We start from the raw sequence: 57,079 nt of genomic DNA, 5'->3' as shown, positions 1-57,079 counted from the left end.
TTTTTATTGTGGTGTTTTTAGGTAAATTAATCTCACTAAATCTCAAATAAGTATCAAATTCCTTACCACCACTTAAATCGAGTGAGGTGCCAGTTGAATTAACTTTTTTTCCATTAGTAGAGACATCACTTTCCCTGTTCGTGATTGGAATCTCCTTTTTGATTAAATAATGATCTCCATTGATAGTGCTAGCTGTTTTTAATTTTGCGGGAGTTAACATTTCTTCATCGCTATTGATGTCAGAAAAATCTTCTTCATACTCTTGAGTAATAGAAGTGGTGTCCTCTGTTGATATATTATCGTTTGCTATTTCATCAGCTGAAGTTAAAAGAGGAAAACTAAACAAACAAATACCAAGCGTTACAAATAAATTCTTTTTCATTACTATATCTCCTTTTATAAGAATGTTCTTTAAGATAGAATTTAACCTATTTATAAAACTAAATCAACCTTAATATATCTTTAAAATAAAAAAGCAACACTTGGTAATCAACCAAGCGTTGCTTTTTTATCCTCAGAATTAAGGAATGATAATATTTTCGATGTCGTTAAGGACACCTTTTTTTTCAAATTCGGCATATTTTTCTTTAATAATATCTGTTGCATTAGAAATACGCTTTAAATCAGATGTTCCATCAGTTGATTCTTGATACTGAGGAATCGAATTTTCAATAATTTCATATTCGTTATTTTTTAGTTTTTTAGCTGTTTCTATTTTTATAATTGGATTTGGATTAAGTTCATTCTCTAAGCCAATAGCAACACGGTAATACAAATTATCTTCCTCATCATTATCGTTAATTTTAATGAATTTGGCTACCTTAGGAAAAAGTTGTAGAGATTCTTCTTTTTTCTCTGCACTATTTAGGTTGAGATTCCAAATAACAACTTGAGTGACAATGACACAAATAATTGTAATAAATAATAATAGAAATTGAATATCGGCGTTTTCTTTCATAGTATTTGGAAGTACTTTTTCTGGAAAGGAGAAAAGTAAACTTAAGAAGGTATATTCGATGATGAGCAGGGAATATAGGGAAAAGTTTTTCTTTACTTGAGTAATATCCATTGATTCAATATCTAGAAAATTTAAAATAGCAATAAGAGACATGTACGTACAAAAGTACCATAAAAAGAAAAGTGAAATCTTCATTGAATTTGGGCTGCTAACAAAGAGAATCGTTTGTATCGCAACAATAGCTAAAAATAAAAAAGCAAAATATTTGTCAAGATTGTTCATTTTTTTAAATTGAATTTTCATTATAGTTAGTGAAACACTCCTTTTAAATTTTATAAAAATAGTATATAGTCACTTCTTTTTCAAAAAATATAATAATCTGTTTTAAAAGAACATTATTAATTCAAAAATGACTTTATTTATAACAACTTTTATACTACAATGGTTATTATAACAATTTGTTAGGAGTATGTAAATGAAGAGTAAAAAAATATACTTGTCTTTAATATTGCTGGCCTTTAGTATAGGTGTAAATGTAAGCGCTGAAGAAAGTACCGTTAATAATAAAGAAATGGCAAGTTCATTAGAAAAAAAAGAAGAGAATGTAGATGATCTTTATGAGGCAGCTATTAATGATTTAGAATTAAACAAGCAACGAGATATTTTAACACAGGAACAAATTGATGAGTTTATGCCTAGTCTTATCAACTCAACAACTATTGATCAAATAAAGGATAATATGACTAAATTTTATTCTAAATATGATGTATACCCGAAATTAGAGTTTAATGAACGATTGGTTAATATGAAGAATTACATTCTTGGTCTGATTAGTTCTAAAAATATTAGTGAAGAAGTGGGCAATCAATTTATCCATCAAATTGACCAATCTACATCATATGATGAACTTAATGGTATTCAAAAAAATGTAGATAAATTATTATCTGGTAATGCGGTTGTTAACTCAAATAGTAATGAGAATAAAGCGCCTGTTACTGAGAATGTAACTATTAATAAAACAGTAAAAAATAAAGAGATGACTAAAAAAGAACAAGAAGTACCTTCAAATGAGGTAATAGCTGTTAGCAAAAAAAATACAAAACAGGCCGGTAATAGCTCTAATCAAGAAGTTAATAAAATAGAAGAAGAAGGAAATAGCACAAAGAATCCATCTAATACACCGGTGAGTCAAGGAAATGTAATGGCTTTTCTGCCCAAAACAGGTATTTCAGGTAATACAGCCATTTTATCATTGTCAGGATTTTTCTTATTTATTGGTATTATTGCTATCACAGAATTAAGAAATAATAAAAACAAACTTAAACAGTAAAACGATTAACTTGATAAAAAAATAAACGTCTATAGCGGATATTTATGCTATAGACGTTTATTTTTTGTTAATGACTCTTAATACTACTTTTGATATTGACTAAAATAAAGATAAAAATAAAGATTAGTGTAATGGTTGCGCCAGGTGGAGTATCTAATTGATAAGAACCAATTAAACCAGAAATCATCCCGATAAATCCAACAATAATACTAACAACAATGACTTGATTAAATGTCTTACCGATTTTCATTGAAATGGTACCTGGTAAAATCATGATAGCTGACACAAGTAAAGCTCCAGCAATAGGAATCATGACAGTAATCGCAACACCAGTCATGACATTGAAAAGAGTTGATAGGAGACTAACTGGTAGCCCATCCACATGAGCAGTGTCTTCATCAAAAGTAAGGACATACATAGGACGTCTTAAAAAAATGAAAATAATAACAATTAGAATCATCAAAACACCTAGTATTTTAACTTGAGACCAATTAATGGTGATAATTGAACCAAATAAATATTGATTAATATTCATGGTGTTTTCACCTTTATTAAGGCTCATCAAGACAAGAGCAACAGCCAACCCACCTGACATTAAAACTGCTGTTGAAACTTCTGAGTAAGAACTATAAAGTTTCTTGATATACTCTAAAACCAAGGCAGAGAGGACTACAACAATTAAAGTAGTCACAGTTGGGTTCATATTAATGAAGAAACCAAGAGCAATCCCAGCTAATGAAACATGGGATAAGGTATCAGCCAAAAGCGATTGACGTCTTAAGACAAGAAAGACACCAAGTAAAGGCGCGATAACAGCCATAAAAGAAGCAGCGATTAGCGCTCGTATCATGAAGTCATATGAAAACATCTCCATTCTGTGTCCTCCTTTCTCACTAGCTGGATATGTCTATCCATATATTCTTTAATATCGTCATGATCATGGGTAATCATCAAGATAGCTTTTTGATGAACATGAGAACTATGACGTAATAGACGATAAAAATTACGACGTGATGCTTCATCCATTCCTGTTGTTGGTTCATCTAAAATAAATAAATCAGGATCAGAAGCGAATATGCGAGCTAAGCAAATTCTTTGTTTTTGTCCACCAGATAGTTCGCCAATTCTTTTATTTCGCATATCCCACATACTAACAGAACGCAGAGCTTTTTCGACATGCTCATGATCTACCTTTGATAATCGTTTAAACCATTTGCCTTGATTAAATCGACCTGATTGAACCAATTCAAGGACTGTACTAGGGAAACCTGCATTAAAAGAAGCTATTTGCTGAGGACTATATCCAATTTTTAAAGGGTTTCCTTCTATATTAGTAGGAGAAATGTTAACGTCTCCTTCAGCAGGTTTTAGTAAACCCAATGTATTTTTAATAAGTGTTGACTTAGCAGCCCCGTTTTCTCCAGTTAATATGACAAATTCTCCGGGTTCGATGGAATAAGAAATATCTTCAAGAACTGGTTCTTCGCCATAATAAAAGGTTAAATTTTGGACATCTATGTATTTCATAAGGGAGCTCCTTTCTTTTTTAAATCGTAACAGTTACATTTTGTGACAAAGAAAATAATAACAGAATATAGTAGTAAAATCAATTAATTAATTTTAGAAAGTTGTATTCACTAAGGATGAGATATTAAAAAAATAACAAAATTTATTTATGGTTTAAAAATTCTATGAGTTGTTATTTAACTAACTTATTAAACAGTTTCTACTCAATCGTTCTTTAAAAACTGTAGTGTTACTCTTATTACGATAAAGTGTGGGATAAAAAGATTGAATAATCTTCTTATTTTCGTTAAAATAAGAAGATAAGAAGGATATTTTATAAAAAATAACAGAAAAAAAGCGATAGAATATTTTTTGTTTATAAGGGTTGTTATAGTGCTTATGATGAATTTAATTAAAGTTATTCTGTTTATTATCAATGAAATACAATAATTATAATAAAAGGATGAATTAAATATGAAAAACAAAATGGGGAAGAGTACGCAGTATTTAACATTATTTTTTAGTTTAATAATAATGCTATTTTTTACGTTACATGGTGCAACAACTGTTCAAGCTGATGTTAGTGTTGCAGATGATAAGCAACTAGCAACCGTACTAACTACAGCGGGGGATGAAACAGTTAGTTTATTACGAGACATTACTTTAAGTGAGCGAGTAGATATAGTTGGAAATAAAACAATTGATTTAAATAATAAAAAACTTACTTTGGCTGAAGGTGCAAATGATGCAGGCAAGGTAGGGAAGTTTTATTTAAATCGAGCAGATAACCAACAATTTACCATAAAAAATGGTCAAATGATTGGTGGTGATACCCGTGGTTTGGCGTCCCACGGAAGTATTATCGGAGCTATCTCTGTTGGAACTTCGGCTAATGCTAATCTAGTTACAACGGTACAAGATATTTCCCATAATAGTAAAGGCGGTTTTTATAAAGGAAAGACAAGTAAAGTTGTCTTTAAAGGGAAAGTTACGCTTGAAAATGAACAGTTTAATGTTCGGGCAAAAAATATGGATTTTTATGGAAATTCTCAAAATCCTGATGATCCAGAAAATGTTGATTTTTATGGATATGCTTCAGCTGATGGAGATCCACTTGATTGGAGTACTTATAATGGCGGGCTTAACCTAAGTTTTGATGGTTATGAAAGTTTCTTAGGAGCGAACCAGAGAATTTTAAATATCAATAAGAACGCAAAAGTAAAACTGAAAAACCAGCTGAAAAACCAGCTGAATAACATTTAGCTTATTATCATTTTATAAACAAATTCTGGAAGTAATTTCCAGAATTTGTTTTTTTATAGAGTGGAATACTTTATACTATTAATATATTGTAATGGTAGGAGAAAAAGATGAAACAAAACAAATTTAGCTATTATGTAGGGATTATTTTTTTAGTTACTTTTTCATTGATATCAGTAACAACACAAATAGCACAAGCTGAAGAAACTTCAGGTATGACTTTTAATATGGAATCTGTTATATCCGAAAAACAGTGGGAAAAGGGAACAAGTTCGAGTTATTTTGATTTATTAATGAAGCCAGGAGAAGAGACTCAACTAAAAGTAGTGGTTTCAAATGATAGTGAGCAAGCACAAAAAATAAATGTTTTCCCGGCGGATGCTTACACAAGTCAAACGGGATTAATTGATTACACAACAGACCAGAAGAAATTAGATAAATCATTAAAATACCCAATGACCACCTTAGTTTCAAAAGCCCAACTGATAGAATTGCAACCAAAAGAATCCAAAGAAGTTGTATTTGATTTGAAATCACCTGAAGAGAGTATAGCAGGAATTATTGTTGGAGCAATTGTTGCAGAGGGAGTAGATAACCAGGATGCAACATCTAAAAAAGCACAAGGTGTTAGTATTGTTAATAAATTTCAGATTGTTAAGCCTATTATTTTAAGACAAAATGAGTTGATTATAAAAACAGACTTAAAATTAAATAAGGTAGCCTTTACTTCAGTGGGCAGCCAACCAGCTGTAACAGCTAATATCAGTAATGTAACTCCGACTAAGTTTGGTGACCTATCCCTTGAAGCGAAAATCAGGAAAAACAAACAAGATAAAGTTCTAAAGAGTCAAAAAGTTAAGGATTTAGAGATGGCACCTAATTCAAATTTTGATTTTCCTATTTATTTAGAAGATGCTAATTTAGAAGCAGGGGATTATGAGTTAGAATTAGTTGCTAGAACAAATGGTGAAAGTTGGACTTTTAAAGAGCCGTTTAAAGTGACGAGTGAACAGAGTAAAGAGTTAAGTAAAGCGGTAGCTGAAAAACCAAAAGAAGAAGTGAAGCAAAAGAAACCAATCGGATTGATTATATTTGTGGTAGTAGTAATCATAGGTACTATTTCAGGTATTGGCTATTGGTATTGGAAAAAGAAATGATAAAAAAATAATCTTCTAAAAGATAAAGTAATATCTTTTGGAAGATTATTTTTATTGTTTCAAAGTTCTTACCACATAGACTTCCCGACAAAAACCTTTTAAAGAGTTAGCTATATGAAGGGCTCGGGAGTGTTTTTCACAAAGAGCGACTACCGTTGGACCACTTCCGCTCATAACAGCAGCATCAGCTCCAAATTGAATCATTCTTTCTTGAATGGTTTTAACAACAGGGTACTTAGATGCTGTATAAGCTTCTAGGGAGTTGCCTAAGTGCTTTGTCATTTTTTTATAATCGTCTTGCTCAATAGCTTCTTTTAAAAGAGAAATATTTGGATGAGGTAAATCATCTACGTTTATTTTTGAAAAAACGCGAGGTGTGGAGACGCTAATATTAGGTTTAACTAATACTACCCAACATTGAGGTAAAGGCTTAGATAGTGGCGTTACGACTTCACCTAAACCTGTTACAAGGGCCGTAGAGCCTTGTAAACAAAAAGGGATATCAGTTCCAATTGGGATAGATAAGCGCATTAAATCCTCCATTTCAGCATTTAACTGAAATAATTTGTTGATACCTCTAAATGTTGCGGCAGCGTCACTACTTCCTCCGCCTAATCCGGCAGCAACAGGGATATTTTTTTGTAATTCAACGTGAACTCCGCCTTCAAAAGGGTAGTTTTTTTTCATAACTTCAATGGCTTGGAAAATATTATTCTTTCGGTCGGTTGGTAAAAAACCGCTGTTGGTTTCGATGATAATCTTCTCTTCTTTCAAAGGTCGAAATGTGAGACGATCAGCTAAATCAATACTTGCCATAATCATTTCTAGTTCATGATAGCCATCTTCTCTTTTATATAAAACATCTAAGCCGAGGTTGATTTTTGCAGGTGCTTTTTCGATGATTTCCATAAATGTCATCTCCTCGCTAAAAAATATAGTTGCATTAATTATACACGAAAGAGGTTCTCTTTTGAAACTTTTGAGAGTTAAGTTTTGATTGTTTTTTGTGAATAAAAGCAAAAAAATAAAACAACGTCTGGGAAAGAGGTTGTTTTATTAATTGGGAAGGATATGAATTCTTTTGATTTTTTTTCGGCTAATAGTCATTGAAATCCATATCGCCTCATCAATATAATATAAAACAGAAAAAGTAGCAAAAATTATGCCTGTTATTAATTTATTTTCGATACATTTTAAATTCTAGAAAACGATCGTTGTAGATTTCTAAATATTTAGAACCTAAGTCTTCGTAGACTTCCAGATTTTTCATAGTTGCCTCATCTGGATAGAACTGCTCATCTGATGTGATTTCTTTAGGAAGTATCTCAACAGCCTTTTTATTTGGTGTTGAGTACCCAATGTATTCGGCATTTTTAGCGGCATTTTCAGGACGCAACATAAAGTTGATAAAGTCATATGAGCCTTTAACATTTTTAGCTGTTTTAGGAATAACGATATTATCAAACCAAAGATTAGAACCTTCTTCAGGAATCACGTAATGAAGATGTTCATTGTTGTCTAACATTTCACTTGCTTCACCTGAAAAAGATACAGTAACGGCACTTTCTTCATTAATCATGTACATCTTGATTTCGTCAGCTACGATAGCTTTAACATTATTCGTTAAACCAGTTAATTTTTCAGAAATTTGAGTTAACTCTGTATCATTCTTACTATTAAGAGAGTAGCCCTCACTGTTTAAAGCAAGACCAATCACTTCTCTAGCGCCATCTATTAACATAACGTTATTTTTTAGTTCAGGACGCCATAAATCGTTCCAATGTTGCATGTTTTCTTCTTTAACAAACTTGTCATTATAGATGATTCCTAGAGTTCCCCAAAAGTAAGGGACTGAGTATTGATTCCCTTCATCAAAGTCAATATTTAAAAAACGAGGATCAATATTTTCAAGCCCTTTGATTTTACTGTGGTCTAGCTTTAATAGTAAGTTTTGTTTCATCATCTTTTGAATCATGTACTCACTCGGAATAGCGATGTCGTAGGCTGTGCCACCTTGCTCTATTTTAGTAATCATGGCTTCGTTAGAATCAAAAGTTTCATAGATTACTTTATAACCATATTCTTTTTCAAATTGTTTTAATAAAGAAGGGTCAATATAATCCCCCAGTTGTAAATAGTTATGACTTCAGAACCTGAGGAACCAGATTTTTTTTCAATATTAATCGCAGTGAATGTAAGGAGAACAATGATGCCAACAATTCCAATAATCAGTGAATTTAATTTTTTCATGTGTTTCTCCTTTCTAACGGACTAATTTCTTTTTGTGTTTTTTAGGTGTGTTGTCTTTACTAATAAAGTAATAACCAAACACTAAGATAAGTGAAAACAAGAATAAAAGGGTGCTCAAAGCATTGATTTCTAAGCTGATACCTTGGCGAGCTCTTGAGTAAATTTCAACTGAAAGAGTGCTAAAGCCGTTTCCTGTAACAAAGAAAGTTACAGCAAAATCATCTAGAGAATAGGTGAAAGCCATAAAGTAACCAGCAATAATACCAGGAGTTAAATAAGGCAAGATAACCTGTCTTAACACTTGAAAATTATTCGCTCCTAAGTCTCTAGCCGCATCAATTAAAGATTCATTCATCTCTTGAATTTTAGGTAAAACCATTAAGACAACAATGGGAATACTAAAAGCAATATGGGATAGTAACACCGACATAAAGCCTAATTTAAAGCCAAACCAAGTGCCAAGTGAAGTGAATAAAATTAAAAAACTAGCTCCTATAATAACGTCAGGAGAAACCATTAAGACATTATTCATACTAAGAACCATATTTTTAACACCACGACGTTTGGTGTAATGAATCCCCATGGCACCTAATGTTCCAATAATCGTTGCAATAAAGGCTGATAAGAAGGCTAGTAGGAATGTGTTCACCACAATACCGATTAAGCGAGTATCCTCAAAAACAGCTCGGTAATGTTCTAAGGTAAACCCAGTGAACTCTGTCATACTACCACCTTGATTAAAAGAATAGTAAATTAAGTAAAAAATCGGGACGTAGAGCAAGATAAAAACAGAGATAAGGTAGAGATGAGACCATTTGAATTTTTTAGTTGTCATTTCTTTTTCTTACCTCCTTTTTTCTTTTCAGCTGTTAACAGCATGATAATAAACATGGTGATAATTAAGATAACTCCAATGGTTGACCCCATGCCCCAGTTTTGAGTGACAAGGAAATGTTGTTCAATCGCTGTACCTAGGGTTATGACGCGATTTCCACCAATCAAACGTGTTAACATGAACAGGCTTAGTGAAGGAATGAATACAGCTTGAACCCCACTTTTAACGCCGTTTAGAGAGAGTGGGAAAATCACTCGTCTGAAAGTTTCAAAGCCATTTGCCCCTAAATCTCGACTAGCTGAAATTAAAGAGGGGTTGATCTCTTCGAGGGCATTAAAAATCGGCATAATCATAAAAGGAATCTCAATATAAGTTGCCACAAAAATAAAACTAACATCTGTAAAAAGAATTTGCTTCGAACCAATACCAATCATTTCTAAAAAGGTGTTAACACTTCCATGAATACTAAAAATACCGATAAACGCGTAAGCTTTTAATAGAAGGTTAATCCAGGTTGGTAAAATAATAAGCATCAGCCATAGCTGTTTATGTTTTGTTTGATTGAGTAAATAGGCAGTTGGGTAACTAACTAAAAGCGTAAAAATAGTAATTAAAAAGGCATAGAATACTGAGTTAAATGTCATTTTTAAATAAGTCCCAGTTGTTAAATATTGCTGGTAGTTAGCTAAAGTAAAGGCACCACTCGCATCAAAAAAAGATTGATAAAAGATTAAGAGAACAGGTGCTATTACAAAGAGTAGGAGCCATAAAACATAAGGAATCGTATATAATTTTTTATTTGCTGTCATAGTCTCCCTCCTTAATCTTCGTCATAGCTTTCAAGTCTTGCGTCAAAGTCTTCTTCGGATTCACCAAAACGCATGACGTGGATATCTTCTGGTTCAAAATGAAGACCAATTTCTTGTCCTTCTTTACTTTTTCTAGTGGAGTGAACGGTCCATTCATTGCCTTCTTTATCAACGCAAATAATTTCATAATGAACGCCTCTAAAAAGAATTGTATCCACTGTTGCGACCAATTTACCTTTTTCAATAGGAACCATATTTAAATCCTCAGGTCGAATCATAATTTCAACGGGTTCATTTTTACGCATCCCACTATCGACACATTCAAAGCTTTTTCCAACAAAACGGACTAAGTTATCTTCTAGCATCGTGCCATCAACAATGTTACTTTCCCCGATAAAGTTAGCGACAAAACGGTTAATGGGTTCGTCGTAAATGTCTCCAGGCGTTCCACTTTGTTCGATATTACCTGCATTTAAAACAAAGATTTCATCACTCATGGCAAGAGCTTCTTCTTGATCGTGAGTAACAAAAATAAAGGTAATGCCTAATCGTTTTTGCAAATCTCTTAATTCTGATTGCATGGCTGTTCGCAATTTCAAATCAAGAGCAGATAAGGGCTCATCTAGTAATAAAATGTCTGGTTCATTGACTAACGCTCTAGCAATTGCCACACGTTGTCTTTGTCCACCTGACATTTCACTGATTTTACGTTCTTCAAAACCAGATAATTGAACCATGCGAAGGGCATCTTTCACTTTTGTTTCAATGACTTTTTTATCTAATTTTTTGATTTTTAAACCAAAAGCCACATTATCAAAAACATCCATATGAGGAAAAAGGGCGTAATCTTGAAAGACTGTGTTTACTTTTCTTTTGTTTGCGGGAAGTTGATTAATCTTCTTGCCGTCAAAATAAATATCGCCACTTGTTGGTTCGGAAAAACCGGCAATTAATCTTAAAATCGTTGTCTTACCACAGCCGGAAGGACCGAGTAAGGTGTAGAATTTCCCCTGTTCAATTTCAAAGCTTACTTGTTTTAAGACGACATTATCGTCAAATTCTTTCACCACATTATCAAAACGAATAATAGTGTTGCTCATTACGCCACCCCTTTTTATAAATATGAATTAGTTGCTACGAGTAATAAACGGCTCGTTCCGTTAAAATTATTTTTAATCTGATGATTCTTTACTGCGTGATAATAAATGCTCTCTTCTTTAGATGCATAATGCTTGTCAGAGCCAATTTGAACACAAACGCTGCCTTCTAAGACGTAGGCAAAAGTGTCTGAAAGAGAAGGCTCAAATTCTTTGTATTCACTCTTTTCATTGAGAGATAAAAGGATAGGTTCCATGTCTTGCTCGTTGGAATCAGCGACTAACCATTTGATTTCGTATCCTTTTTCTTCATCAGAGTAAATTGTATAATCTTCATTTTGGTAGACGACTTGTTGAACTTGTTCCTTTTCATCAAAGAAATCTTTCGGCGAAATACCCAATACTTCCAAAATAGAGAAAAATGTTTCCATAGAAGGAGAGCTTAGATTACGCTCTAACTGAGAGATGTAGCCTTTACTTAAGTCAGTTCTTTCTCCCAATTCTTCTTGAGTTAAATCCTTCTGAATTCGTAGATTTTTTATTTTATGTCCAATATTCATCTTTTTCCTCGTTTCAAAGTTTATAATTACTAAACTTCAAAGCACAAAAGTTTAATATTATTAAACAATTAGTTTACTAACGATTGAAATTATACAAGATAATTGAAGGGATTTCAATCTAATTTAGATAAGAAAGTTATTAAAAAAAGGGTTATAATGAGACTAGTATAAGTAAGAGGAAAAGAGGATAAAAATCATGATGAATAAAACATTTAAAGCCTTAGTGGTAGAAGAAAAAGAAGATGATATCGTAGCAAAATTAAAAGAGTGTGAACTGACTGATTTAGGTGAAGGAGGTACCATTATTAAAGCCGTCTATACTGGTGTCAATTACAAAGACGCTTTAGCGACAATAAAAAATGGTGGTGTTATTCGAAACTATCCAATGATTCCAGGAATTGATGTGGTGGGAGAGATTATTGAAACCACAGATTTAATTTTGAAAAAAGGTGACCGTGTTGTGGTAACAGGTAATGGTTTAGGTGTGACTCATACGGGAGGATTTAGTGAAATCGTGCGTGTTCCAAACGAATGGGTTGTGAAACTGCCAGAAATGGTTGATGATAAAAAAGCTGCGACGATTGGAACAGCAGGTATTACAGCGCTTCAAGCTATCAGCCAACTAGAAAAAATTGGTTTATCTGATAAAAATGCTCGTATTTTAGTAACAGGCGCAACGGGTGGTGTTGGAAGTATCGCTATTGCTATGCTAAAAAGTTTAGGGTATGACAACATAACGGCACTATCGCGTAAGAAGAATGAAGCTTACTTACAACAATTAGGTGCTAAAGATATTATTGGTTTGGAAGAGTTTATGCCAGAAAAAATCAAACCACTGCAAAAACAAAATTTTGATTATGTGATTGATACCATTGGAGGAGAAAGTGTGGCAGCTATTCTACCACAGATAAATTATGGTGGTGGTATTGCTTTGTGTGGTAACGCAAGTGGTATTAAGTTTTCAACAACAGTCCTACCATTTATTTTACGAGGCATCACAATGGTTGGAATTGATTCAGTTCAATTATCTAATGACGTTAAAACAACTATTTGGAACCGAATTGGTAATGAGTTAGACGAAGCGTTACTGGCTAAAATTAGTAATGAAGAAGAATCGTTAGAAAATATCGAGTCAGTTGTGACATCTTTACTTGAAGGAAGCCACTCAGGAAGAACATTGATTAAAATATAAAATAATATAGCGCCCCCTAATAGTAATAGTTAGATTTGTGGTCTAATTATTAGGGAGCGCTACTTTTGAATAAGTTGATTTTTTCTTTTTTGTACAATTATTTAAAAATACTAATTTCTACAGTTTTAACACTAATTTACAATCCTAGGCTGTTTGGTTTAACATCTGCTGGGATTGGGTTGATATAAGGTGTTTGTTTGACAACAGCTTCTAACTCTTCCTTAGCTGCTTTGATATATTCGGGTTCTTCAATAGCTTTTAAAGCTGTTAGTGACATGACTTTAGCTGCTTGAAGCATTCCTTTTTTAGCAATATTGGTTTTACCGTTTGCTACCCATTGCCATGAATGAAGGGCTGTATTTTGAACTTCTGTTGTCATGATACACTGAGCAGTAGGTACCACCCAACTTACATCACCCACATCTGTCGAGCCAGGCATTGTGATGTTAGCTAAAGCTTCATTATATGGATAAATGTAATCTGCTAAAACTTTACCTTGATTAGCTGCTAACACTTGTTTTTCGATAGGAGTAACAGGGGGAACCATCATAAATTTTTTCTCGTCTTCTGTTAACGAATCATGAAGCTCTTTAGCAAATGCTAAATCATCTTCGTCAAAGTTTGGTGCTCCTACTTCAAACATTACTTCGGACATTAATTTTGAGTAAACTTTGTTAGGCATATAGTTAGAACAAGCTTTATCAAAATGAACAGTTACTTCTGTTTCAGTCATCAAAGCAGCACCCTCGGCAACTTTACATAAACGATCATAAATTTCTTTGACTTGATATCCCTTAGGTGCACGAATTAGATAAAGTACTTTTGAATGGGCCTGAACGACACTTGGTTGCATACCACCAGCATCTAAAACAGCATAATGATAACGAGCTTCTGAAGTAACGTGCTCTCTTAAATAATTTGCCCCAACGTTCATTAACTCCATCGCATCTAAAGCGCTGCGTCCCATATCAGGTGAGTTGGCCGCATGAGATGATTTTCCTTTAAATTCAAAGACAGCTTGAGAATTTGCAAGAGTTGGTGAACCAATAATGGCATTATCTGTTCCAGGATGCCAACAAAGAGCCATATCAAGATCATCAAAAGCGTGGGCGCGAGACATATAGGTTTTACCAGAGCCTCCCTCTTCTGCAGGACATCCGTAATATCTAATTTGTGCTTCAATATTATGTTCTTTTATATAATCTCTTGTAGCTATTGCAGCAGCAAGAGAAGCTGTTCCGAGTAAATTATGCCCACAACCATGTCCATTAGTAGTTCCTAGACTTGGGTCAGATTCTTTTTTTGTTGAACCAGCTTTTTGATTTAACTCAGGTAGAGCGTCGTATTCACCTAAAAAACCAATAATTGGTCCAGTTGAACCATATGAGGCAACAAATGCTGTATCAATTTCACCGATGTTTGTTTTAACCGTGAACTCTTCTTGTTCTAAAATAGTGATAATCGTTTTAGCAGACTCTTGTTCATGGAATTTGGTTTCAGCAATATCCCAAATGCGGTCACTCAGTGTGAAATACGTATCTTTTTTACTTTCAATTAGTGTTTCGATTTTTTTTAACATAAGAAATCCTCCTATTAATAGTCAATTAAATGAATAGTGTTAATCCATAAGATAAAATAATGGAAAAGGCCGTTATAGCGATACCTGGTAAGATGAAGCTGACGGTTTTTGTTCGTCCGGTTCGATCTAATTCACAGGCCAATAAGAGTGTAGGCTGTGCTGGAATAATAAAGTTAAAGTTTAGACACTGAACAATTATCACTAGAAAAATAGGTGAAATTCCTAGAGATAGTGCTAGTGGAAATATGATAGCAGCAACAGCAGTTTGAGCACCGATAATCATAGCAACAAAACTACAAATTAGAATTAAGACAAATGGATAATTAGTTAAAATATCTCCAACAGTTGTTGTCAGTGTTTCTTGATTACCTGGTGAACCGAAAATAGTTGATCCAACCCAACCAAGACCAAGAACAACAAGAGCAGCACCTAAAGCATTGCTTGTAGCAGGAGAATTCATGATTTTTGTTGATTTAACCTTAAATAAAATGATATTTAATGCAGCAGATAGATACATGAACATTTGTACTAGGTCCGCTGTTGCAATTTTAACACTTTTTCCGTCTACTGTATATTGAGGAAGTAGGCTAGGGAAAAGGCCGAAAATAATAATACAAAGAACACAACCAAGAAATACAAAAGTTGAATATTTTGCTGTTTTTGTATGAGTACATTCTTCACAAGTTACTTCAGATGGGCTAAAGTTGATTCATCAAAAGGAACTCTTTTATTTAGAATAGTTAAAATTAGACTTAAGATAACAATAGAAGCAATTGTTGCAGGTAATACAATAGCTAAGTATGTTGCCATTGAAATATTAAATGGAATCAAAAGCATGATAACAAAAGCAGTAGACGAAGAAGCTGGGCTACATAACAGCGCCATATTAGAAGCAAGTACTGAACTAATCAAAGCGCCTTTTGGATTTACTTTTGAGTTGATGGCTGTTTCAGCAATAATGGGTTCTAGAGAAAGACTAATCATGGCAGTTCCCATACCAAAAACAAAAATAAAACAAACAAGTGGCGCAACAAGAGTGATTGCTTTTGGAAATTTTTGGATAATTTTTGTGGCAACTGAAATCATATAATCCATTCCACCAGATGCTTGAAGAGCTCCACTAGCAATACCGATTGAAATAATGATTAAAACAGCTGTAACAGGTGGTGCTGAAGGCGGTAATTTAAAGATAAACAACATAATAAAAAGTGCGACAATAGCAGATACACCGGAGCCTAAAGCTCCTCCTTTAGCTAACCCATAAATAATAGTGACAACCATAATACTTATTTCCAGCAATAATAAAAACATAAAATTCCCCCTAAATTGTGTTTGCTGTGATGAAATAAACAAATCGTTAATTTCGTTTTTTAAAACGTCCTTAATTCGAAAAAAATTGTACCATAAAAAACAAGATATAAAAAGAAAAATAATGGGGGGATTTTAAACGTTAATAAAAACTTAATGTTTTTAATCATACGTATAAAACGATTACAAATGTTGTTTAAAAAGGGATATCTGGTATGCAAATAAAAATATAATAGTTATTTAATTATTTTTAAAGCTCTTCATTAATAACAAGTAATCTTTTTTAAAATAAAATGAGATTGCTATCTAATTCTAAGTGTGTTAATTTATGAATATCATCACATAGGTGATATTTTTTTTAAGAATCCATTGAGAATGATTATCAATATCATAAAAGGAGATGCGATATGGAAGATGTAATTATTGTTGGCGGTGGGCCAGCTGGTTTATATAGTGCTTTTTATTGTGGATTAAGAGGTATGTCAGTTAAATTAATTGAAGCTCAAACGTATTTGGGTGGAAAGTTAAATGTATATAAGGAAAAAAATATTTGGGATATTGGTGGGGTTGTTCCTCAGCCGGCTGAAGACATTGTAGCCTCATTAATCACTCAAGCAAATTCTTTTGAACCAACGTATTGTTTAGGAACAAAAGTAATTGGTATTTTTAGAGAAGGGGAAAACTTTTGTGTTCATACTGATGATGGTGAAAAACACCATGCTAAATCAGTTATCTTAGGAACTGGAACTGGTATTATCACGCCTAAAAAATTAGAATTTGATTACTTAGCAGATTTTGAAACAAGCAACTTACACTACGGTGTGTCATCAATTGAAGCGTTTCGTAATCGAAGAATTATGATTACGGGAGGAAATGATAGCGCTATTCAGTGGGCGAAAATACTAGCTGACGTGGCTGAAAAAGTTTATTTAGTTTACCGTAAAGATTTGTTTAGAGGTTATGAAGCAGAAGTAGCAAGTGTTCTTAATCATGATAAAATTGATTGCTTAATGGAGAAAAAAATTACTAATTTTACGACTTTAGACAATCAAACAATTCATTCAGCTGAGATTACTCATGTAATGGAAGAAACAATAGAAGAGATTGAAATAGACGATGTAATTGTTTGTCATGGTTTTGAAAAGAATAATCCTCTGACAAAAGGAGAATCTGCGTTTGAATTAGTCGATGGTTTATTCTATAAAACAACTGAAAATGGTGAAACAACTGTTGACGGAGTATTCGCAGCTGGAGATGCTGCTTCTTATGACGGAAAAGTTAGACTAATTGCCGGAGCGTTCCATGATGCTGTTAATGCAACAAATCATGCTAAAAAGCGTATTGATCCAGAAGCGACAGATACTGGACAAGTATCTTCTCATCATGATGTTCTTCAAAAACGCGAAGTACCGACGGCTTAAGAGGATTTAAACTAAAAAGAATACTTTCCAATGTTATTTGCTATCCATTTCTGAGTATGTTAATTTATGATTATCATCACATGAGTGATATTTTTTTATGATATAAAATGAGAATAGTTATCAATTAATTGGAGAAATGAGGGATAGCATGGAAGATGTTATCATTGTTGGAGGAGGACCAGCAGGACTTTACAGTGCTTTTTATTGTGGATTAAGAGAGATGTCCGTAAAGGTTATTGAAGGTCAACATTTTTTAGGTGGAAAGCTAAATGTTTACAAAGACAAAAATGTTTGGGATGTTGGAGGAGTTGCCCCACAACCGGCTAAAGAGATTATCAAAACGCTTGTTGAACAAGCCAACACGTTTAATCCGACATTTGTGTTAGGAAAAAGCGTGGTAGATGTATCAAAAGAAGAAGTAGGTTTTAGTGTTCAAACTAATGATGGAGAAAAACACTATGCGAAAACAATTATTTTAGGAACAGGGACAGGTATCAGTTTACCTAAAAAATTAGATTTTGTGTATCCAAATCAGTTTGAAACAACTAATCTATACTATGATATTCCTTCTGTTGAAGCTTTTAAAGGTAAAAAAGTTGTTATCTCAGGGGGGAATAGTAAGTCTTTTCAGTGGGCTAAAAAGTTAGCGGAAGTAGCTGAAAAAGTTTATTTTATCTATCGTAAAGATTTAGTAAAAGGTAGCGAAAAAGATATTGATAGTTTAATGGCTAACGAAAGGATCACTTGCTTATTCGATCAAAAAATAACCAATCTTATGACGCAAGATAATCAAAGGATTCACTCAGTAGAGATAACTCATTTTATTGAAGAGTCAAAAGATTATTTAGAAGTAGATGCTGTTTTTATTAGTCATGGTGTTAATAAAAACAACCCGTTAATACACGAAAATTCAGTTTTTGATCTTGAGAAAAATCTACATTTTAAGATTGATGAAAAAGGTGAAACTTCGATGGAAGGTGTATTTGCAGCAGGTGACTCAGCCTTTTACGATTGTAAGCTTCGAATGATTGCAGAATCTTTCCATGACGCTATTGTTGCTTCTAATGCGGCTAAAAGAAAAATAGACCCAAAAGCACCTGAGCGTGGAAAAGTATCGTCTCATCATAAAGATCTTAGAAATAGAGAAATCTAATCCATTATTGAAAAAAGAATAAAAAAAGCGTAAAATGTATCCATAAGAAATGAATACGGGAATGATGTTCTCCCTTAACGTGATGTTAAAACCGCTAAACAGCTAATGACTTCTACAGACCTTTATTTAGGTGTGTAGAAGTTTTTTATTTATTTAAAGGAGTTTTGTAATGGAAAAGAAAAAATGGTTTGGGTTAATTCTATTCAGCTTAGTAATTGGTGCTGTGATTGGTGTTTTAGAAGTTATTTTTGGTAAAACATTATTGCTAGTAACGGAGTGGCGACTTACTTATTTTAGTTATTTAATCTTTTTTTTACCGTTTGTCGGATTACTAATTGAGTTTTTATATACTAAATTTGGTGAGAAATCGAGACAAGGAATGGGATTGATTTTTGCAGTAGGTCACGGGGAAGAGAATGAAATACCTCTTCGATTAATCCCAATAGTAATGGTTTCTACTTGGTTGACTCACCTATTTGGCGGAAGCGCAGGTCGAGAAGGTGTTGCTGTTCAAATCGGAGGAACTCTATCTCACAAGTTGGGTACTGGTAAATTACGAAAGTATTTACCAGAAGAAAATCTATCGCAAATAACTTTAATAACAGGTATGGCTGCAGGATTTGCTGGTTTATTTCAAACACCAATGGGAGCTATTTTATTTGCTTTAGAAGTTTTAGTGGTCGGAAAATTACAAATGACAGCTTTATTATCTGCTACGATTGCTTCATTTACAGCTTCATTTATTTCTTCTTTTTTAGAGTTAGAAAAATTTAGTTTCTTTGTGGAGTCTCAATTAGAAATGACTCTTCCGTTAATCGGAAAATTAATCGTCATTGGCATTGCATTCGGTTTAGTGGGGCGTTTATTTTCTTTTGGATTAGCTAAAAGTAAAGCATGGATTGGTGAATTAATCCCCAATCAGTATACCCGCATTTTTTTAGGTGGTATTCTTGTGGCTATTTTGATCGTTGTTCTTCATCACGGGAGATACGCTGGTTTGGGGAGCAACTTAATTAGCGCTAGTTTTGAAGGTAATTCTATTTATACGTATGATTTTTTGCTTAAATTGTTATTAACTATTATTACTTTGGCGATTGGGTTTCAAGGGGGCGAAGTGACACCTTTGTTTGCAATTGGTGCATCTTTAGGTGTGATTCTTGCTCCTATTTTAGGGTTACCTATTGAAGTGGCTGCAGCGATTGGATATATCGCCGTATTTGGTAGTGCGACTAATACGTTTTTAGCTCCAGTTATCATTGGAGGAGAAGTTTTTGGTTATCATTTACTGCCAGTCTTTTTTATAGCAATGAGTGTGGCTTATAGTTGTAACTTCAATCAATCCATTTACGGAAAACAAAAGATCCTAAAATAAAAACAAGTTGTAAATACTTATGGTTGATTAAGTATTTACAACTTGTTTATTTATTTTTCTCTACCTATAATTCGAACTTCAGTTTCAAGAACCACATCAAAGGTTTCTAAAATTGTTTTTTGAATATGTTTAATCAGTTCAACATAATCTGTAGCAGTTGCCTTGTCAATATTAACAATAAAACCTGCATGTTTGGCCGAAATTTGAGCACCGCCCCATTTTAACCCTTGGAGTTTAGCATCTTGAATTAATTTTCCAGTAAAATGTCCCTCAGGTCTTTTGAAGACACTTCCACATGAAGGATATTCTAAAGGTTGTTTACTTTCTCTTAAGTGAGTTAACTCATCCATTTGAGCTTTTATGTCAGCATGATTTCCTTTTTTTAATTGGAAGGTTACATTTAAAACAATTCCTTTTATTGTTTGCAACACACTATGACGGTATGAAAAGTCCATATCTTCTTTTGTATAAGTTACTAGACTACCATCTTCTAAAATAATCTCAGCTGATTCAAAGACGTCAACTAATTCCCCACCGTAAGCTCCAGCGTTCATATAAGCTGCGCCGCCAATACTTCCAGGAATACCACAAGCAAATTCTAAACCAGTTAGGTCTTTAGCTAAAGCATCATAAGTTACATCAATTAACTTAGCCCCAGCGTCTGCTTTGATTGTTGTATCTGTGATGGTTACTTGGTTAATGTCACTTAGCATAATGACAAAACCTTCAATTCCGCCATCACGAACGATTAAATTACTTGCATTTCCAAGGCATAACCAAGGTAAATTTTCTTCATTACAATAATCAATAATTTGTTTGACTTCTTCAGTGCTTTTTGGGAACAGTAGACAATCTGCTGGTCCGCCAGTTTTAGTATACGTAAAATTAGATAGTGGTTCGTTAAATAGTAACTTGATTGGTTTTAAGTCGGATGTTATTTTTTCATTATTCATTTCTTAATTACCCTTTCCTCAATAAGTCATCGGGCTTATTCTATCATATTTAAGAAGGGTTAGGCTATTTTTATCAAGAAGAAAGGGGGAATATTAGAAAAACTTATTCTCTTTAAAGGATTAATTATTTTTGAACAGAACATTATATGTTAGAATAATAAGTAACGAATAATTTTATCAGGTAGGAGGACGTATTCATTGAAACTAATCTCTTGGAATGTAAATGGTTTAAGAGCCGTTGTAAAAAAAGGGTTTATTGACATTTTTAATGAAATAGATGCAGATGTATTTTGTTTACAGGAAACAAAATTGCAGGAAGGACAAATTGATTTAGCTTTGGAGGGCTATCATCAATACTGGAATTATGCTGAGAAAAAGGGCTATTCAGGAACTGCTATTTTTAGTAAACAGGAAGCAATAAGTGTCAATTATGGGATTGGTATAGAAGAGCATGATCAGGAAGGTCGTGTGATTACAGTCGAGTATGATGACTTTTATTTGGTTAATTGCTACACACCTAATTCTCAAGCGGAATTGAAACGTTTAGAGTATCGTTTATTGTGGGAGCAAGATTTTTTAGCTTATTTAAAGCAATTGGAAGAAACAAAACCAGTTGTTTTGTGTGGAGATTTGAATGTAGCCCATAATAATATTGATTTAAAAAATTGGAAAACAAATCGCAAAAACCCAGGTTTTTCAGATGCTGAAAGAGCTGCGTTTTCTAACCTTTTAGAGAATGGTTTTGTAGATAGTTTTAGATATTTTTATCCTGAATTAGAAGGTGCTTACTCTTGGTGGAGCTACCGATTTAACGCAAGAAAAAATAATGCAGGGTGGCGGATTGATTATTTTTGTGTGTCAGAATCATTAAAAGATTCTTTAAAGGATGCAGAAATTTTAGCAGATGTTCATGGGAGTGATCATTGTCCGGTTGCCTTATATATAGATTAACTAAGTAAAGAGAGGAAATGCTATGAAGAAACTAACAAAATGGTTTTCAGTCATTGCCTTATTCATAATGTTCTTTTCAGCAGGAGCTATTACCAGTTTTGCAGAAGACAAAAAAGATGAAAAATTGTTGTATGATTTAAAATATGACGAGAAGAAGAGTGTCTTATCAGGAAAATCTAAACCTGGTGCCAATATTTATATTAATGATATTGCAGGAAGCATTGTTGCGTCAGAAGATGGGACATTTGAAATGCCGATTCCTAAAGGAGCTAAAATATCTCAAATTTTAATGTTAGATGCTGAAGGAAATAATTCAACAGATTTACGTTATAATTTTGAAAAGAATACAGTGGTTAAACAAGAACACGAATCTGAAGAAGATGAGACTGAAACGAGTAGTAGTAGCTCAAAGAAAAAAGATGATGGTGTTGATATAAAGGCACATGATAAAGAAAAAGATGAGACCGATGAAACAGTAACGGAAGAATCAGATAAAAAGAAAAAAGAAGATGAAGTTGAAGATAGTTCAGCTGAAAAACCAACTGATATCTCAAGTGAGAAATATGATTCAAAAGATGTGAAAAAGCCTAAAAAAAGTAAGGTTTGGTTATGGACGTTACTAGCCGTTATTGTGGTGATTGGTGGGGCAACAGGCGCTTATTTCTGGTATAAGAAAAAGATTGAAAAAGAAGAAGCAGCAGAAAGAAAAAATAAATCAACTGGTCGTAAAAAGAAAAAACATAAAGACTTAGATGATGGCTTTGAAGATGCATTATATGAAGCTTTTAAAGATCCAAAAGAGAAAAAATCACGTCATAAAGAAATTGCACCAGCTAAGAAACGAAAGAAAAAATCAAGTTCATCAAGTAAGGTTTCTAAGGATGTCAGTTTAGAGGACATGATTGATTCAGAATTAAGTCAATCAAGAAAAAAATCATCTAAAGGAAAATCAAATAGTAAATCTAGTAGTAAGTCTTCTAGATCTAGTAAATCAAAGAAGAAAACTAAGAAGTAGGTGAAATTGCCAGTGAATTTTATTGCATACGATTTTGAAACAGCTAATGCTCAAGTGTATAGTGCCTGTTCGATTGCTCTTGTCATGGTAAAAAATAGTAAAATTGTGGGGCACTATTATTCATTAATTAAACCAGAAACTGAATTTCATTGGCGAAATATTCAAGTTCACGGAATTCACCCAGAAGATGTAGAGGAAGCACCTAGCTTTGTTGAAGTTTGGCATGAAATAGAACAGTATTTTCAAGAGAATCGTTTAATTGTCGCTCATAATGCGTCATTTGATAATCGAGTATTAGCAGGCTGTTTGTCTTATTATGGTTTACCAGAAGCTCATTATTTGTCTTTGTGCACAGTGAGAACGAGTAAAAAATTATATCCTAGTTTAGCAAATCATCGCTTAAATACAGTTAGTGATTTTTTATCAATCGGATTAGAGAATCATCATCATGCGTTAGATGATAGTCTAGCTTGTGCCGAAATTTTATTAAGACAAGAAGCAGAGTACGGTGTAGAACCGTTAAAAAAATTAGTTAAAATAATATAAAAAGTTGTGACCAAAGCTTGTTACTTTGGCCACAACTTTTTTTAAAGAATTAAACTCATTAGGATAATATCAAGATACTCGTTAGTTTCTGATAAAAAACCGCATCTAATGATACCTTCAGTTTCAAAATTGAGTTTTTGATAGAGGTGAACGGCTCGTTTGTTTCGTTCTTGAACCTTTATTTCGAGACGTTTAATTTGCTGTCCTTCAATTGCCCAATCAATGATTTCCTCCAGCATGACAGTACCTAAACCATATCCCCAGTATTCCTCTAAGATACTAATGCCAATTTCTCCAATGTGCCTTAGTGGAAGGTCAGATTCACCCATCACAGTAGCGACACCTATTAATTCATCGTGATTATAGGCAAGGAGAATTAATTGATTGTCTTGTTCATATAAAAAATCAATTTGTTGAGCCATGGCGTCTTCTTTTAAATTAAGAGAGTGTTGATTTACCAATAAAAAAGGTGTTTCTTTATCTAGAATATTCATAACACGAAGTAATTCTTTGGCATCTTTTGGTGTAGCTTCTCTTAATGTAATATCTAAATTACTCATCTTCCACTGTCCAATCTAATTTAGCTAGTGCATCCCATAAAGCTTGTGCTTTTTTGTTGGCTGCACCAGAGCTTGCTTCCATATGAAATGTACGACTCACATCACTTGTTTTTTCTAAAAAGAATTCAATGTAAGGTGTTAGGATATCTTCTTTAATGAGGTGTCCCCATTCAATAACGCAAACACCATCGCCTTCAAGGTACTCATCTAGACCTAAGTCACTTGCGCCATCTGTTAGGCGATAGACATCCATATGATAAAGTGGAAGTCTACCAGTTTCATATTCTCGAATTAACGTATAAGTAGGACTTTTAATCATTTGCTCAATCCCAAGCCCTTTTGCAAAACCTTTAGTAAAAGTTGTTTTTCCAGCACCTAAGTCTCCTGTCAAAAGAAAAATATCCCCAGCTTGACTGAGTGTAGCGATAGCTTCGGCCAATCGTTTTGTTTCTGCTTCATTTGCTAAGTTAATTTTTTTCATACGTGCCTCCTTCATCGTGTTAATAGTATAAAGGTAACTAAAAAAAAAAGCCATGATTTACATGACTTTTTTATTTGTTTTAAATAAAGAAAACTATTATTTTATTTCCAGTTACTCAAAGCAAATCGATATTTTCAGCACCTTATTTTTCTTGTAATGCTTGTGATGCTGTAATAATTGATAATTTATAAACGTCTTCTTCGTTACATCCACGAGAAAGGTCAGAGATTGGTCTGTTCAATCCTTGTAAGATTGGTCCAATTGCTTGGAATCCGCCTAAGCGTTGAGCAATTTTGTAGCCAATGTTTCCTGATTGGATTTCTGGGAAGACAAATACGTTAGCACTTCCAGCTACTTTAGAATCTGGAGCTTTTTGTTGAGCAACAGATGGTACGTATGAAGCGTCAAATTGTAATTCGCCATCAATTGCTAATTCTGGTGCTAATTCTTGAGCAATTTTAGTTGCTTCAGCGACTTTTGTTACTTCTTCTGATTTAGCAGAACCTTTTGTTGAGAAGCTTAATAAAGCAACTTTAGGATCGATGCCAAAGATTTCAGCAGTTTTAGCACTTTCAACAGCGATTTCAGCTAATGCTTGAGCATCAGGGTTAATGTTGATTGCGCAATCTGAGAAAATGTATTTTTCAGAGTCACGGTTACCAACCATTAAGAAAGCACCACTTGTACGGCTAACGCCAGGTTTTGTTTTAATGATTTGTAAAGCTGGGCGAATAGTGTCACCTGTTGAATGAACAGCACCACTTACTAAGCCATCAGCTAAGTCCATGAATACTAACATTGTACCAAAGTAGTTTTCGTCTTTTAAGATAGTACGAGCTTGGTCTTCAGTTGCTTTACCTTTACGGCGTTCGATGAATGAAGCTACCATGTTGTCAAAGCCAGCGTAGTTTTCAGGGTCGATGATTTCTAAGTTATCAATAGATAATCCACGAGTGCCAGCCACTTCTTTAATTTTGTCAATGTTTCCAATTAAGATTGGTTCAACTAGGTTATCAGATTTTAAGCGAACTGCAGCTCCTAATACTCTGATATCTGTTGGTTCGGGGAAAACGATTCTTACTTTTTTTCCACCAATATTATCTTTTAATCCGTCAAATAATTCCACAAATAAACCCTCCAGTTTATATACTTTTACTCACTATACTATCATACATCTAAAGCCTAATAAAGGACAAGTTTTTTTCCTGTTTTTTTATAAAAATCGCTAAGATAATAGAATTTTTTTGTGCACAGTGTAACAGAAAAAAAGTTTCTATATTACAGCTCCCAATTAATTGTTTCTTTTCCTTGTTTTTCTAATAAGTCGTTGATTTGAGAAAAAGGTTGACTCCCAAAAAATCCGCGATAAGCAGATAATGGGCTAGGATGAGGTGCTTCAACAAAAAAGTGCTTATTCGTATCAATCATTTTTTTCTTTTGTTGAGCAGGTTTTCCCCATAGGACAAAAATAATGGGATCTTCTCTTTTATTTAATTCTTGAATAATAGCATCTGTGAAGGTTTCCCAACCCTTCCCTTTGTGAGAGTGTGCTTGTCCTTTTCGAACTGTTAAAACAGTATTTAACAAAAGAACACCTTGTTTGGCCCAGGGCATTAAATACCCAGTATCAGCTTCTTTAATCCCTAAATCACTAGCTAACTCTTTGTACATATTTTTTAAAGAAGGAGGTGTTTTTTCGCCAGGCAACACAGAAAAACTCAGCCCATGAGCTTGATTATCTCCGTGATAAGGATCTTGTCCTAAAATGACAACTTGCACATCCTCAAACGGAGTAACTTCTAGTGCTTTAAAAATATTTTTTTCTTTGGGAAAAATAATTTCATTTGCGTATTCTGTTTCTAAAAATTGTGCTAATTCTTGATAATACTCTTTTTTTATTTCTTCATCTAAAATAGCTTTCCAACTACTAGGTATATTTTCTATCATGTGTCTCACCTCTTAAAGTTTAGTCTATCATAATTTATCTGATTACATGCTTGAAAGTCAAAAAAATGGTAAACTAGACATAACTAATTTTTAGGGGGTACGACATTGATTAAAATGATTGCTTCTGATATGGATGGGACTTTATTAACCTCTCATTTATCTATTTCAGAATTAAACAAAGACGCTGTGTTAAAAGCGCAAGAACAAGGTATTGAATTTATGGTAGCAACTGGAAGAGCTTATACTGAGGCTAAACCACCCCTTGAGGATGCAGGTATTCGCTGTGGAATGATTACAGGAAATGGCGCTCAAGCATTTGATGTTGATGGTAATGAAATTTTTACGATTTCAATTGATAAAAAAATTGCTAAAAAAGTGATGGCAATTTTAAGAGAGAGTGGTTTATATTTTGAACTAATGACCTCAAAAGGAGTCTATTCAGATAGCCAACCACAAAGGTTAGAAAATTTTGCTACTCTTTTAGCAGAAAACATTCCTCATATTACTTTCAAAATGGCAATTGCAATGGCTTCAACTCATTTAAATATGTTACATATTAATTATACAGAGAGTTATGATGAGCTGATTGAGTCTGATGACATTGAAGTATTAAAAGTTATTACATTTAGTGATGGTGGACAAGAAGTCCTTCAACCAATTGCTAGAGAAATAGAAAAATTAGATGATGTTCATGTGACTTCTTCTTTTCCTAATAACATTGAGATTAATCATATAGAAGCTCAAAAAGGTGTGGCTGTTAAACGATTAGCAGAAGCTAAGGGCATTGATTTAAAAGAAGTTATGACAATAGGTGATAACTTTAATGATGTTTCGATGCTTGAAGTAGCTGGTGTTAGTTTTGCAATGGGAAATGCAGAAGATGGTGTCAAAAAAGTGGCTAAGTATGAGGCCGAAACAAATGTAAATGATGGTGTAGGTAAAGCGATTTTAAGAGCTATTTCAGAGAATCTTTAATTTTTAATGAAAGTAGTTGAGACGGATGGCAGTCTACTATATCGAGCAAAGTTTATTATCAGCAAAAGTAAGAACGGTTATTAAAGACGAAAAAGGAAAGCCTGTTTTTTTGTTAGTTGGGAGTTGGGGCACAAGAGGGGACAGCATTTCTATCTACCGAATAGACGGAGAGGTCTTAGCTAGTGCCAAACAAACAGCATTTTCAAGAAAATCTCGTTTTGATTTATTTGATCATCATGAGAAAGTTGGTAGCCTGAGTCGTATGTTTTCTATGAATCGTGATTTTTATTTTATTAAAAAATTACACTGGTTAGCTATGGGAGATATTAAGAACCAAGAATACAAGATTTATTATTTAAATGATAAAATCATGCAGATGAATAAAGAAGTAAATGTTAAGGGAGATTTTTTTCGAATTGAAGTTTTTAAGGAAGAAAATGCCCCTCTTTGTATATGTATTGCCGCAGTTCTTGATTATTGGGCAAGAAAAAATAATCGAGTAGAAGAAATATTTACGAAAACAGCTATCAATGTACAACTAAGTTAAGGTATGAGATGAATAAAAATTGTCCATCTTTTTCAAAAAGAAGCAATTTTTCTTCATCTTTTTATTATTTATTGAGAGGGTGAGTAGATGGCTTTATTTGAGACAGTATTGATTATGTTAGCCATGGTTTTATTATCCAATGTGCTAAATCGATTTATTCCAACAATTGCTATTCCGTTAATTCAAGTTGGATTAGGAATGCTTTTAGCAATTTTTACATCTATTGAATTTTTTGAAATGAGTTCTGAATTTTTTATGCTTCTTTTTTTAGCACCACTTCTTTTTAATGATGGGGTAAATGTGGATAAAAAAGCTCTGTGGGAGGAACGTAAAGCTATTACAGTTCTTTCCATTGGTCTTGTTTTTGTAACAGTTGGGATTTTAGGAAGTGTGATTCATAGTATACTACCAAGTATGCCTTGGGCAGGGAGTTTTGCTTTGGCCGCAGCCCTTGCACCAACTGATGCAGTTGCTGTTTCGGCTCTAGCTGAAAAAGTAAAAATTCCAAGTAAGATGATGCATACTTTAGAAGGAGAATCTTTAATTAATGATGCGTCAGGCTTAGTTTCGTTTCAGTTTGCTGTAGCCGCACTTTTAACAGGTACTTTTTCGATTTTTAAAGCAAGTAGTAGTTTTGTTTTAATTTCATTAGGTGGCGTTTTAGTTGGGATTGTTCTAACGCTAGTGACGATGCAAGTGATTCGTTGGTTAAGAAAGTTAGGGATTGAAAATACGATTTCTTTCATCTTACTAGAATTGTTGATGCCTTTTGGGATATTTTTAGTTGCAGAGCATTTAGAAGTTAATGGTATTTTAGCCGTAGTTAGTGCAGGACTAGTTTATTCCAAAAGCTATCAAAGAGTTAACCCTGAAGTGGCTCAACTTCACTTGATTTCAAAGAATACGTGGTCTGTTTTTACGTTTAGTTTAAATGGTTTAGTGTTTGTTCTACTCGGGATTCAACTGCCAAGTGTCATTCAAGTCATCTGGGAAAGTAACGTTATTAATAACAGTCGTTTGATTTTTTATGTTTTGCTTATTACGGCTATTTTATTAGGAACTAGATGCTTATGTTTCTGGATTTTTAAGAACTTTGAACCTAAAACAGAACAAACTAAAAAAGAACAAGTGGTTCAATCGGCACTTTATACAATGTCTGGAGTCAGAGGAACAATTACTCTAGTCAGTGCGTTAAGTTTACCGATTCTGATTACAGGTAATCAGCCTTTCGTAGAGCGAGAAATTTTAATTTGTTTAGCAGGTGGTGTGATTTTAACGACTCTTCTTTTAGCCAATTTTGCTATGCCTTTATTTGCTGAAAAGAAAGAGAAGGATCAGAAACAAGGAAATAGTGAGCAAGAGATGCTAATTCTAAAAAGTGTCATTAAACATTTAGAAGAAGAGATAACACCTGAAACACAGGGAGATATTTTACGAGTGGTTCATATGTATAACGATCGTCTGATGGGACTAAGTCAAGATCAAGATTACCGAGATGAAAATTTAAGACTAAGAGAATTAATTTTAAAATGGCAATTGCTAGATACATTAAAACAATTAAAAGATCGAAAAATAAATCTGCAAGTAGCATTCAGACATATGAGACGATTGAATAAGCTTCTTTATCGATTGACTCGAAATAAATACTATCGAAATAATATGTTTTATGCTCGTCTCATTAGGCAAAAGTTACAGTTTAATGTATTGAAGCCACTAACCTACAAAGAGAAAAAAGAGCAACGACTATATTTAAAGAATAGTAATCTGGCTTTTGTGTCTAAAAAATTAAAAGAACTAGATACGGATGAATTTTCAAAAGAATTGATAACTGTTTATTTAACACGTTACGCTGTTCGAGATACAACAGGTAAAAAATATCAAACTAACCATACAGATGAATGGTTAGAATATGCGATTCAACTAGAAAGAGAAGAGATTCAACAAGCTTTTGAAGTCGGTGATTTGAACCGTAACGAAGTTAAAATTTATCGGGAAAATTTACTTGCTATGGAAAGCACGATTCAGTTTATTAACTAGAGTTTTAAAACTAAACTTCCAAATTTTGTCTTAATAGGTTATTATTTAGAACATAACCTTTTATAATGATATTTGTGACAGAAAGAGGAGGGAAAAGATGGAAAATGAGACATTGGTTCTAAGAAAAAATAATAATCAATCAAAAGATAGAAAGTATAGCAGTTTCTTATTGGTAATATTTATTGGTGTGTTTATACTTATTAATGTAAGTTTTAGCGCATATATGTACTGGAGTACTAAAGAAGAGCTAAACAGTCTGAATAAACATAATCAAGAAATAATGGCTGAAATAAAAAAACAAAAAAGTGATATTAGTAAAGAAAAAGTCGTAGAAAGCAGTGCTAAAGACAATCATAAAGAAACTCAATTAACTATTCAAAAAGAGAAAGTTAAAGAAACGCCAAGTAAAACATATACGGTTGTTGCTGGTGATACACTTTCTACCATATCAGAAAAAAATAAGGTTTCAATTGAATCATTACGTGATTTAAACAAGTTAGAAGACGACATGATTTATGAAGGTCAAGTATTGAAATATAACTAAGAAAAACCTCTTGAAAGTTGGGCGTTAAACTCAACTTTCAAGAGGTTATTTTTTTTGTTCTTTTTTCAAATAGTAAAATTGACTACCATAAATAAGAAGCAAAACAAAAACAATGAAAATAATTTTATGAATAGTAGAATCAACTAGCGAGTTGAAGTATGGGATTTTTAAGAGCGTGGGAATTAGATTTAAGATAGCTAAAGAAAAAATAATATGATAATAATCTTTTTTTCTTTTACTGATAACCCAAATAGTTAAAATCAAAATAGCAAGCCATGTTATCGTTAAACCAGTGTATGGTGGGACTGAAAGGCTTAACCATATACCACCAAAGTGATTGGATAAGAATGTTAAACCAATAAAAATAAAACTAATACAAAAGGCAAAAAAGTATTCTCTTTTTTTATTTTTATATGGCTTAAAGGTTTGTTGATTAATTAAATGAAAAATGAGTTCCACAAAAATAAAACTAATCATTCCATTGAAAAATAAAGATAGAAAATTAATACTTGGCTGTGTTGAAGTTAGTGTTGAAAAAAGTGAGAATCCTGAACTAATAGCAAAAACAATTCCTATTAAGCCTATCCTCTTTTTAAAAGATATTTTAGGTAGTTGGCTTAAAATATTGTCTAACATTTTTTGGGGATTATCTCCGAAATAGTCTACTGCTTTTTCTGAATTTTTTTGAGCTTCTAAAATATCTTGAAGAATCTCTAGCAAAACTTTTTCAATATCTAAGTCATCATGGAAGAAAGACTTTGTCCGAATGTAGATGAGTATTTGTTCATAGTATTCTTTATTTTCTACTGTTAACAAGTTTCTTAATTCGTTATTTCTTTCAATTAATTTTTCTACTACAGTCAATAGTATCAGCTCCTGTTTGTTTTAATATTTGATGAACATTTTTTGTTAAACTTTGCCACTCTTCATTAAATTCATTTAAAGCAGTTAGTCCAAGAGAACTTAACGTATAGTATTTTCTATCTGGCCCGTCAGGAGATGGTTTTGTTTCACCAATTATAATGCCCTTTTTTTCTAATTTTTGAAGAAGAGGATAGACGGTCCCACCAACCATATTTTCAAAACCAGACTGTCTTAGTATTTGAACTAGCTCATATCCATAAACTGGTTTTTGATTAATAATAGCAAGAACACAGCCTTCAAGTACTCCTTTTAGTAATTGAGTTTGTTTCAATTTAATGATTCCTCCAAACTAGTATGTATTACCTATTAGTTAAAACAGTATACCATGAATTTACTAGTATGTAAAACATAGTAGTTTGATAACCCCTCCTGAGAAAGAAGGGAATCTGATCAAAGTGAACGATAGGGCATCAATCTTTTTTCTAGCTCATCTAATAAAGTGAAAATAAAGAATCCCAATACAGCAATTGCTAAAATACCTACAAATAATTCTTCATAATCCATTTTTGTCCAGGCGCCCATAATTAAGTAACCTAGCCCGTAGGTTGTAGCGTAGTTTTCCGCAAAAAATAAAGAGGCAAGAGAAATAGCGACGCTTACTCGTAAACTACTAAATAAAGTAGGAATCAAAGCCGGTAATGTTACATAACGTAACTCTTGTAAGTAACTACTGTTATAGTCTGTCATTACTTGATAATAAGTCTTAGGGATTTGATTTACTCCATCTCGAATGGATAATAGAAGTTGAAGTGAGATAATTGAAAAAATAAGTAATATTTTAGATGTATTCCCTAGACCAAAAAAGATCATGAAAATTGGTAAGAAAGCTACTTTTGGTAATGGATATAAAAAATAAATTAAAGGTGAAAATAAACGGTTTACCTTTTCAAATCGTGCTAATAAAATCCCAAGTGGGACACTAATTAAGCTAGCTAATATGAGTGAGATAAAAATTCTTAAAAAACTAGCACCAGTATGTAGAAAAAGAATGTTCTTAATGTCCCAAGCTTTTTCTAATGAAGCAAAGGGATGTGGAATAGCTGGATTATTTGTTAATAGGAATAAAAGATACCAAAATAAAATAAATGAAACCATCCCAAGAAAAAAATTTAGCAGTTTAGAAGTTCTCATTGGATACCTCCTTAATTGTATTTTTCAATTTAGAGCAAAATTGATAATAAGCTAATTCATTAGAAGCGTTGCGCTGATTAAAAAAAGGATTCTCTATCATTTTAACTTCGTTGTTAGTAAAGACAATCAGCTTTTGGCCCAGATAAACAGCTTCTTCTATGTCGTGGGTCACTAAAATAATACCTTGGTGAAAAGCTTGTTGTTTTTCTAAGATAAAGGTTTGCAAGTTTTCTTTTGAGCCAATATCAAGAGAAGAGGTGGGTTCATCTAACAGTAAAAAGTGAGGAGAAGTAATCATTCCTCTAGCTAATGCCACCCTTTGTTTTTGGCCGCCACTTAGTTGATGAGGAAATTTATTTTCCAACTTCTCTAATTGAAAGTTTTGTAAACACTCAGCAATCAATTGCTTTTTTTTTGCAGATTCAATTTTTTTTATGGTCAAAGGCATAGCTAAAGCCTCTGTTACTGTTTGCCATGGAAAAAGATATAAATCCTGGAAAACAGTGATAATATCTGCTGAGGTGATTTTTTCATAAGTAATTGTTCCTGAAGTTGGCGTTAATTTTTTTTTGCATAAATTTAAAAAAGTACTTTTCCCGACGCCAGACGGACCGATAATACTATAAAGACATCCTTCATTTAAGGTTAGATTTAATTGTGATAAAATTCTCTTTTCTTGGTAAGAAAATGAAACCTGATCGAATATGATAGGCATAAATAAGCCTCCTTTTATTAAGTAACACGCATTGATTGTACACTTTTATGTTATACTATGAAAGGAAAATATCTGAAAAGAAAGCTGTGATAAAAATGTTTAAAACCTTAGTATTCCATGAAATAAGGCCAAAAGAAGAAATAGATTTAGGAATGAGACCGGTGATAGTCAAAAATGGTTACGTAGACCAGTTACCATTACCTTTGTTTAATTCAGTCTCTTCTTTTGAAAAAGAAATGACCTATCTAGTTGAATCGGGGTATCATTTTTTAACATTAGCTGAAGTGAAAGCTTTTTTTTATGAAAAGAAATCGTTACCAGAAAAATCTGTTTTAATAACATTTGATGATTGTTTCCAATCAATGAAGACGTATGCCTATCCAATTATTAAAAAATTAGAGATTCCTGTTACTGTATTTGTTGCAACGGGTTGGATTTTTGAAGAAACCAGTGAATACTCTGGTAAAGTATCAAAAGCATTAAGCTTTAAAGAATTAGATGAGATGAGTGATTATTTTACTTACGCCAACCATACCCATGATTATCATGAAAGAAGAGGAATAGAAGCTTCTAAATTAATGTGGGAAGATAAAGAGAATGTCGTTCAAGATTTAGAAAAATGTAATGAGTGGGTCAAAGAAAAAGATGTCTTTGCCTATCCGTTTGGTTTATATGATGCTGAGAATGTTTCGCTACTAAAAGACAATGGTTTTACATTAGCTTTTACAACGAAGCAGGGAGTGACAACTAGAGAAACGAACCCTCTTGAAATTGAGAGAACAGTTATCCCTTTTACAATGACTTTAGACGAATTTAAAGAATTAATGACTTATTAGGAGAGAAGAAGAATGAAAAAAATAATAGCAGCATGTAGTTTATTATTATTAGGTAGTGTGGTTTTAGGAGCTTGTGGCAATGATAAAAAACAGGAAACGAAAGAATCAGAACCAGTAGTTAATAAAGTGAGCGACAAAACATTAAATATAGGGATTTTACCAGCAGAGTCTGCGTTACCTATTATTCTAGCTAAAGAAGAAGGTTTCTTTAAAAAACAAGGACTTGATGTTGATATCAAAACTTTTTCTTCACCAAACGATAGAAATGTAGCCATTCAAGCAAAAGAAATTGATGGAACAATCAGTGATGTGATGACAGAAGCAACATTTAAGAAAAATGGTATCAATATGACGATTACATCTGGCATTTTAGAAGACTTTAAAGTTTTAACGTCTCCTCAATCAAATATTACAGATATTAAGAATCTAGGTGGTAAGAAAGTAACCCTAGTTCCAAATTTTATTTTAGAGTATATTATGGATGAGTTTGCTGCAAGAAACAGCTTTACTTATGAAATTGTTGATATCCCTTCATTTTCAGCAAGATCTGAAAGTTTAATGTCAGGGAAAGTAGATGCGGCAGTTTATACTGAACCTCAGGCAAGTATGTTGGCAGAAAAAGGAGCACATATTGTAGGAAGCTCTAAAGAAGCTGGCATAAAAGGTGGTACTATCCAGTTCATGGATACGATTATTAAAGAAAGACCAAATGATATTAAAGCCTTTTACAATGCCTATAATGAAGCTATTGAGTTTATGAATTCTCATGATGCTAAGGATTATGCGGCAACATTAAGTAAATATCAATTCCCAGAAGAAATGGCTGATTATATTAATAAGCAAAAAGAAGATTACCCACATGCTTCTCCAGTATTAGAAAATGATTTTAATAATATTATAAAATGGGCAATTAAGAAGAAACAAATTAATGAAGAGTATGCTTATAAAGATTTAACTAACTTTTCTTTCTTAAAATAAATAACTGAAGTTGTTCGTATATCAGGTGATACGGGCAACTTTTTTTGTTTGATATCTTATTATATTGATTAGATATGTTATAATTAGGTGACGAAATGATGAGAAAAGGAGAGACAGAATGAAGAAGATAGTAGTAATTGCTACGAGTATCCTATTTATGTTGGCTGCCCCAATCGTTTTTGCGGAAGAATCCGATAAAAATATATCAAATGAGTCTTCGATTGAAGAAACTACAACTATTAGTAGTGTTGATACTACTGAAACAGAGTCTAGTAAAAAAGAAGACGGAGAGTTATCCACCTTAAAATCAATAAAAATAAGAATGGTTCAAATTTACTTAGCTAATAATTATATTACTCAAGCAAAGCATGATGAAGTCATATCTAGAGTAAAAGAGGCTACTACTAGTCAAGAAGTTGAAGATATTATGAATGAATTGATTAGTTCAGTAGAAGAGTTGAGTGGGTTTACTTATGCTTTTTCAGAGAAGTATTATAACTTAGAAGCTAATATAGCTGCAGCGGTGGAAAAGAAATTAATTACTCAAGAACAGGCTCAAACCTTCTATGATCGTTTAGTAATTGCCAGTACTTTAGATGAATTATCAGCAATTTCTGCTGATTTCCACAAATTAATTGATGGTGGGACTACTGGAACAAGCTCAACCTCGTCTAGTACAACAAATTCAACGAGTGATTCTAGTAGCACGGCAGAAACAACGACATCAACAACTGTGTCAAAGGATTCTTCAGAAGCACCTAAAAAGAGCTTCTTACCTAAAACAGGTGAGTTGAAAAACGTCATGGGAATGTTTGCCGGTGTGTTTATCACTTTGTCAGCAGTAGGATGCTTGTTGATTAAACAAAGATAAAAGTAATATTAAAAGATTGCATTGGGTATTTTTACCTGAGATGCAATCTTTTTTTGCCAGTTATCATAAAAAAGAGACCACCTATCGAAAAACTAAGACAGGACTAGTTAAAAAAGATAAACTAGAAATAAGTTAGGAGTTGATAAGATGAAAGTTACATTTGAGATGAGTGATGCATATGATGAAGCATTGGTTCAGATATATGCTAACGCTATGACAGATCAAATTCGGGAGATTATTCAAATTTGTTCAGAAGAAACTCAAGGCACTCTATTTGGTTTTAAGAAGGAGCAGTTGATACCTATTCAAAAAGAAGAAATGGTTCGCTTTTTTTCTTTAGAAAAAAAAACGTATTGTGAAACAGAATCAGAAACCCTTCTTATTAAAGAAGTGCTATACAAATTAGAGGAGAGATTTACTCATATGATTCGGATTTCTAATAGTGAGATGATTAATCCTGATTTTATTAAAGATTTAGAACTTTCTTTAGCTGGAACCATTAAAGTTAATTTGAAAAATGGAGAGCAAACATATACATCTAGACGATACATGAAAGAATTTAAAAGGAGGTTAGGTATATGAAAAAAGTGATAGGACACGCGTTGTTTGGTATTCCGTCAGGTATTCTGATTGGTTTAGTAACATCACTTATTTTTTCGTGGCAAGCAGGTTATGGCATTTTTTATCCTGGCCCTCCAGCTTTTATGTCGCTTTTTAATAATGAATTAGAAGCACTAACAGCAGCATTAGTTCTTTGGAGTATTGTAGGAATGATGTTTTCGATTTCTAGTCTTATTTTTGAAAAGTTGGAATGGTCTATTTTAAAACAAACTTTTCTACACTTCTTATGTACCTATACAGGCTTACTTGCTTTGAATGTTTTCTTGAATTGGTTTGACTATACCCTAGGAAATGTTGCTGAATTTACATTAACTTTTATCATAATTTATGCCATTGTCTGGTCAGTCTCAATGCTTAGAGTGAAGCGAAGTTTAGATGAAATTAATCAGCAACTTAAGAAAGGGAGGAGAGAAAAATGAAATCAGTCATTGAACTGAAAAAAATTAATAAGCAATTTAAAGAGAAACAGGTGCTAACAGATATTTCTTTAAATATTGGAAAAGGCGAATGTGTAGCTCTTTTAGGAAAGAATGGAGCGGGAAAAAGTACTTTATTAAATATTATTCTTGGTCTATTTTACCCAACAACAGGCGAGATAGCTGTAAATGAAACGAAACAAGATATTGGCTTTCTTTCTCAAAAAACACAATTTCCAGATGATGTGACTGTTCAAGAGATGCTAGATTTTGTCTCTAGTTTTTCTAGCAACCCCTTAGATTCGAATGAAATAGATACAGTTTTAGGATTTGAAAAAAATAAATACAAACAACTTGTTTATACTTGCTCAGGTGGGGAGCAACGTTTGTTTGACATGTGTTTAGCCATTATTAACCGACCAAAGTTACTCATTATTGATGAACCAACATCAGGGATGGATACGTCAACGAGACAACATTTTTGGCAACTTGTTAAACAGTTAAAAGAAGCAGGTACGACTATTTTTTTTACAACACACTATATTGAAGAAGTTGATTATTGTGCGGATCGTGTCATTCTTTTGGATGAAGGCGTGATTCAAGCAGATAATACACCGTATCATTTGAGAACCTTGAATAAGAAAAAAGTTATTACTATTGAAAAAGAAATCTATCAAGAGTTTGAAGAAAGTTTAAGCAACTTAATAATCAAAAATCAGTTATCAATAACAACTAAAAATGACGTCTTAGTGATTATTTTTAAAAATGAACAGACAAATGAGGTTATTTCGGAGTTACTTCAAACAGGGATTCCATTTGATAACATTGAAATTACCAATACATCGTTATTAGAAACTATTTTTCAATCTGGAATAGACAAAGAAAGGAGTGAGGTAGATGCTAGCACTAATTAGAATTGAAGCTAAACGGATGAGCCGAGATAAGACTACTTTTTTAATGAGTATTGGAATGCCGATTTTTTTCTATCTTATTTTTACAGCATTAATTCAAATACCTGAGAATTATCAAGCTGCCTTTTTTAAAGAGTATTTGATGTCTATGACAGCTTTTAGTTTATGTAGTTTTGCATTATTCACCTTTCCTTTTGATATCATTCAAGATCGTAAAAATGGTTGGCGAATGAGATTGACTCATGTTAATTTAAGTTTTATTGAAATTTATACAGTAAAGATGGTTAAAATGATTGTTATGTATGTTGCGGCAATTATTTCAGTCTTTTTAGTGGGAAAAGTTGTTAGAGGAGTGGAGTTAACTCTTACGCAGTGGTTTGTTTCAGGATTTGTCTTACTTTTAGGAGGTATCTTATTCTTAGGAATAGGTGCTATTCTGAGTTTTTTCAAAAATGAAAAAACGGCCTCTATTTTTGCTAATATTATGTATCTAGGGATGTCTGCTTTAGGAGGCTTATGGTTTCCGACAGATCAGTTTCCTGAATGGTTACAGCCTATTTCAAAACTGATGCCAACCTTTCAATTTAGAGAACTGGCGGTGGGATATATCAATCATGGAAAAGTTCCAGTAGCTTCCTTTGGCATTTTAGCTGGTTATAGTTTATTCTTTTTATTGTTAGCTAGTATCATTAATAAAAAACAAAAAGTTGATATCAGACAATAACATATAGACTTTTATGAAAGAAAGGAAATAACTAAAATGAAGATAGGTGTCATAGGATTAGGAAACATTTTTCAAAAAGCATATTTACCGATTCTTTCTAGTAATCGAAGCGAACATACTTTTTATTTTGCTAGCCAAAATGAAAAGACAAAGGAAAAAATAAAGGAAGCATATGGTTTTGATCATTTTTTCAATTCTTTAGAAGAACTTTTAGAAATAGGTGTTGAAGCCTGCATGATCCACTCAGCAACTGTCGCTCATTATGAGTTGGCCAAAAAATGTTTAGAATCAGGTATTCATGTGTTTATAGATAAACCTTTAAGTGAAAATTATGATGAAACAAGAGAGTTAATCGAACTGGCTGAAAAGAATAATTTAATCTTAATGCTTGGCTTTAATCGTCGCTTTGCTCCAGGAGTTGAATCAATCAAAGAGTTGTCTAACAAGCGTGTCATTACGTTAGAAAAAAATCGGATTTTTGAAGAGTATAGTCCGGGGTTTGTAGTATATGACTTACTACTTCATTTAATTGATACAGCTGTTTATTTAGTAGATAGTTCAGACGTTAAATTGGTCTCTTCAACGCTTAAAGGTGGCGACGTATTAGAATATGCGACTGTCCAATTAGAGGCTGATGATACGACTGTTTTTATTTCAATGGATATGAAGAGTGGTGCCAATACAGAGATGTATAGAGGTACTAGCCAAGAAGGAATTGTTACGGTGACTAATTTAGTTAATGTGACACATCAAAAAGAAGGTACAGTGACTCAATTACCTCAATCTGATTGGGCAACGACTCTTTATAAAAGAGGATTTGACTCAATGGTGACAGAGTTTTTTGAAGCGTTAGAAACAGGCAATAGACGTCAGTTAAAACAAGAACATGTTTTATTGAGTCATGAGATTTGCCAACAGATATTAAAGGCATAAGGAGTGAATGTAAATGGTGTTTTGGCGAGGTAGCTACTCGATATAGCTGAAATTAAGATAGGCACTATATCGAGACAATTTTTTTCCCTATCATAAGTAGGCTATATCGATATCTTAATAAAAAAATTAAGGAGATGTAGCAATGGATCAAGAAAATAGATTAACAAGCTGGTTGGAAAGTGAAAACAGACAAAAAAGTTTTGAAGGCTGGGACTTTTCTAGTATACAAGAAAACTTTTGGCAGGAAGAAACATCTTGGGATTATACTGAAATAGTTAGACATTATTTAAAACCTGATATGAGGTTATTAGATATGGGAACAGGTGGAGGCGAATTATTAACTCATTTTTCTCATCCCTTTCATCAAACAAGTGTGACAGAAGGCTGGGAAAAGAATTACCAGCTACTACTAACGACACTTGCTAAAAAGGGAGTAGAGGTAAAATTTGTTAAAGAAGATGATCAATTAGATTTCTCAGATAATCAATTTGATATCGTGTTGAATTGTCATGAGTCATTTTCTTTAGATGAGGTTAAAAGAGTTCTTAAGCCAGGTGGCCTTTTTATAACGCAACAAGTTGGTGATTTAAATGGTATTAACTTAGCCTCACGGTTGATTCCTAATTTTGAAAAGAAAGACTTTAACCTTCATTTATCGTCAGTTGTTAGAGAATTAAAGAAGCGTGACTTTGACATACTTGATCAATACGAATCTTATCCTAGTCAAAAATTCTTCTCAATGGATGCTCTTATTTATTATGTTAGAACGATTGAATGGGAATTTCCTGGATTTTCCGTTTTAACGCATCAAAAGGAATTAATTGAGTTAGAAGAAGAACTAAAAAGAGTTGGTTTTATCTATAATCAAGAACACCGATTTTTAGTAAGTTGTATTAATCAGAAATAAAAAAAGTGAGTCATTTTTTGATGGCTCACTTTTTTATTAGGTGAAATAATTGAGAATATTAGATAATGGGAATTTCAATTATTTTCCTCGTTTAAATTCTTTAATAATTTTAAGCGCTCTTTTTCTCGTCTTTATGTTAGGACTTTTTAAACGTCTGTAAGCACTAGAAACATCTTGTTTTTCCATTTGAACATAACCTCCTGAAAAATAATAAGTATGATAACTTGTGTTTTACTAAAAAATCAGTTAAAATACAAAACGTAATTATTACGATTTACCACTTTTATATTAAAACAAATTTTTGGAGGAATTACAATGGCTAAAAAAGCAAAAATAGAAAAAATGAAACAACAGCAACAATTAATTGAGCAATACCGTGAAGAACGAGCACTTTTAATTAAAAATAAAGATTATGAAGGTTTAAGAAAGCTACCGATTGATTCTAATCCTAATCGCCTAAAAAATAGAGATTTAGAAGATGGAAGACCACGTGGTTATATGAGAAAATTTGGTTTGTCTCGAGTAAACTTTAGGGAACAAGCTTTATTAGGCAATATTCCAGGTGTAAAAAAAGCGAGTTGGTAATTAGTAGTTATCTAGCATATGTTGTAAATGAACTTTGAAAGAGTCAACTAAGTCAGTAGGAAAAAGCAGGGTTAGTCCAGGACCAAATGTTAAAAAATAGTTGAGAAGAAAAGGTAGTTCCTGTTGGTTATAATGGCCGACAAGAAAATAGTCTTCTTGTTTTTGAATAAGCTGAACAGCATCGTATTCTCTATTCTTAAACAAAGGTACATGAGAATCTTCTAGTTTAGCAATAAATTTTAATGGACGGTTCTCTCTTTTTTCTACCATGTACTGATTTAATAGTTCTTCTAAACCTGTATTTAAAGGCTCAATATCACTGATTGTCATTTCTTGAATGAAATCACAACGAAACTTTCTAAATTCTTTTTTATCAAAATCCCAAGCAAGGAGATACCACTCACCAAAATTCATGAGGAGCTGGATAGGTTGAATAAGTCTATTGTCTTTTTTATAGCGTGTATAAAGAATTGAGATAGCTTGTTCCTCCCAAATGGCTGCAAAAATTTGAGGAAGTAATGGGCAAGAGTGACCAGCAGAAACTCCTTCAAACACGATAAGTTGATCTAGCTCATGATAACTATCGTGATTATTAGGAGGTAAAATATGTAGTAATTTTTGTTTCAACTCCTGATAAGAATGATTAAAAGGTGTGTTAGATATACTCCTTAATAGTTGGAGTGAAAGAAAAATAGAATGCCATTCCTCTTGATTAAGGTAAATAGGTGGAAGGCTACAACTTTGTAAGACATGGTAACCGCCGTACCTTCCTTTATCGACATATATAGGAGCACCTAACGATTCTAATTCTGTGATGTCACGAAGAGCAGTTCTTTTTGAGATGGAAAAATGTTCCATTAAATCAGTTAAGTTAAATTTTTTTCTTTGATTAATAAAGAAAAGTTCAGCAACGAGTCGTTCATTCTTTTTCATAAATTCTCCTAAAGGTGCCTCTTTTTGGCACTTTTGTATTTTATAGTAAGAGTATAACATGGAGGGGGAAATGAACATGAAAGAACTAACTCAAAAAGAGAAATGTATAAAAGGATTAAAGATTAGAACGGATAATCAAAGCATCAATGAGATTATTGGTTTGTGGCAAAAGGTGCCAGAGATGGAGCTGTCAGGAGAAATATTTGCCGTTTATTCCAATTATGAAAGTGATCATACGGGTAAATATGATTTATTAATTGGAAACTCAGAGTCAACAGAAGAAAATCAAGTGATAATAAACAAAGGTAAATATTTAGTTTTTGAGTTGCCAAGTGCTTTACCTGAAAAAATAGGGGAAGTATGGCAGAAAATTTGGTCAGACGAATCTATCTATGAGAAAAGATTGTTTACGACTGATTTTGAGCATTACTTAACAGATGGTAGTGGAAAGATTTATTTAGCTATTAAATAAAATAAGAAGGTTGTGATTTTTTTATCATAGCCTTTTTTTGTTTCTTAAAAATCGCATGAAAAGGTATTTAAAAGCCAATAACTCTTGTTTTGTTTATTAATAGTCTTTTAAAAAGACAAAAAATAAAATTTAATCCTAAAATAAATCTATATACTAATAGAAGTAAGGGATGGCTATTTTGTTTCTATGTAGGGGATAGGGGTAGAAACAAATAGGGGTGAAATTTCTTTTTACCGTATCTATTTAGGGTTTTTGGGGAAACGGGGAAACTAAACAAATGTGGAACAAAAGAAATTTATTAATCTGAAGCACTACTTTTGGGGAAAAGGAGTGCTTCTTTTTTTGTTTTTTTAAACAGCGTTTTTGTGATTAAAGATTCTAATTGTTAATAAATGTCCTTTTAGTCTTTTAAAAAGACAGAAATCGACATTTTTATGGTTAGGAAAAAAGTATACTAATAGGTGTAAGGGACATCACTTTTGTTTTATGTAAATGGGGAAAATGGGGATAAAGCAAGAGTAATATGGGGATTTTATAGATAAGTCATTATTAGATAAGGGATGCTTGGGGAAGCTGACAATAAATATCTATAATTTATAAGAGGTTAAAAACACCACTTTTTATACTAAAGTGGTGTTTTTAATTATATAAGTTATTTTTAAAAGTTATTTTTTATCTTAAATGTCTTTTAAAAAGACAAGATATTAAAAATTTTTAGATGATATTTAGCTATACTATTAAGTGTAAGGGATGTTGTTATTGCTTTTCTAGGGGGAAAGAAAAGCAACACAACATAAAACTTTCTACTTAACCTATTTCTTTATTGTTGGTAAGTTGGGGAAAATTAAACAAATATTTTAAACTAGAAAGTTTATAAAAAAAGAAGGGCTATCAAATGCTAAACATTTGATAGCCCCTTGCTTTTTGGTTTAAAAAATAATGTTCTCTTTAATGAGTTCTAAGTCTTTAATTAAAAACTTTCTTTGGTGGATTTCTATTGCACCAGCATCTTTAAGTTGTTGGATCATTCGATTAACACTACTTGCAGATGTGATACCACAGAAATGTGCAATCTCTTCATTAGTCACAACAAAATCAATTAGAATACCATTTTTAACGGGTACGCCAAAAGTATCATAAAGTTCATAAATTTGAGTACATACAGCACCAAATTTTCCGTTCATCAGCATTTGTTGCATTTTTTTCATGGAATGAAGTAGCATAATACGGTAGTAATCTTTTACATATGTTTGGAGTTCTCTGTTTTGATTAATATCTTTCCAGAATTGCACACGGTCTAGTTGGTAAAGTTCGGCTGTTTCAGATTCGATTCGAATATTGAAAGGTGCATCAATAAACTGAGAGTATTCATCTTTAACAAGAGAAACAATTTCCAAACCCTTAATGTAGCGTAAATTGAACTCTCTGCCATCTCTTGAGATGACGCTCGTTTTGATAATCCCATCTTTTAATACGTAAGCATAACGATCTTGTAAGCCTTCATAAGTTAAGTATGACTTTCTTTTTTTGGTGACAATTGGAAAGGCATGATTGTTCAAGTAATCTTGTAGCACATGGTTTTCCATGAGGTGAAACGCTCCTTTTAAATTGAAATAATGGTGAACTGTCTAAATCTTTACTTATTTAATATTATACGACATTTTGAAACAACAACAAATGTATATGTTTTTTGTTGAAAAAATTTGTTAAAAACATTTTTTTGACACAAAATCACATTTTTTTATGACGATTATTCGCTATATTTATTTTCAGGAAGTATCATGAAAGAAAGTAGGAGTAAGGATGGAAAATCATCAAAAAGAAAAATTATTTAATAAGGGATTTATTAGTATTACCCTAATCAATTTTGTTGTGTATTTGGTTTATTATTTGTTAATGGTTATTATAGCAGTCATTGCACAAGATAATTTGCATGCCACATTAGGTCAAGCCGGTTTAGCATCTGGTATTTATATTATTGGAACGTTACTAGCACGTCTTTTTATGGGGAAAACGTTGGAATTAATTGGTAGAAAAAAAGTGTTACGATATGGCTCATTGTTTTATTTAGTTACAACAATTGCTTATCTTTTTATTCCTAATATGGGAGTTATGTATTTAGTTAGATTGTTAAATGGTTTTGGTTACGGTACTGTATCTACCGCTACAAATGCGATTGTTACAGCTTATATACCTAAATCAAGACACGGTGAAGGGATTAATTATTACGGTTTAAGTACCAGTCTTGCTGCAGCAATTGGGCCATTTGTTGGTTTAGTATTATTAGATAAAACAGACTTTAAGTTTATTATCTTCTTTTCAATTGTACTGATTTTATTAACAACAATTGCTTGTTTAATTTTCCCAGTAAAAGATATTGAAATAACGAAAGAACACAGAGCCTTATTATCTTCTTGGAAATTAGATAGTTTTATTGAAAAGAAAGTTTTATTTATCAGCTCAATTGGTTTCTTGATGGGTGTTTCTTACTCAAGTGTTTTATCTTTTCTAGCTTCTTATGCTGAAGAGTTAAATTTAACCGTTTATCGTTCATTCTTTTTTGTGGTGTATGCTTTAATTATCACATTTACAAGACCCCTTACAGGAAGAATTTTTGATAGTTACGGAGAAAATGCCGTGATGTATCCAAGTTATATCTTTTTAACGGCAGGTTTAGTTGTCCTTAGTTTTTCAACAACTGGTTGGGTATTTTTATTATCAGGTGCTTTAATTGGGCTTGGTTATGGAACATTCATGTCAAATGGACAAGCAGTCTGCTTAAAAACAAGTGATAGCCATAGAATTGGTATTTCATTATCCACTTATTTTATCGGACTTGATTTAGGATTAGGGATTGGACCATACTTACTAGGAGAACTTAGAAACTTTTTATCTTTCCAAGAAGTTTACTTAGTTGCTGCAGTATTGCCTGTTCTATGTATTGTTTTATATGGCTTGTTCTATCAAAAAAGCTTAAATTATTTCAAGGTAAATGAGGTAAAATAAATGACAACAGACGAAAGAATACTGACTTGTTTAGAGAATACATTAAAAAAAATGGATGAAATAAGCCAACAATTGTCTAAAATTGAAACAAGTACAGATGGATTAAATCAAAAACAACATCAGATGGAAGAACATGTTGTTCGGTTAGAACGGATAACTGAAAATAATAATATTATGTAACAAAAAAGGAGTGTGATATAAAAAATCACACTCCCTTTTTGTTTAATATCTCACTGAACGGTATTGACTGAAATAGCCATTTAATGGGCGTTCTCCCATTTCATATAATTCATCAATTGTTACAAATTGATAGCCTTTTTGTCTTAGGTTATCAATCATTTGCGACACTGAGTTAACAGACGGTTGGTGAATATCATGGAGTAAAATAATTGCTCCGCTATGATGATTGTTATTCACTACATTGTTAATCATATATGGATTTCTTGATTCCCAATCTCTCGTGTCAATACTCCACATAATTGCTGGTTTTGAAACAACATTTGAAACGTAGCGGTTGATTGCTCCGTAAGGTGGTCTAAAGGTTTTTGGTAACTTACCAGTTGCGTAATAAATTGCTTTGTCAGTTGCTCTCATTTCCTGTTGGATTTGATTGGTTGAAAGACCTGTCAATTGTGGATGAGAATAACTATGGCTACCAATTTGATGACCTTCATTAGCAACACGTTTGGCAACATTTGGATTGGCATTAACAGCATTTCCTACCATAAAGAAACTTGCTTTGACTTTCTTTTGCTTCAAGATATTGAGCAGTTGAGGCGTTGTATAAGGATTTGGTCCATCGTCAAAAGTTAAAGCGATATATTTTTGGTTTCCTTTAAGTTTAGGAATAGCTCCTTTAATCTGATCAGCTGGTAGTAAACGATAATTAACTCCAGGAGCGATTTCTTTAGCCGTTAATTTAACGCTATCCATTCCTAGACCACGTCCTTTTAGGGAGACAACAAAGTGGTTATCTCTAAAAGTGATTTGATTTCGGCTGATTGTTGGCATACTTAAAACCTTATCAATAATTGAACTTGGTCGATTAGTTGAATCAAGTATCTTTTGTTGCGTAATTTGGTGAACTGCAAGTAAACTTTCTGTATTAGGAATTAATTTATTCATATCGTAATTTTGAGCAGCGTTCACATTAATATACCCAACCCACGTATTACCGTTATAGACAGTATAGTAACTTGAGCCGTTAAAATGATAATAAATACCGCGAGCCTTAAGTGTTTTTCCACTTACTTTGAAAGAAGTATTTTGTTTTTTCCAACTGAAATCTCGCCAAATAGGGTAATTACTAGATGAGAAAGTAACGTTTTTCCAGTAAGAATGATAGATCCCTTGACGTCCTTCAGCTAGTGTTACTCCATTTTTGTTGACATAACCAAGCCATTGATTTTTATTATTGTAAAGTGAGTAGTAGGCTTCGCCATTGTAATGACGATAGATTCCTTTGGCATGAAGCGTTTGGTTACGATAATTTTTAGTCGAACTCTTTTTCTTCCAATCAAAGTTTTGCCAAATCGAATAATTACTTGTTGTCACAGAAACATACTTGTTAAAGTTTTGATAACTTCCTTGAGGACCTTTAGCAACTGATGCAGCGTTTTGGTTAATGTATCCTAACCATTTACCTTTGTTATCATAAACACTTAGGTACTTACTGCCGTTAAAGTGATAGTAGATACCACGGGCCTTAAAAGTTTGATTAACGACACTTGAACTTGACCCACGTTTACTCCATTTGAAACTATTCCAAAAATCGTAGTTTTTACTTTTGATAGTGACAAATTTATTGTAAGAATAGTAACTACCTTGAGCACCTTCAGCTATAGTAGTGCCATTAGCGTTGATATAACCAAGCCAATTGTCTTTATTGTCATATAAGGATAGGTACTTTTCACCATTAAAATGATAGTAAATACCTTTAGCGATTAGAGTTTGATTGGCATATTTACCAGCTTTGGCTTTTGATTTCCATGCAAAATTTCCCCAAATATCATAATTTTTCTTTGTTAAAGTAACGTATTTTCCATATGCTTGATAATTACCTTGTTTATTAGGTGTTAAGTTAACATCTTTTTGATTGATGTAACCTATCCATTTGTTCTTTTGGTTAAAAACTGAAAGATAATTTTCACCATTTGAATGGTAATAAATTCCTTTAGCTAAAAACGTTTGATTGAGTAAATTAGATGTATTATTTTTCTTATCGAACTCAAAGTTTTGATAGACATCTTTATTTTTTTCAGAAATATTGAGATAACTACCTAGAGATTGATAAGCTCCTTGTGCATTTTCAGTTTCACTAGCCTCTTTTTTATTAATAAAGCCAATTATCTTATTCTCAGTTCCAACTAAAGAAAAATAAGTATCTTCATTAATCGTAAATTCTTCTTGAACCTTCAACGTTTTATTTTTAACTAATGACTCGTCTACTTTATCTTCCAGTTTCATATCTTTATAAACTGCTATGTTAGGCGTTTTATCTGTTATTGTAACGAATTTTTTTGATTCAGTTCGATCAATTTTATTGATTTCGATAAAACCTTCTTGGTCAGAATCACTGAAAAAATGATAAATCGACTGATTATCCAATGTATACAAATCGACAATTTTAACTAGTCTGCTAGTAAGGTTATCTATTTCTTTTGGATTCGTACCATCTTTTGCATCCTCAGCCGTTTCATAATAGAAGGTTTCGCCTTTTGAGAGAACACCATATTGCTCAGGATAAAAATGTTGAATGCTATCTATTGTTTGAAGATTTTTTAAAGGCATTTCCTCTGTATTTTTAGTGGTTTCTGCTGATGAAGCAGTCATCACTTCCTCACTAGTACTACTAGATGTGATACTTTGAATGTCACTACTACTAATGATATTTGAGGAAACTACGTCGCTTGAATCTTCAGCAAGCGCAATTGTTCCCATGATTCCTAACATGCTACCAACAATTAGAAAACTAAACCAATTCTTTTTCATTTCTATGATCCTCCTTTTTATGATATGTACAATTATATTATAACAATTATGGTGAATTATATCTAAAAAATAATGATACAATATAGACTGTCAGGAGGGATAATATGGACAGTATGTCTAAAGTAAAACAATTCAGAGAAGAACGGGACTGGCGACAGTTTCATAACGAAAAAGATTTAGCTTTATCTATTTCATTAGAAGCAAGTGAACTTCTAGAAATATACCAATGGAGAACACCAGAAGAAGGAAATGAGGATTTAGAGCATATTAAAGAAGAATTAGCAGATGTTCTAATTTATTCTTATATGATGGCTGATAATTTAAACTTAGATATTGATGATATAATTGCAGAGAAGCTGGTAAAAAATGCTGTTAAGTATCCAGTGGAAGCTTGTTTAGAGAATAATAAGAAGAGAAGAAGGAATAGGTGAAACTTGTAAAAGCAATAGAAAAAATAGATAATTAATATCAGTGTGCATATTTTTTCCAGTAGTTAAGGAAAGGATATGTACTTTTTTTTTTGAAAACGCAATCATATAATCAAGGAAAGGGGATAGTTATTATGAAAGTAAGAACAATAAAACTTTTAAAAAAAATATTGTCTAGTTCATATCCAATTAGCATAAAGAGTTTAAGTGAATATTTTAATGTGAGTACAAGGACAATTCAAAATTTGATAGGTGAAGCGAATGAGTATTTAGAAACATTGAATTATGGACTAATTAAAAATATTAGAGGTAAGGGAGTGTTCATAGAGGTTTCGCTAGAGGAAAAAAATGAAATAGTAAAAAATATTTTTTTAGATGGCTACTTTTTTCTAGAAAAAGAAGAAAGAGAATTAGATTTGTTGTTATCTATAGCGTTTTCTCAAGAACCTATTTTTTTAAACAAAAAAGAAAAAGAATATTTAGTTTCAAAAAGTACTATGGATGATGACATGCGTAAATTACGAAAGAAATTGTCTAAATATGATATTGAAATTATTAGTAATGGTAAACATGGGTGTATTTTTGAAGGTTCAGAGCGTTCGATAAGAATGATGCTGTTTGATTTTATTAATAAAGAAATAGGAACAGTCGAATTAACAAGAAAAACAAGAGCACAATTATCCATAAATCAGCAAATTTTAACTAAGTATATTGATGATGAAGAATTTGAAATGCTATTGAATATTCTAAAAGAATTCTTCAAAAACATGGATGACGAAATGTATAAGAAACAAATTTTATTATTCACATTAATTTGGGTGTATAGATTAAGAAAAGGAAATTCTGTTGGTTCGATGAGTTTGGAAAAAATGGAAGAATCTAATCAAAATAATGAGATAGAGGAATACATCTTACTGGTCATTGAATCGTTTGAACTAGAAGTAAATCAGATAGAGAGTAACTATTTAAAGTTCATAATAATGTCATTGAATACTGAAAGTTTAGATAATTCTATCAATTGGGTAAATACACAAATAATAACGATTGGATTGATGAAATATGTAGAAGAGGTAACGGGAATACCTTTTCATAAAAAAGAAGAAAAATTATATGAATCTTTGTATAATCATGTTTCATCTATGATATCAAGAGTAAAAAGTGGTGTTCAAGTTTTCAATCCGATACTAGAAAGTATTAAAAATAACTATAGTGAAATCTATAAAGCAGTAGAAGATTTTGTCCCACAAATTGAAAGTTTAATTGAAGTTGAAATATTGGAGAGTGAAGTATCGTTTCTAGCAATTCATTTTTCGACAGTTTATATGCATTTAAGAGAAGAAAGTTCGTTAATATTCAAAAGTGTCGTTGTTTGTAACCATGGTATAGCAACAAGTAATTTATTGGCCGCAAGTTTAAGGAAATGGTTTCCTGAAATTGATGTTGTAGCTGTTATTGGCTCACAGGATTTGTTTTTGATAAATAAATTAGATGCTGATTTAGTATTTTCAACTTATCCAATAGAGGTTAGGGATAAACCTTTACTGGTTGTAGATCCAGTGATTACTGAAGATAACTTGGTCCCGATTAAAGAGTTTTTAATGGATAACAATCAATTTGGTAGATTAAAAATAAATAACAGTGATTATACAGAAATGTTTAATGAAATCATTTCTGTAATTAATAGAAATAATCAAACAGTTAATGTAGCTGATTATAATTATTTAAAAGAATTATTTAGAAATAACAGCTTAAAAATAAATTTAGAGGAGATTCAACCAATGCTAAAGGATAAGTTAAAAGATAACAATATTATTATGAATGGAGTTGTTAATAGTTGGGAAGATTCAATAACAATGGTATCTCAACCTTTGTTAGAAGAAGAAGTTATCGCACCAAATTATGTAGATGCAATGATTAATTCAGTTAAAGAGCATGGTCCGTACATTGTTATAGGAAAACATTTAGCTTTGGCGCATGCAAGGCCAGAAGATGGTGCTAATAGTTTAGGAATAAGTGTTTTAAAATTAGCAAACCCAATTGAATTTGGTAATGAGGAGATGGATCCTGTAAAACTTGTTTTTTGTTTAGCAGCAACTGATTCTTATTCACATTTGAATATTATGAAAGAATTGGTTTCATTAATTAATGATGAAACGAGATTGGAAAAATTGGCAGCAACTGATTCAAAAGAAGATTTTAAAAACATATTATTTGAAGAAAATTTAAACAATTAAATAAGGGAGAGATAAAAATGAAAAAAATCAATATTTTATTTGTATGTGGAGCAGGCTTAGGGAGTAGTTTTGCTGCCCAAATGTCAGCAGAGGATGTTTTAAATAAATTAGGAGTGGAGGCGAATTTAGATCATGTAGATATTTCAACAGCAGCTTCAGTGAAAACAGATATTATTATTACTGCAGAAAATTTCAGAAGTCAATTTGAAAAATATAGTTTAGATTCAGGTACGTCAATTGTCTATCTTAAAAATATTGTGTCAAAAGTTGAAATTGAGGAAAAATTAACACCTGTTCTACAAGAAAAAGGAATAATTTAAAATAAAAGGAGAAATGTCATTATGTCAGTTATAAATTTTATTATAGATAACATACTAACTCAGGCATCTATAACAATTGCTTTAATAGCAATGTTAGGTTTAATTCTTCAAAAAAAATCAGTTGGGCAAGTTATTTCAGGTTCATTGAAAACGCTATTAGGATTTCAAGTGCTTAGTGCTGGCTCTAGTATCATTGTTGGTAGTTTAACTTATTTTGGAGAGATATTCACTGAAGGATTTCATATGCAAGGTATTATACCTTCTATTGAGGCAATTAATGGCCAAGCTATGAATGAGTTAGGTTTAGGAAGGGATATCGCTTTAACATTCTTGGCGATTTTTATTTTTAATATTTTAATTGCGAGATTTACTAAATGGAAATACATATTCTTAACTGGTCAAGCAATTCTCTGGATGGCTACCATGACTACTGTATTTGGATTTTTTGTTGGTTTGCGAGGTTTACCATTAATCATAATAGGTGGTTTTGTTGGAGGTGTATTTGCTGTTGCAATGCCAGCAATAGCTCAACCTATCATTAGAAAAATCACTGGTTCAAATGATATCGCGTTAGGACATTTTTGTACAATTGGCTATTTGTTTGAAGCAGGTGTTGCGTGGTTGACTGGTGAACGTGGTGAAAATAAAAAATCTATTGAAGATATGAAGTTACCAAAAGGATTTGAATTTTTACAAGATACGTATTTATCAGTAATGGTAGTAATGGTTCCATTGTACATAATAACAGCTCTTTTTGCTGGTCAAGAATTTGCATCAACATTATCCGGGGATCAACACTATGTCATGTTTGCTTTTATGCAATCTATACAGTTTGTAGTAGGTGTTTATGTATTACTATCAGGTGTTCGCTTACTATTGGGAGAAATTGTACCTGCGTTTAGAGGTATTGCCATGAAATTAGTTCCAGATGCTATTCCAGCATTAGATTGTCCGGTATTTTTCTCTTATAGTCCAAATGCAGTGATTTTAGGATTTATAACAACAACAATTGGTACGGTAATTGCTATGTTTACTTTACCAAAATTCGGATTGGCAATGATTTTACCAGGTATGTTAACTAACTTTTTTGCAGGTGGAACAGCAGGTATTTTTGGTAACGCTGTAGGAGGAAGAAGAGGTGCCATTATTGGTGGAATTGCACACGGATTCTTTATTACTCTACTTCCTGCATTATTAGTTACTATTTTCAATGGTATGGGATTTGTAAATGCAACAGCAACAGATGTTGATACTGTTGCAGTAGCGTTGTTATATGCTTGGGTATTTGGTCCAATTCTAAAAAGATTTTAGTAAGGTGTGATAAATATTATGTTTAATTTTATGAAAAAAAAGAAAAATAAAGAAAGTGTTGTAGAGTCTAAACTAACAGAAGAAGAAATTGCAGAATTAGATATGAAATTAGAGAAATTAATAACTGAGGTTAAGGAAATTTCAGATGATAATAATGAAACGAAAGCTGAAATGTATGAGCAAATTGGTTTAATTCAATCTGAAGTAGATAGAATAGATGATGCTATTTTATCTTTAGAAAAAAGTTTAGATTATAAATTATCAATAGGTGACGGTTATAAAAAATTGATGAGTTTATATAATGCTAAGAGAGCTATGGCAGCTAAAGAAGGAAATGATGCGGGAATAGATTTTTATATGGATAAGATGGATGAGATGAGGCAAATTGCTAAAAAAGTAACACTAAGTAGATAATACAATTATAAGAGAAAGTAGGAATATAAACGTGTATAAAACATTAAAAGAAGTAACTCAAGAAGCTGAAGAATTAAATTTTACAGTAGGAGCATTTAATACTCATAACTTAGAAATGTTGCCAGGTATGTTAAGAGCAGCAAAAGAAATGGGAGCACCAATCATTATTCAAACAAGTATCGATACAGCTAAATATATTGGATATAACGTTTTAGTTAACACAGTAAAAACAATTGCTAATGAAGAGATGGTAGACGCAGTTCTTCATTTAGATCATGCAAGAGATTTTGATGAAATAAAGGCAGCTATTGATGCTGGTTATACGTCTGTAATGTATGATGGGTCTCATTTACCGTTTAAAGAAAATATTTTAAAAACTAAGGCAGTCGTTGAATATGCACATGCTCATGGAGTATCTGTTGAAGGAGAGTTAGGTACAATCGGTGGAACAGAAGAAGGCATTCATGTTGCTGAAGATGATAAAATCTATACTAAGCCAGAAGATGCTGTAGAATTTGTTCGTGCAACAGGAGTTGATGCATTAGCGATTGCAATAGGAACTAATCATGGGCAATTTAAGTCTAAAACAGATGTTAATATCCCACTTTTAAAAGAGATAAACAGTGTAGTAGATGTCCCGCTTGTTATTCATGGTGGAACAGGTGTTAAAGAAGAAGATTACCCAGAATTAATTAATAATGGTATTCGTAAGTTTAATGTAGGAACAGAATTATTAGTTAATTGGACTAAAACGGCTAAAGAAACTTTTGGAGCGACAGAAGTTAATAAATCATTGAGACATAATGTTATTCCTGCTAACAATGCTGCCGATGAGGTTATTAAACACAAAATTAAACTATTTTTAAATCTGGACTCTGTAGCTAATTTAAAGTAATGAAAAAAGAAAAATTTTTAATTTTACTAGCAGGTAGCCCAGGAACGGGAAAATCATATTTAATGGATTTATTAAAGAAAACGTTTGAAGACATGTATATAATAACACCGGATGAGATAAAAGTTTATTATGCTGAAAATATTGGCTTTAATAATTTAAAAGAACGAGAAAATCAAGAAAAAGAAAAAGTATGGCCGTTTTATTATAAAGCTTTAGATTTATATATGGAGGCAGGGAAAAAAGTTGTTGCAACTGAATATCCTTTTAGTCATAAGCAAAAGGACAAATTGAAGAATCTTGCGGAAATCTATGACTATAAAATCATAACAATACGGTTAGTAGCTGATTTTGAAACTCTATGGGAAAGAAGGTACTTAAGAGATCGTGATCAAAGTAGACATTTAAGTTATGTCATGGAGAAATATCATTATGGTGATACTCTGGATGATATGAACAATGCTTCAAACCACATAACTAAAGAAGAGTTTTATCAGATAATTACGGATAGAAAATATGATCAATTTGAATTAGGTACCATTTACGAAATAGATGTTACTGATTATACGAAAGTAAGTTATGAACCATTGTTATCAGAATTAAAAAAAATAATTAAGTAATAACAATAGATAAGCAACGACAACTATATGACTGTCGTTGCTTATTTTTTTGACTTAAAGTTTAATAGTGTTGAGGCGCAAATTAATTGGTAATAAAAAGTCCTGAAAATGAAATAAATCAATGAAGTGTGGAAGATCTACCTTTTTTAAAGAGATAACGTTCTTTTTTAGTTTCCAATAAATTGGCGAAGTTCAACTTCAGATAATTAAATAATTATTTGTCTCCATTTTTTATTCATTCAAAAAAATTCAAGGTAAGTTTAAATGTGATAAGTTGAAATATGTATTTGGATTGTGCGGAACAGATAGAAAAGCAGAATAGTTTATATGAGTTCATTGATGGAGATTTAAAAGATTGTGAGAATGAAATGGTATGGAGAGATAAATAATTAGAAATATTAATGTTTTAATAAAAAATATACTCTAAATGTTAGAATTTTTGCAGTTGTTTAACTGGGCAGGTAACATCTAGTTAGATAACTGTCATAAGGAAGTTTCGTGTTAATGATAAATTTTAATTTCAGAAGACTATTGTTAATCATAGTAATTAAATAACGTGTAAGGTGTCTTGTCGTTGCAACTATAAAATGATACGAATAAAAAAAGTGTGTAAAAAATATATAAATAAGACTTTATTATAAAAAATAAAAGTCTTATTTTTTTGTTATAACAAAATGTATAACGTTATTTTTTATATCTATATATGTACAAAAAATAAGTAAGTGTTTATATATTTATCTAAAATACAAAAGGTTAGATAAACAGTATGTATAACTATTAAATGACGTTGAAAAGAATATAATTTTAAATGAAAAGGGAAATATGCCCTAAAACTTCTAAATAAACGACCTAGTTTTAAAAATAATCGAATGTTATGTTATTGGGGAGATAGATTTATGTTAAATAAATTTAAAGGAAATGATTTAATGAAAGAGTGTCCGTATTTAATTTATGAACGAGATTGTAAAAATCATTTTGCTGTAGTATTAAATAATAAAAGCATAAGAGAAATAAAGGATGTATATCATCTAAAAGATGATATGTGTAAATGTAATGATAATGAGTTTGTTTTAAATAATCATTGGCACTTTCATTATCAAGTATTGTATGTAAAGAAGAATGAAATTGAAGTGTTCGTGGATGGGAAATATAAAAAATACTCAGAAGGAAGTATTATTTTTATAGAACCTTTTAAAGTTCATGGAATTCGCATAAAAGATATTGAGAACACAGTTTTTTTAAAAGTGATAGAGTCGTTTAATAATAATATTTCATATTATAATTTATTAAACAAAAGTAATATTAGTATTCCAGAAGTTGAAAAGATGAGTAATAAACAGCTTAAATTCAGAGAACGTTTAATAGTTTATTTTGACCGTTTAATTGAATTAGAAAATAAATTTGATGAACTATCTGAAATTGAAAGAAAAAATTTAATTGATAGAATTTTTTTTGTGTTAATAAAATTTTTTTCAAGTAATGAAGAGAAGGAGAATTTAAAAAATTTTGAGGTAGATTTATTTAATGATAGAGAAAACTATTGGATACCAATTATCAAATATATTAATAATAATTTTGATGAAAAAATTACTTTAGAGGACATTTCACTTTCTGTTAACCTATGCCCGACTTATTTAAGCAATTACTTTAAAAAAAAAACAGGTATTACAATAACATCATATATTGAAAAAGTTAGAATGACACATGCGCTGAACGATTTAAATAAGTTAGACATGAGTATAGAAAAAATAGCTATAAAAAATGGGTTTAGTGATAGTAAATCTCTCAATAGAGTCTTAAAGAGGGAATTTGGGAAAACTGCTAAAAATTTTCGAAGTAACTGATGTGAGATAAGGAGAAGGGGATAAATGAAACTAAAAAAAGAATTTTATTTATTATTTTGTATACTACTATTTTTAAGTGGAGTAAAAGTGAAGGCTGAAGACTATAGGTCTGAAATAGAAGAAAATTTTTCACTTTTTTCTGAAGAACTCCTCAGTAAAGATCGTGTAATGAATGAGAGCTTGTATTATATGATTCTAGTTAATAATGAAGTGTTCTATTTAACAGAGGAAGAGTTTAATTCTTTTCAAGAAGAGGGAACGGATTATCAAATGCCTAATGAATTAAAAAAATCCGTGATAGAAAGTGTACCAAAAGAAAAAAGAAATTATAGCTATGCCGATAGAAGCTTTAGTAATTACTTTAATTGGAATAGCTGGCAGACTGAATCTCAAATAAAAGCATCTACAGAAGAAGGTAGAAGAAGTAATAATATCTCTGGGAATAATTGGTCAACTAATTTTTTTGCTGAATTTGAATTAATGCAATTAAATGCAACTAAACCAATAATTTCGCTGATAGAATCAAAATATCATGTTGTTAATGCTCAAATCTTAAAAAATCCTATATACAATTTTTCATATCCGGTAAGTGGTAATTTAGGATACTATGATTTAAATAAAACTCAGAGAACACCTATGATTGGAGTTCCTGGAAGTGCTAATTATTTAAATGATGTCTTATTTAATGGAGTGAAAAGACCAGCTATAGTTACAAAACT

61 protein-coding genes, 1 pseudogene and 1 riboswitch (2 of these 63 only partly in view) are annotated in these 57,079 nt (G+C 32.1%); of the genes and pseudogenes, 36 read left to right on the top strand and 26 right to left on the bottom strand.

The window, feature by feature from the left end:
- Together H9L18_RS14315 and H9L18_RS14310 are read right to left on the bottom strand one after the other, a co-directional pair.
- A protein-coding gene (locus H9L18_RS14315; protein ID WP_126794452.1) for an FN3 associated domain-containing protein crosses the window boundary here: on the bottom strand, positions 1–382 show its 5' end (the start). 3,107 nt of this gene lie to the left of the window's left edge; 382 of the gene's 3,489 nt are visible here — the first part of the coding sequence; its start codon is at positions 380–382; its stop codon lies beyond the left edge, outside the window.
- A 138-nt stretch (positions 383–520) separates the two neighbouring features.
- Complete coding sequence (locus H9L18_RS14310; protein WP_187559350.1) at positions 521–1,261, bottom strand: hypothetical protein; 741 nt, start codon at positions 1,259–1,261, stop codon at positions 521–523.
- Between the two features lie 172 nt (positions 1,262–1,433).
- Here H9L18_RS14310 and H9L18_RS14305 point away from each other — a divergent pair, with 172 nt between their 5' ends.
- The gene (locus H9L18_RS14305; protein WP_187559349.1) at positions 1,434–2,288 is read left to right on the top strand and encodes a hypothetical protein; all 855 of its coding nucleotides are present in this window, start codon (positions 1,434–1,436) and stop codon (positions 2,286–2,288) included.
- A 67-nt stretch (positions 2,289–2,355) separates the two neighbouring features.
- On the opposite strand, the gene H9L18_RS14300 is transcribed toward H9L18_RS14305, so the two are convergent.
- Both H9L18_RS14300 and H9L18_RS14295 read right to left on the bottom strand, forming a co-directional pair.
- A complete protein-coding gene (locus tag H9L18_RS14300) occupies positions 2,356–3,162 on the bottom strand; it encodes a metal ABC transporter permease (RefSeq protein WP_126794443.1) in 807 nt (268 codons plus the stop codon).
- Positions 3,135–3,815 (bottom strand): metal ABC transporter ATP-binding protein, encoded by a 681-nt coding sequence (locus tag H9L18_RS14295; RefSeq protein WP_126794440.1) that lies wholly within the window; start codon positions 3,813–3,815, stop codon positions 3,135–3,137. Before H9L18_RS14295 ends, H9L18_RS14300 begins: the two co-directional genes overlap by 28 nt.
- 453 nt (positions 3,816–4,268) lie before the next feature.
- Between H9L18_RS14295 and H9L18_RS14290 the strand changes: the two genes are divergently transcribed.
- Together H9L18_RS14290 and H9L18_RS14285 are read left to right on the top strand one after the other, a co-directional pair.
- Positions 4,269–5,057, top strand: a complete 789-nt coding sequence (locus H9L18_RS14290) for a hypothetical protein (RefSeq protein ID WP_126794437.1) — start codon at positions 4,269–4,271, stop codon at positions 5,055–5,057.
- 107 nt (positions 5,058–5,164) lie between these two features.
- On the top strand, positions 5,165–6,211 hold the full coding sequence (locus tag H9L18_RS14285; RefSeq protein WP_126794435.1) for a WxLIP family cell surface protein: 1,047 nt from the start codon (positions 5,165–5,167) through the stop codon (positions 6,209–6,211).
- A 51-nt stretch (positions 6,212–6,262) separates the two neighbouring features.
- On the opposite strand, the gene ispE is transcribed toward H9L18_RS14285, so the two are convergent.
- The 6 genes and pseudogenes from ispE to H9L18_RS14255 all read right to left on the bottom strand — a co-directional run bounded on the left by ispE (position 6,263) and on the right by H9L18_RS14255 (position 11,762).
- Positions 6,263–7,120 carry a 4-(cytidine 5'-diphospho)-2-C-methyl-D-erythritol kinase gene (gene ispE, locus H9L18_RS14280; RefSeq protein ID WP_126794432.1) on the bottom strand — a complete coding sequence of 286 codons (858 nt, stop codon included), beginning with the start codon at positions 7,118–7,120 and terminating at the stop codon, positions 6,263–6,265.
- A gap of 268 nt (positions 7,121–7,388) precedes the next feature.
- Positions 7,389–8,461: pseudogene (locus tag H9L18_RS14275) on the bottom strand (ABC transporter substrate-binding protein).
- A 13-nt stretch (positions 8,462–8,474) separates the two neighbouring features.
- The gene (locus tag H9L18_RS14270) at positions 8,475–9,296 is read right to left on the bottom strand and encodes an ABC transporter permease (protein WP_126794427.1); all 822 of its coding nucleotides are present in this window, start codon (positions 9,294–9,296) and stop codon (positions 8,475–8,477) included.
- Entirely contained in the window at positions 9,293–10,105 is an 813-nt protein-coding gene (locus H9L18_RS14265; protein WP_126794424.1) for an ABC transporter permease, read from the bottom strand. Before H9L18_RS14265 ends, H9L18_RS14270 begins: the two co-directional genes overlap by 4 nt.
- Before the next feature lie 11 nt (positions 10,106–10,116).
- A complete protein-coding gene (locus H9L18_RS14260; protein WP_126794420.1) occupies positions 10,117–11,205 on the bottom strand; it encodes an ABC transporter ATP-binding protein in 1,089 nt (362 codons plus the stop codon).
- 14 nt (positions 11,206–11,219) lie between these two features.
- The gene (locus tag H9L18_RS14255) at positions 11,220–11,762 is read right to left on the bottom strand and encodes a helix-turn-helix domain-containing protein (RefSeq protein WP_126794417.1); all 543 of its coding nucleotides are present in this window, start codon (positions 11,760–11,762) and stop codon (positions 11,220–11,222) included.
- Positions 11,763–11,958: 196 nt separating this feature from the next.
- Here H9L18_RS14255 and H9L18_RS14250 point away from each other — a divergent pair, with 196 nt between their 5' ends.
- Positions 11,959–12,954: a YhdH/YhfP family quinone oxidoreductase gene (locus H9L18_RS14250; protein ID WP_246433296.1), complete on the top strand. Its 996-nt coding sequence runs from the start codon at positions 11,959–11,961 to the stop codon at positions 12,952–12,954.
- 136 nt (positions 12,955–13,090) lie between these two features.
- On the opposite strand, the gene H9L18_RS14245 is transcribed toward H9L18_RS14250, so the two are convergent.
- The 3 genes from H9L18_RS14245 to H9L18_RS15530 are packed head-to-tail and all read right to left on the bottom strand — an operon-like array spanning position 13,091 to position 15,844.
- Complete coding sequence (locus tag H9L18_RS14245; RefSeq protein WP_126794414.1) at positions 13,091–14,533, bottom strand: amidohydrolase; 1,443 nt, start codon at positions 14,531–14,533, stop codon at positions 13,091–13,093.
- A 25-nt stretch (positions 14,534–14,558) separates the two neighbouring features.
- The gene (locus tag H9L18_RS15535) at positions 14,559–15,242 is read right to left on the bottom strand and encodes an anaerobic C4-dicarboxylate transporter family protein (protein WP_223157962.1); all 684 of its coding nucleotides are present in this window, start codon (positions 15,240–15,242) and stop codon (positions 14,559–14,561) included.
- On the bottom strand, positions 15,218–15,844 hold the full coding sequence (locus H9L18_RS15530) for an anaerobic C4-dicarboxylate transporter family protein (RefSeq protein ID WP_223157961.1): 627 nt from the start codon (positions 15,842–15,844) through the stop codon (positions 15,218–15,220). The genes H9L18_RS15535 and H9L18_RS15530 overlap by 25 nt, the downstream gene beginning before the upstream one ends.
- 404 nt (positions 15,845–16,248) lie before the next feature.
- Here H9L18_RS15530 and H9L18_RS14235 point away from each other — a divergent pair, with 404 nt between their 5' ends.
- The 3 genes from H9L18_RS14235 to H9L18_RS14225 all read left to right on the top strand — a co-directional run bounded on the left by H9L18_RS14235 (position 16,249) and on the right by H9L18_RS14225 (position 19,787).
- On the top strand, positions 16,249–17,262 hold the full coding sequence (locus H9L18_RS14235) for an NAD(P)/FAD-dependent oxidoreductase (protein ID WP_126794407.1): 1,014 nt from the start codon (positions 16,249–16,251) through the stop codon (positions 17,260–17,262).
- Between the two features lie 148 nt (positions 17,263–17,410).
- A complete protein-coding gene (locus H9L18_RS14230) occupies positions 17,411–18,415 on the top strand; it encodes an NAD(P)/FAD-dependent oxidoreductase (RefSeq protein ID WP_185847495.1) in 1,005 nt (334 codons plus the stop codon).
- 48 nt (positions 18,416–18,463) lie between these two features.
- A riboswitch (Fluoride riboswitch) is annotated at positions 18,464–18,537 on the top strand.
- 47 nt (positions 18,538–18,584) lie between these two features.
- Positions 18,585–19,787 carry a chloride channel protein gene (locus H9L18_RS14225; RefSeq protein WP_126794402.1) on the top strand — a complete coding sequence of 401 codons (1,203 nt, stop codon included), beginning with the start codon at positions 18,585–18,587 and terminating at the stop codon, positions 19,785–19,787.
- Positions 19,788–19,837: 50 nt separating this feature from the next.
- On the opposite strand, the gene murB is transcribed toward H9L18_RS14225, so the two are convergent.
- Entirely contained in the window at positions 19,838–20,740 is a 903-nt protein-coding gene (murB, locus tag H9L18_RS14220) for a UDP-N-acetylmuramate dehydrogenase (RefSeq protein WP_126794400.1), read from the bottom strand.
- Positions 20,741–20,938: 198 nt separating this feature from the next.
- On the opposite strand from murB, the gene H9L18_RS14215 reads away from it, so the two are divergent.
- From H9L18_RS14215 to H9L18_RS14205, 3 genes are read left to right on the top strand one after another with little or no spacing between them, the layout of a single operon-like run.
- Entirely contained in the window at positions 20,939–21,691 is a 753-nt protein-coding gene (locus tag H9L18_RS14215) for an exodeoxyribonuclease III (RefSeq protein WP_126794397.1), read from the top strand.
- 22 nt (positions 21,692–21,713) lie between these two features.
- Positions 21,714–22,706: an Ig-like domain-containing protein gene (locus H9L18_RS14210; protein ID WP_126794394.1), complete on the top strand. Its 993-nt coding sequence runs from the start codon at positions 21,714–21,716 to the stop codon at positions 22,704–22,706.
- A gap of 12 nt (positions 22,707–22,718) precedes the next feature.
- Complete coding sequence (locus H9L18_RS14205; protein WP_126794391.1) at positions 22,719–23,252, top strand: 3'-5' exonuclease; 534 nt, start codon at positions 22,719–22,721, stop codon at positions 23,250–23,252.
- Between the two features lie 41 nt (positions 23,253–23,293).
- Here the strand turns inward: H9L18_RS14205 and H9L18_RS14200 are convergent, their stop codons facing one another.
- The 4 genes from H9L18_RS14200 to H9L18_RS14185 form a co-directional block, all read right to left on the bottom strand.
- The gene (locus H9L18_RS14200) at positions 23,294–23,812 is read right to left on the bottom strand and encodes a GNAT family N-acetyltransferase (protein WP_126794388.1); all 519 of its coding nucleotides are present in this window, start codon (positions 23,810–23,812) and stop codon (positions 23,294–23,296) included.
- Positions 23,805–24,293 (bottom strand): tRNA (adenosine(37)-N6)-threonylcarbamoyltransferase complex ATPase subunit type 1 TsaE, encoded by a 489-nt coding sequence (gene tsaE / locus H9L18_RS14195; protein WP_126794385.1) that lies wholly within the window; start codon positions 24,291–24,293, stop codon positions 23,805–23,807. Before tsaE ends, H9L18_RS14200 begins: the two co-directional genes overlap by 8 nt.
- Before the next feature lie 142 nt (positions 24,294–24,435).
- Positions 24,436–25,419, bottom strand: coding sequence for a phosphate acetyltransferase (gene pta / locus H9L18_RS14190; RefSeq protein WP_126794382.1), 984 nt, complete (start codon positions 25,417–25,419; stop codon positions 24,436–24,438).
- Between the two features lie 152 nt (positions 25,420–25,571).
- The gene (locus tag H9L18_RS14185) at positions 25,572–26,240 is read right to left on the bottom strand and encodes a uracil-DNA glycosylase (protein ID WP_126794379.1); all 669 of its coding nucleotides are present in this window, start codon (positions 26,238–26,240) and stop codon (positions 25,572–25,574) included.
- 105 nt (positions 26,241–26,345) lie between these two features.
- On the opposite strand from H9L18_RS14185, the gene H9L18_RS14180 reads away from it, so the two are divergent.
- The 4 genes from H9L18_RS14180 (at position 26,346) to H9L18_RS14165 (ending at position 30,343) form a co-directional block, all read left to right on the top strand.
- A complete protein-coding gene (locus tag H9L18_RS14180) occupies positions 26,346–27,215 on the top strand; it encodes a Cof-type HAD-IIB family hydrolase (RefSeq protein WP_126794377.1) in 870 nt (289 codons plus the stop codon).
- A 25-nt stretch (positions 27,216–27,240) separates the two neighbouring features.
- Positions 27,241–27,762 (top strand): LURP-one-related/scramblase family protein, encoded by a 522-nt coding sequence (locus H9L18_RS14175; RefSeq protein ID WP_185847494.1) that lies wholly within the window; start codon positions 27,241–27,243, stop codon positions 27,760–27,762.
- 87 nt (positions 27,763–27,849) lie between these two features.
- Entirely contained in the window at positions 27,850–29,799 is a 1,950-nt protein-coding gene (locus H9L18_RS14170) for a cation:proton antiporter (protein ID WP_126794374.1), read from the top strand.
- Positions 29,800–29,896: 97 nt separating this feature from the next.
- A complete protein-coding gene (locus H9L18_RS14165) occupies positions 29,897–30,343 on the top strand; it encodes a LysM peptidoglycan-binding domain-containing protein (RefSeq protein WP_126794372.1) in 447 nt (148 codons plus the stop codon).
- Positions 30,344–30,388: 45 nt separating this feature from the next.
- Here H9L18_RS14165 and H9L18_RS14160 read toward each other — a convergent pair whose 3' ends face one another.
- From H9L18_RS14160 to H9L18_RS14145, 4 genes are all read right to left on the bottom strand, one after another.
- Positions 30,389–31,207 carry a DUF1129 domain-containing protein gene (locus H9L18_RS14160; RefSeq protein ID WP_126794369.1) on the bottom strand — a complete coding sequence of 273 codons (819 nt, stop codon included), beginning with the start codon at positions 31,205–31,207 and terminating at the stop codon, positions 30,389–30,391.
- The gene (locus tag H9L18_RS14155) at positions 31,182–31,538 is read right to left on the bottom strand and encodes a PadR family transcriptional regulator (RefSeq protein ID WP_126794366.1); all 357 of its coding nucleotides are present in this window, start codon (positions 31,536–31,538) and stop codon (positions 31,182–31,184) included. The genes H9L18_RS14160 and H9L18_RS14155 overlap by 26 nt, the downstream gene beginning before the upstream one ends.
- A gap of 119 nt (positions 31,539–31,657) precedes the next feature.
- Positions 31,658–32,398, bottom strand: coding sequence for an ABC transporter permease (locus H9L18_RS14150; RefSeq protein ID WP_126794363.1), 741 nt, complete (start codon positions 32,396–32,398; stop codon positions 31,658–31,660).
- On the bottom strand, positions 32,385–33,113 hold the full coding sequence (locus H9L18_RS14145; protein ID WP_126794360.1) for an ATP-binding cassette domain-containing protein: 729 nt from the start codon (positions 33,111–33,113) through the stop codon (positions 32,385–32,387). The genes H9L18_RS14150 and H9L18_RS14145 overlap by 14 nt, the downstream gene beginning before the upstream one ends.
- Positions 33,114–33,208: 95 nt before the next feature.
- Between H9L18_RS14145 and H9L18_RS14140 the strand changes: the two genes are divergently transcribed.
- The 9 genes from H9L18_RS14140 (at position 33,209) to H9L18_RS14100 (ending at position 40,310) form a co-directional block, all read left to right on the top strand.
- Positions 33,209–33,949, top strand: a complete 741-nt coding sequence (locus tag H9L18_RS14140; RefSeq protein WP_126794357.1) for a polysaccharide deacetylase family protein — start codon at positions 33,209–33,211, stop codon at positions 33,947–33,949.
- A 12-nt stretch (positions 33,950–33,961) separates the two neighbouring features.
- Positions 33,962–34,927, top strand: coding sequence for an ABC transporter substrate-binding protein (locus tag H9L18_RS14135; protein ID WP_126794354.1), 966 nt, complete (start codon positions 33,962–33,964; stop codon positions 34,925–34,927).
- 118 nt (positions 34,928–35,045) lie between these two features.
- The gene (locus tag H9L18_RS14130) at positions 35,046–35,798 is read left to right on the top strand and encodes an LPXTG cell wall anchor domain-containing protein (RefSeq protein WP_126794351.1); all 753 of its coding nucleotides are present in this window, start codon (positions 35,046–35,048) and stop codon (positions 35,796–35,798) included.
- A gap of 147 nt (positions 35,799–35,945) precedes the next feature.
- Positions 35,946–36,380: a LytTR family DNA-binding domain-containing protein gene (locus H9L18_RS14125; RefSeq protein WP_126794348.1), complete on the top strand. Its 435-nt coding sequence runs from the start codon at positions 35,946–35,948 to the stop codon at positions 36,378–36,380.
- On the top strand, positions 36,377–36,838 hold the full coding sequence (locus H9L18_RS14120; protein WP_126794345.1) for a DUF3021 domain-containing protein: 462 nt from the start codon (positions 36,377–36,379) through the stop codon (positions 36,836–36,838). The genes H9L18_RS14125 and H9L18_RS14120 overlap by 4 nt, the downstream gene beginning before the upstream one ends.
- Positions 36,835–37,749: an ABC transporter ATP-binding protein gene (locus H9L18_RS14115; protein WP_126794342.1), complete on the top strand. Its 915-nt coding sequence runs from the start codon at positions 36,835–36,837 to the stop codon at positions 37,747–37,749. The genes H9L18_RS14120 and H9L18_RS14115 overlap by 4 nt, the downstream gene beginning before the upstream one ends.
- Positions 37,733–38,470, top strand: coding sequence for an ABC transporter permease (locus H9L18_RS14110; RefSeq protein WP_126794339.1), 738 nt, complete (start codon positions 37,733–37,735; stop codon positions 38,468–38,470). Before H9L18_RS14115 ends, H9L18_RS14110 begins: the two co-directional genes overlap by 17 nt.
- A 36-nt stretch (positions 38,471–38,506) precedes the next feature.
- Positions 38,507–39,403, top strand: a complete 897-nt coding sequence (locus tag H9L18_RS14105; protein WP_126794336.1) for a Gfo/Idh/MocA family protein — start codon at positions 38,507–38,509, stop codon at positions 39,401–39,403.
- Positions 39,404–39,545: 142 nt separating this feature from the next.
- Entirely contained in the window at positions 39,546–40,310 is a 765-nt protein-coding gene (locus H9L18_RS14100; RefSeq protein ID WP_126794333.1) for a class I SAM-dependent methyltransferase, read from the top strand.
- Between the two features lie 78 nt (positions 40,311–40,388).
- Here the strand turns inward: H9L18_RS14100 and H9L18_RS14095 are convergent, their stop codons facing one another.
- Positions 40,389–40,496, bottom strand: coding sequence for a putative metal homeostasis protein (locus tag H9L18_RS14095; protein ID WP_126794330.1), 108 nt, complete (start codon positions 40,494–40,496; stop codon positions 40,389–40,391).
- Between the two features lie 129 nt (positions 40,497–40,625).
- Between H9L18_RS14095 and rpsN the strand changes: the two genes are divergently transcribed.
- On the top strand, positions 40,626–40,895 hold the full coding sequence (gene rpsN, locus H9L18_RS14090; protein ID WP_126794327.1) for a 30S ribosomal protein S14: 270 nt from the start codon (positions 40,626–40,628) through the stop codon (positions 40,893–40,895).
- Here the strand turns inward: rpsN and H9L18_RS14085 are convergent, their stop codons facing one another.
- Complete coding sequence (locus H9L18_RS14085) at positions 40,896–41,828, bottom strand: helix-turn-helix transcriptional regulator (protein WP_185847493.1); 933 nt, start codon at positions 41,826–41,828, stop codon at positions 40,896–40,898.
- Between the two features lie 76 nt (positions 41,829–41,904).
- On the opposite strand from H9L18_RS14085, the gene H9L18_RS14080 reads away from it, so the two are divergent.
- Complete coding sequence (locus H9L18_RS14080; RefSeq protein ID WP_126794321.1) at positions 41,905–42,300, top strand: GyrI-like domain-containing protein; 396 nt, start codon at positions 41,905–41,907, stop codon at positions 42,298–42,300.
- 929 nt (positions 42,301–43,229) lie between these two features.
- Here H9L18_RS14080 and H9L18_RS14075 read toward each other — a convergent pair.
- A complete protein-coding gene (locus H9L18_RS14075; protein ID WP_126794318.1) occupies positions 43,230–43,886 on the bottom strand; it encodes a Crp/Fnr family transcriptional regulator in 657 nt (218 codons plus the stop codon).
- Positions 43,887–44,103: 217 nt separating this feature from the next.
- Between H9L18_RS14075 and H9L18_RS14070 the strand changes: the two genes are divergently transcribed.
- Positions 44,104–45,306, top strand: coding sequence for an MFS transporter (locus H9L18_RS14070; RefSeq protein WP_126794315.1), 1,203 nt, complete (start codon positions 44,104–44,106; stop codon positions 45,304–45,306).
- Positions 45,307–45,486: a hypothetical protein gene (locus H9L18_RS14065; protein ID WP_126794312.1), complete on the top strand. Its 180-nt coding sequence runs from the start codon at positions 45,307–45,309 to the stop codon at positions 45,484–45,486.
- Between the two features lie 42 nt (positions 45,487–45,528).
- On the opposite strand, the gene H9L18_RS14060 is transcribed toward H9L18_RS14065, so the two are convergent.
- A complete protein-coding gene (locus H9L18_RS14060; protein WP_126794309.1) occupies positions 45,529–48,297 on the bottom strand; it encodes a polysaccharide deacetylase family protein in 2,769 nt (922 codons plus the stop codon).
- 104 nt (positions 48,298–48,401) lie between these two features.
- Between H9L18_RS14060 and H9L18_RS14055 the strand changes: the two genes are divergently transcribed.
- The 9 genes from H9L18_RS14055 to H9L18_RS14015 form a co-directional block, all read left to right on the top strand.
- Positions 48,402–48,728 carry a nucleotide pyrophosphohydrolase gene (locus H9L18_RS14055; protein WP_126794306.1) on the top strand — a complete coding sequence of 109 codons (327 nt, stop codon included), beginning with the start codon at positions 48,402–48,404 and terminating at the stop codon, positions 48,726–48,728.
- A 131-nt stretch (positions 48,729–48,859) separates the two neighbouring features.
- Positions 48,860–50,959, top strand: coding sequence for a BglG family transcription antiterminator (locus H9L18_RS14050; protein ID WP_126794303.1), 2,100 nt, complete (start codon positions 48,860–48,862; stop codon positions 50,957–50,959).
- A gap of 17 nt (positions 50,960–50,976) precedes the next feature.
- On the top strand, positions 50,977–51,279 hold the full coding sequence (locus tag H9L18_RS14045) for a PTS sugar transporter subunit IIB (protein ID WP_126794300.1): 303 nt from the start codon (positions 50,977–50,979) through the stop codon (positions 51,277–51,279).
- Between the two features lie 21 nt (positions 51,280–51,300).
- Complete coding sequence (locus H9L18_RS14040; RefSeq protein WP_126794297.1) at positions 51,301–52,590, top strand: PTS sugar transporter subunit IIC; 1,290 nt, start codon at positions 51,301–51,303, stop codon at positions 52,588–52,590.
- A gap of 18 nt (positions 52,591–52,608) precedes the next feature.
- Positions 52,609–53,004 carry a tetratricopeptide repeat protein gene (locus tag H9L18_RS14035; protein ID WP_126794295.1) on the top strand — a complete coding sequence of 132 codons (396 nt, stop codon included), beginning with the start codon at positions 52,609–52,611 and terminating at the stop codon, positions 53,002–53,004.
- Positions 53,005–53,035: 31 nt separating this feature from the next.
- Complete coding sequence (locus tag H9L18_RS14030; protein WP_126794292.1) at positions 53,036–53,899, top strand: class II fructose-bisphosphate aldolase; 864 nt, start codon at positions 53,036–53,038, stop codon at positions 53,897–53,899.
- The gene (locus H9L18_RS14025) at positions 53,899–54,516 is read left to right on the top strand and encodes a zeta toxin family protein (protein WP_126794289.1); all 618 of its coding nucleotides are present in this window, start codon (positions 53,899–53,901) and stop codon (positions 54,514–54,516) included. The genes H9L18_RS14030 and H9L18_RS14025 overlap by 1 nt, the downstream gene beginning before the upstream one ends.
- Positions 54,517–55,412: 896 nt before the next feature.
- Positions 55,413–56,360 carry an AraC family transcriptional regulator gene (locus tag H9L18_RS14020; RefSeq protein WP_185847492.1) on the top strand — a complete coding sequence of 316 codons (948 nt, stop codon included), beginning with the start codon at positions 55,413–55,415 and terminating at the stop codon, positions 56,358–56,360.
- A 24-nt stretch (positions 56,361–56,384) separates the two neighbouring features.
- Positions 56,385–57,079, top strand: partial view of an InlB B-repeat-containing protein gene (locus tag H9L18_RS14015; protein ID WP_126794283.1) — the 5' end (the start) only. 1,609 nt of this gene lie beyond the right edge of the window; the window shows 695 of its 2,304 coding nt (coding positions 1–695); its start codon is at positions 56,385–56,387; its stop codon lies beyond the right edge, outside the window.

Source organism: Vagococcus carniphilus, from assembly GCF_014397115.1.
GTDB classification, from domain to species: Bacteria; Bacillota; Bacilli; order Lactobacillales; family Vagococcaceae; genus Vagococcus; species Vagococcus carniphilus.
The sequence above is the reverse complement of the archived record's forward strand: the minus strand, read 5'-3'. Positions and strand labels throughout refer to the sequence as shown.

Excerpts from the sequence above, each read along its gene's own strand:
- H9L18_RS14310 (WP_187559350.1), bottom strand. The coding sequence starts at position 1,261 with ATGAAAATTCAATTTAAAAAAATGAACAATCTTGACAAATATTTTGCT.
- H9L18_RS14305 (WP_187559349.1), top strand. The coding sequence starts at position 1,434 with ATGAAGAGTAAAAAAATATACTTGTCTTTAATATTGCTGGCCTTTAGT.
- H9L18_RS14300 (WP_126794443.1), bottom strand. The coding sequence starts at position 3,162 with ATGGAGATGTTTTCATATGACTTCATGATACGAGCGCTAATCGCTGCT.
- H9L18_RS14295 (WP_126794440.1), bottom strand. The coding sequence starts at position 3,815 with ATGAAATACATAGATGTCCAAAATTTAACCTTTTATTATGGCGAAGAA.
- H9L18_RS14290 (WP_126794437.1), top strand. The coding sequence starts at position 4,269 with ATGAAAAACAAAATGGGGAAGAGTACGCAGTATTTAACATTATTTTTT.
- H9L18_RS14285 (WP_126794435.1), top strand. The coding sequence starts at position 5,165 with ATGAAACAAAACAAATTTAGCTATTATGTAGGGATTATTTTTTTAGTT.
- ispE (WP_126794432.1), bottom strand. The coding sequence starts at position 7,120 with ATGGAAATCATCGAAAAAGCACCTGCAAAAATCAACCTCGGCTTAGAT.
- H9L18_RS14270 (WP_126794427.1), bottom strand. The coding sequence starts at position 9,296 with ATGACAACTAAAAAATTCAAATGGTCTCATCTCTACCTTATCTCTGTT.
- H9L18_RS14265 (WP_126794424.1), bottom strand. The coding sequence starts at position 10,105 with ATGACAGCAAATAAAAAATTATATACGATTCCTTATGTTTTATGGCTC.
- H9L18_RS14260 (WP_126794420.1), bottom strand. The coding sequence starts at position 11,205 with ATGAGCAACACTATTATTCGTTTTGATAATGTGGTGAAAGAATTTGAC.
- H9L18_RS14255 (WP_126794417.1), bottom strand. The coding sequence starts at position 11,762 with ATGAATATTGGACATAAAATAAAAAATCTACGAATTCAGAAGGATTTA.
- H9L18_RS14250 (WP_246433296.1), top strand. The coding sequence starts at position 11,959 with ATGATGAATAAAACATTTAAAGCCTTAGTGGTAGAAGAAAAAGAAGAT.
- H9L18_RS14245 (WP_126794414.1), bottom strand. The coding sequence starts at position 14,533 with ATGTTAAAAAAAATCGAAACACTAATTGAAAGTAAAAAAGATACGTAT.
- H9L18_RS15530 (WP_223157961.1), bottom strand. The coding sequence starts at position 15,844 with ATGTTTTTATTATTGCTGGAAATAAGTATTATGGTTGTCACTATTATT.
- H9L18_RS14235 (WP_126794407.1), top strand. The coding sequence starts at position 16,249 with ATGGAAGATGTAATTATTGTTGGCGGTGGGCCAGCTGGTTTATATAGT.
- H9L18_RS14230 (WP_185847495.1), top strand. The coding sequence starts at position 17,411 with ATGGAAGATGTTATCATTGTTGGAGGAGGACCAGCAGGACTTTACAGT.
- H9L18_RS14225 (WP_126794402.1), top strand. The coding sequence starts at position 18,585 with ATGGAAAAGAAAAAATGGTTTGGGTTAATTCTATTCAGCTTAGTAATT.
- murB (WP_126794400.1), bottom strand. The coding sequence starts at position 20,740 with ATGAATAATGAAAAAATAACATCCGACTTAAAACCAATCAAGTTACTA.
- H9L18_RS14210 (WP_126794394.1), top strand. The coding sequence starts at position 21,714 with ATGAAGAAACTAACAAAATGGTTTTCAGTCATTGCCTTATTCATAATG.
- H9L18_RS14200 (WP_126794388.1), bottom strand. The coding sequence starts at position 23,812 with ATGAGTAATTTAGATATTACATTAAGAGAAGCTACACCAAAAGATGCC.
- tsaE (WP_126794385.1), bottom strand. The coding sequence starts at position 24,293 with ATGAAAAAAATTAACTTAGCAAATGAAGCAGAAACAAAACGATTGGCC.
- H9L18_RS14185 (WP_126794379.1), bottom strand. The coding sequence starts at position 26,240 with ATGATAGAAAATATACCTAGTAGTTGGAAAGCTATTTTAGATGAAGAA.
- H9L18_RS14175 (WP_185847494.1), top strand. The coding sequence starts at position 27,241 with ATGGCAGTCTACTATATCGAGCAAAGTTTATTATCAGCAAAAGTAAGA.
- H9L18_RS14170 (WP_126794374.1), top strand. The coding sequence starts at position 27,850 with ATGGCTTTATTTGAGACAGTATTGATTATGTTAGCCATGGTTTTATTA.
- H9L18_RS14165 (WP_126794372.1), top strand. The coding sequence starts at position 29,897 with ATGGAAAATGAGACATTGGTTCTAAGAAAAAATAATAATCAATCAAAA.
- H9L18_RS14150 (WP_126794363.1), bottom strand. The coding sequence starts at position 32,398 with ATGAGAACTTCTAAACTGCTAAATTTTTTTCTTGGGATGGTTTCATTT.
- H9L18_RS14145 (WP_126794360.1), bottom strand. The coding sequence starts at position 33,113 with ATGCCTATCATATTCGATCAGGTTTCATTTTCTTACCAAGAAAAGAGA.
- H9L18_RS14140 (WP_126794357.1), top strand. The coding sequence starts at position 33,209 with ATGTTTAAAACCTTAGTATTCCATGAAATAAGGCCAAAAGAAGAAATA.
- H9L18_RS14135 (WP_126794354.1), top strand. The coding sequence starts at position 33,962 with ATGAAAAAAATAATAGCAGCATGTAGTTTATTATTATTAGGTAGTGTG.
- H9L18_RS14130 (WP_126794351.1), top strand. The coding sequence starts at position 35,046 with ATGAAGAAGATAGTAGTAATTGCTACGAGTATCCTATTTATGTTGGCT.
- H9L18_RS14125 (WP_126794348.1), top strand. The coding sequence starts at position 35,946 with ATGAAAGTTACATTTGAGATGAGTGATGCATATGATGAAGCATTGGTT.
- H9L18_RS14120 (WP_126794345.1), top strand. The coding sequence starts at position 36,377 with ATGAAAAAAGTGATAGGACACGCGTTGTTTGGTATTCCGTCAGGTATT.
- H9L18_RS14115 (WP_126794342.1), top strand. The coding sequence starts at position 36,835 with ATGAAATCAGTCATTGAACTGAAAAAAATTAATAAGCAATTTAAAGAG.
- H9L18_RS14110 (WP_126794339.1), top strand. The coding sequence starts at position 37,733 with ATGCTAGCACTAATTAGAATTGAAGCTAAACGGATGAGCCGAGATAAG.
- H9L18_RS14105 (WP_126794336.1), top strand. The coding sequence starts at position 38,507 with ATGAAGATAGGTGTCATAGGATTAGGAAACATTTTTCAAAAAGCATAT.
- H9L18_RS14100 (WP_126794333.1), top strand. The coding sequence starts at position 39,546 with ATGGATCAAGAAAATAGATTAACAAGCTGGTTGGAAAGTGAAAACAGA.
- H9L18_RS14095 (WP_126794330.1), bottom strand. The coding sequence starts at position 40,496 with ATGGAAAAACAAGATGTTTCTAGTGCTTACAGACGTTTAAAAAGTCCT.
- rpsN (WP_126794327.1), top strand. The coding sequence starts at position 40,626 with ATGGCTAAAAAAGCAAAAATAGAAAAAATGAAACAACAGCAACAATTA.
- H9L18_RS14085 (WP_185847493.1), bottom strand. The coding sequence starts at position 41,828 with ATGAAAAAGAATGAACGACTCGTTGCTGAACTTTTCTTTATTAATCAA.
- H9L18_RS14080 (WP_126794321.1), top strand. The coding sequence starts at position 41,905 with ATGAAAGAACTAACTCAAAAAGAGAAATGTATAAAAGGATTAAAGATT.
- H9L18_RS14075 (WP_126794318.1), bottom strand. The coding sequence starts at position 43,886 with ATGGAAAACCATGTGCTACAAGATTACTTGAACAATCATGCCTTTCCA.
- H9L18_RS14070 (WP_126794315.1), top strand. The coding sequence starts at position 44,104 with ATGGAAAATCATCAAAAAGAAAAATTATTTAATAAGGGATTTATTAGT.
- H9L18_RS14065 (WP_126794312.1), top strand. The coding sequence starts at position 45,307 with ATGACAACAGACGAAAGAATACTGACTTGTTTAGAGAATACATTAAAA.
- H9L18_RS14060 (WP_126794309.1), bottom strand. The coding sequence starts at position 48,297 with ATGAAAAAGAATTGGTTTAGTTTTCTAATTGTTGGTAGCATGTTAGGA.
- H9L18_RS14055 (WP_126794306.1), top strand. The coding sequence starts at position 48,402 with ATGGACAGTATGTCTAAAGTAAAACAATTCAGAGAAGAACGGGACTGG.
- H9L18_RS14050 (WP_126794303.1), top strand. The coding sequence starts at position 48,860 with ATGAAAGTAAGAACAATAAAACTTTTAAAAAAAATATTGTCTAGTTCA.
- H9L18_RS14045 (WP_126794300.1), top strand. The coding sequence starts at position 50,977 with ATGAAAAAAATCAATATTTTATTTGTATGTGGAGCAGGCTTAGGGAGT.
- H9L18_RS14040 (WP_126794297.1), top strand. The coding sequence starts at position 51,301 with ATGTCAGTTATAAATTTTATTATAGATAACATACTAACTCAGGCATCT.
- H9L18_RS14035 (WP_126794295.1), top strand. The coding sequence starts at position 52,609 with ATGTTTAATTTTATGAAAAAAAAGAAAAATAAAGAAAGTGTTGTAGAG.
- H9L18_RS14025 (WP_126794289.1), top strand. The coding sequence starts at position 53,899 with ATGAAAAAAGAAAAATTTTTAATTTTACTAGCAGGTAGCCCAGGAACG.
- H9L18_RS14020 (WP_185847492.1), top strand. The coding sequence starts at position 55,413 with ATGTTAAATAAATTTAAAGGAAATGATTTAATGAAAGAGTGTCCGTAT.